Source organism: Paenibacillus sp. 1001270B_150601_E10 (genome assembly GCF_015558675.1).
In the GTDB taxonomy this organism is placed as follows: domain Bacteria; phylum Bacillota; class Bacilli; order Paenibacillales; family Paenibacillaceae; genus Paenibacillus_B.
This window is the reverse complement of sequence record NZ_JADMOL010000006.1, coordinates 287,204-329,300: the sequence shown is the minus strand read 5'-3', so window position 1 is coordinate 329,300 and position 42,097 is coordinate 287,204. Positions and strand designations below refer to the sequence as shown.

The window sequence follows — 42,097 nt, the reverse complement described above, 5'->3', positions numbered from 1 at the left end:
CGCCAGCTTTCAGCTTAGGGCTTTTTTCAATGTCTACAAAAATGGGGCTTGACCAATAAGAAGACGGGGGTTTTGTTTAATCCTTAGCAGCGCTGTTATAGGTACATGCTCAATTTTATTTTGCTCTCAGCAGCAGCAAAAGAATGAATAACTATAGAGAAGTTTGGTATACAGATTAACGAAGGGATGATTCATACTAATAATAGAAGGAGGAATTACCATATATTGATAAATGAATCCTGCATAAAATGATAGTTTCGACTGAAATTAAGGTGCTATATATACGTTAATTGGTCTAGACAATATACGAACTTCTTGGGGGGATATCGCGATGACTGTGCACATTTCCAAAGCTTCTCTTGCAGACGCACAAGAAAGCTTACAGCTACAGCATCTTTGTTATCAAATCGAAGCGGAACTTTATGACGACTATCAAATTCAGCCCTTAACACAGTCCATTCAGGATATTGAACAAGAATTTCAACAATTGATTGTGTTAAAAGCAGTACATAATTCTACTATCGTAGGATCGGTAAGAGCATATGATACGGAGGGGACATGCCATGTAGGTAAGCTGATCGTACATCCTGACTATCAAAATCAAGGGATTGCAACGCAATTGATGAACCAACTCGAAACTTGCTTTAGTCATTGCAGCAGATTTGAACTGTACACAGGCTATCGTAGTGAACGCAATCTCTATCTATATCGCAAACTTGGATATGTTCCTTTCAAAACGGTTAAGGTGCATGAGCGACTGAGCTTTATCTATCTAGAGAAAAAAAGAGGAGTATAAATATGGAAAAAACATCAAGAGAATAAACCGTTCGTTCTTCGATCAGTTCTTCAAGGAAACTATTTAAGGGATCTATTATCTGATCATTACAATATCGGGGATTGGCTGGAATGTAAATATTTATTGCGAGGTCTGTATGATACTTATAAGGTAACGACGAGTACAGGCAGCTATATCCTTCGACTTTATCGGGCTGAAGTATCTGAACAACGTGTAGAGCAGGAGATGCATCTTATCGAATCATTGTCATCTCTGCTGACAAAGGGAATAACTAAAGCTGCTGTAGCTGTTGTGAACCAAAATCATGAATGGTACTGTTCTGTACATGCCCCAGAGGGAACTCGATATGCCGTGTTGTTTCGATATGCGAACGGAGTAGAACCTGCTTTGCATGATGAGGCTTCCTGTTTTTCGTTTGGGAGATCGGCAGTAGAACTGCATGATGCAATGGATCGAATCGCTAGCTTCCCTGACACTAAAAGACTAGACTTGGATTTCCTCATTTAACAGCCCTTACGATCTATCATTCGATATATCGGTGTTGAACATCCCCAAACGTTATTCTTAACTTCTTTTGTTGATCGACTAATGTACCAAGTCAAATCTAAATTAGAACAAGGTTTAGATTGGGGGATGATCCACGGGGATATGCATGGAAACAATAATGTTCAGTACAATGGTGAACATTTTACTCATATTGATTTTGAATGGTCAGGACTAGGTTGGAGAGCCTATGACCTAGCTCAAGTGTGGCTGTCTAGAAGGAAACACTATTCAACGGATCAAGCTGAGCTTCTGTAGAATGCGATCCTTAAAGGATATCGTTCTATTCGTCCTTTATCTGCAAATGATGAGCATGCAATCAGTGATTTTGCCATGGTGAGAAGATTATGGGTGATGAGTCTTGATGTTGCTTTTATTGAGTCCGACAGTGGCTTTTTGGACTTCGGAGAGGATTGGCTTCATGCATTTGTGCAAGAGTTTCAACAATACTTACAAGGACTTGAGCTTTTAACCATAGAGGGAAAATAAGGATTGATTGTTTACTCCCATAATGATACACTATCGATATTGATAATCATTATCACTGATGTTATCATATCATTATCATTAATCTGTGGGAGGATACAACACAGCTATGCATACAAAATCAATCTTAGATATTACGATTATTGGCGGAGGACCAGCAGGATTATTTGCTGCCTTTTATAGCGGTTTAAGAGAAATGAGCACCAAGATTATTGAGTACCAGCCATTTCTAGGCGGCAAGGTACATATTTATCCGGAGAAAATGATCTGGGATATCGGCGGACTCACACCGGTAACGGGTGCTCAGCTTATTGAGCAGATGATAAACCAAGGCCTAACCTTCAATCCTGAAGTTGTCCTCGGCGAAAAGGTGACATCCATTTCTCAGGAGGACGATGGAATCTTCACGCTGCAAACTGCATCTGGACAGAATCATTATTCAAAGGCAGTGATTCTGGCAGTCGGCGGAGGAATCATTAATCCTACGAAGCTTAATATAGAAGGCGCTGAACGATTCGAAGTAAACAACCTGCATTATACGGTGAAGTCGCTTGCTCGCTTCAAAGGAAAAAGAGTGCTCATCTCTGGCGGAGGGAACGCGGCGATTGACTGGGCAAACGAATTGGAGTCCATTGCTGAGAAGGTTTACCTCACTTATCGAAAAGACAATCTTAAAGGTCACGAGGCGGAAGTGACTCGCCTGCTTGAGAGTTCGGTGGATTGTTTGTTCAATACGACGATTGAGAAGCTTGTGGCTGCAACGGACCATGATACCATTGATCAAGTCGTATTGAAGAAAGAAGATGGACAGGAACTTACCCTGCAAGTTGATGAAGTCATTATCAACCATGGATATGAGAGAGATAAAGATCTGATCGCAAATAGTGAAGTGAACATCAAGATGTTCGATGATTACTGCTTAGATGGCACTGCTCTTAGTGAGACCTCGGTTCCAGGTATCTTTGCAGCTGGTGATATTTTGTATCATGAAGGCAAAGTACATCTAATCGCAGGTGCGTTCCATGATGCTGCGAATGCGGTAAACAGAGCCAAAGTATACATTTCACCTGATGCAAGAGCCTATGGCATGGTATCCTCCCATAATGATCTATTCACAGAGAAGAATCGTGAGCTAAAACAACATCTCTATGCGAAATAGATTGATGGTGCATTTGCACCTAATCAGCACAAAACGCACTTTTCAGTCATAAATGAAAATGATACAATAATTAACATTAAATCAAGATCCAGCTAAAGATCATTGTTATCTAGGCTGGGTCTTGATTTTTTTGATTACATCAAATGATGAACAGCAAGCTATCAGGCATAGTATGAGATGTCTAAGCTTTCCACTTGGGTGGAAAAATTGACTATGTTGTTTTACATAGGGTGAAGCTGTGGACTTTTTGATTGTATGAAAAGAGGACATAGCATTGTCAGAAACATACCTTTAGTATGGAGCTATATGAGGAGGCGATCACTCCGATACTGATTTAAACTGTTAACAGACGATACACCAATTCGATAAATCCAAATCATTATATACTGAGGTGAAACGATGTTTAATACCGTTCGAAAAATACAACTTCCAGACGATTATGCATCCATTGTTCAACTCCTGAATGATATCCTGTCTGAACCAACCACGATTGAGAACTTGACAGAGGAAGATCGCAAGATTCCTTCTGTGGGTTCTCTATATCGAAATGAGGATGGCTTACTCAGCGGACATGATCGCGAGCGTCTTGTGATCGTTGATAGCAAGCAGCAAGTAAGAGGTTACGGCATTTCTTGGAGGGCACCATGGACAGCCGCTGGTGAATTGAATCAAACTTTAGTTATTGATCCTGCATATCGCAAAACAGGACTAGGCACTGAATTGTATGCAACGTTAGAGGAATGGGCAGTTCAGAATGCCGCAAGCAAGCTGAACATTGTCGTGCAGGATGATGATGTGAATTCCATTGCCTTCGCAACAAAGATGGGCTACGAGATGGAGAGACATACTTTTGAGTCTGTGTTGAATCTCGCAAACTTTAATAGGGAAGCATGTCCGTCTGCAAGCTGCCCGTATGACATTATCGCCTTATCTGATCTCACAGAACCAGATAGAGAAGAAAAGCTGTATGAGCTGTATCGAGAAACGAATGTTGACGTTCCTGGTGCAAGCGGAGACTTTTTCGACCTTCATGAATGGAAAAAATGGACGCTCGAACTGCCAGGCTCAAAGCCTGAGTATGTGCTTATAGCACGTGACGGAGACAAGATGATCGGCGTTGCTCATCTTCTGTATCATGAAGCGACACAGAGCATGTATCACGAATATACCGGTGTAAAGAAGGAGTACCGCGGTCAGGGAATCGGATTAGCATTGAAGCTTCGTACGATCGAGCTTGCCCTTCATCATCAGATTACCTATTTGCGTACTCATAATGACTCTTTGAATAAGCCTATGTTAAGAATCAACCGTGACCATTTAGGCTTCGAGGCGGTTCCGGGTCACTATAAAATGGTCAAGAGATTGTCTTAGGTGCAGCAGCAGAGCAATGTTTATTTGTTGGCGATCATCCCATTAACGATGTTCAAGGTGCCAGTGAAGCGGGTCTCCAAGCGATTTGGTACAAGGGCAATAAGTCGTGGGATGATTCGCTAAAGAAGCCGAAGATGACCATTGAGCAATTAGATGAGCTCATTCACATCTTAAAAGGTATCAGCAGTGTTTAACATTACGGGAACGTTAGGTCGTTATAATGGATATTTGAATCTTCAACAACTATAGCTGATTGGAGCGTGCATTTCATGAATATAAAGTATGTGGAAACGAAGCAAGACATCACCGCGAAAGATGTATCGCGTGTATTCGAAGCTTCTGGCATCAAGCGGCCTTATCAAGATCTGGAGCGAATGGAACGCATGATACAAAATGCGGATGTCTTGATCACTGCATGGCATGAGAATAAGATGGTCGGGCTTGCTAGAGCCATAACAGACTTTTCTTATTGCTGCTATCTCTCTGATTTGGCTGTTGACAAAGAATATCAACGCTATGGCATCGGTAGGGAACTTGTTAAACGTGTAAAGGATCAGATTGGAGAAGAATCGTCACTTATTCTTCTGTCTTCGCCTATCGCGATGGAATACTATCCGAAGCTCGGATTCAGCAAAGCAGATAATGCTTATATCATCAAGCGAGCGAAGTAATCGCAAGAAGAGAGAAGCATGGAGCATTTCAACATCGGTGCGCTGGTTGGAACTTCATAATCTTCAAGATATGGAGCAGGAGATGTGCCATCAACCACGAAATAGATTAGTTGTAACCTCAAGAATGTATACGCGATCTCGCTAGTCGCACGGTACATCAAACATCCTTCACGAGACGCCATTACGTGCAAAGAGTAGATGGATTCTAATGGCCAAGCCTCGGCCATTGGGAGAAAATATCACATGGAGGTACATCCCATGCAGAGTAAACATACCTTTGATCACGTCGTCGAAGAATATGACAAGTATAGACCCTCCTATCCGAAGACGCTATTTGAAGACATTATTCGATTCTCTCATCTCGAAAAAACAGATCGAATCCTTGAGATTGGCTGCGGAACGGGAAAGGCGACCTCCGGATTCGTAGACCTTGGGTACACCAATATGATGTGTATCGAGTTAGGTTCCAATCTGGCGAAGCATACTGCAGACAGGTTCAGATCCGTTAAGGAAGTGGAAGTGAGAAACAATTCCTTTGAAGACTGGGACGATGCAGATGAAAGCTATGCACTAGCCACCTCGGCAACGGCCTTTCATTTTATTGACCCCGTCTATGGTTATGACAAAGTGAAGCGATTGCTGCGTCCTGGCGGCTCGATCGCCTTTTTCTGGACTGTTCATGTTCAACAGTTCGATGAACTCCATCATGAGATTAGAGAATTATACAAGGAGCTTGCTCCACATCTAGAGGACTCCAATACGGAGACCCCGGATAAGGTGATTAGCAAGCGAAAAGATGAAATGGAGCAAAGTGAATACTTTGGTCACGTTACGGTCATTGAATACCGTTGGAAGCAAAGTTATACAAGTGAACAATATATCGGCTTATTACATACGCATTCCGGACATCAGATGCTCCAAGAGGAGATAAGAGCCACTTTGTTTGCTCAGATGAAGGAGCGCATTGATGAACATGGTGGAACCATAACGAAGCAGCAGCTTGTGGCTCTATTTTTAGGAAAGAAGCACGGCTAGATAACAAGCCTAAGCCTCCTGCTTCCGAATAAATGACGATTAGGCAAAATTGAAAAGAGGGATTGGCATGGCGATCAATGTTCAAATTTCACAAGCTACCATTCATGATCTGGAGGACTTGGTCATTATCTTTGACCAGTATCGAGCATTCTACCAGCAGCCCTCGGATCTTAAAGAAGCAAGACGCTTTTTATTTGAAAAGTTTGAACATCGGGAATCTGTCATCTTTGTCGCAAAGGATTACGAGACGAAGCAGATCATAGGCTTTGCACAGCTATATCCTAGCTTTTCCTCGATCACGATGCAGCGTTCCTGGATTCTTAATGATCTGTATGTTGCGCCAAAGCATCGCAAACTAGGTATTGCGAGTAGCCTTATTCTTGCTGCAAAGGAGTACGCCATTCGTACCCAAGCAAAAGGATTAGAACTGAGCACAGCGAATGACAATGCGTCAGCGCAGAAATTATATGAACAATTGGGCTTTAAGAGAGACGAAGACTTTATTCACTACTATCTCACCCTGTAATAGAGGAGTGGGAAAGGGGCATTTAGATGAATAGAAGCTGCTTCATCATTACAGGAACCTCCAAGGGCATCGGAGAGCATCTTTCCCGCATGCTCCTAGAACGAGGCCATTTGGTCGTCGGGATTGCCCGAAGAAGCTCTGAGGCTCTTCTTGCTTATACGAGTTATACCCACATCTCTTATGATTTGAGCGATGCGGAAGGGCTTGAGCCCTTAATTTCATCTGTCATTCAGCAACTCGATCTGGAGAATTTCGGCATGGCCGCTCTCATTAATAATGCCAGCATGCTGGAGCCGCTAAAGCCAATTGAGCAATGCTCTAGCGAGGAGTTGACGAGAAGCCTGCATGTTTCATTTCTTGCACCTATGATTCTAACCTCAACCTTTATCCGACATTCGGAGCACCTATCCCTACAGCGCAAGGTCATGAATATCTCCTCTGGTTCTGGTATCTATCCTGCTCCTGGAATGAGTGCATACTGCTCAGCCAAAGCTGGACTCAATATGTTCACATAGTGTGTGGGTCAGGAACAACTATACAAGAACAATCCAGTGGAGATCATCGCTGTGGATCCGGGCATGGTGGACACCGATATGCAGAAACTGGCTAGAGAGCAGGATTCACAGAGCTTTGAGCTGGCTCAAGCCTTTCAGCAAGCTTATGAGGCTGGGCAGCTGATCTCCAAGGATGCTATCTGCACCCATCTTATTCGGCTGATAGAAGCTCCCTTTGAGCCAGGAAGACTCATCCATTATGCTGAATCTTAAGAAATGACCTGCTTTGGATTTGAGATCTTCCTGTATGATTCGATATAATAAGAGAGACAGGAATATTTGCCCATCTATCTATGGACAGGGCGATCAACAAAGGGTTAAGCGGAGGGGATAGCATGTTGGTTGTAACAAACACCATTCGAATTAAAGAGGGCTATGGCGCACAGGTAGCAGAACGATTTGCGCAAGCAAAAGGCGTACAAACGATGCCAGGCTTTGTAAGAATGGAGGCATGGCTTGGACAAGGTGCTGAAGGCGAGGAAGAACTGAAGGTATGTACTGTGTGGGAGAACGAGGAAGCATTCAAGAACTGGACCTCTAGTGAAGCGTTCAAAGAATCACATCGCGGTGCAGGCGGGAGTAAAGAAGTCATGTTGGGGGCATCACTCAATAAGTATCAATTAGTCGTCAGCCATCAAGCATAAATCCAGTCGTTAACCGCATAGATATGTAAAAAGTAAGCGTGCTTTCTCATCTTTTGGATGTGAAGTCACGCTTATTTACATGTGAGAACGGCCCCTTTTGTTCCATGATTGATCTAGGCATCATCAATTGAACCAAATGAAAGAGCGAACTTTCTCAAAGTTGCGAGCAAGCTGTTCTCTTGAAGAAGGAGCTTTATCGAGGAGAGTAGGATCGAACTGGCGAAATGCTCCTTCGCGATCCCATTGTTCTAGCTCCTCTTGTTGATACCATCGTAATAACTCAGCAACGTGCAGCTCAGTTCCGTTCATGATCAATCCTCCTTTGATACCTTCATTATGTGCTCGCAAAGGGAAAGGAAAAAGAGTATAGTTTTATCAAATAATTTCCTCTTTTATGGAACGTGCTGCGGATATGGAGGGATACTGATAATGCAAGGTATTGATCGATACTCTACTCTATATGACAAGCTATTGGAAATGGATGGAGACATAGGCAAGCCGATAGAGGTATCGCTAGAACTATTAGCAGAGACATGGTTCTGTACAGTTCGCAATGTCAAGCTGGTTATCCGCAAGCTGGAGGAAGAAGGCTGGATTGCTTGGCAGGCAGGACGAGGACGAGGACATCTGTCACGAATCACCTTATTAGTAGAGAAGGATATGCTGGTACTGGAGCATGCGCAGCAGCATGTGACGAAAGGCGAATACAAACAGGCATTTGAGCTCCTCGATGCATATCGTGAGGACACGCAGGTCAAACGGCTTTTTATCAACTGGCTAAACAACCAATTTGGCCATCATACGGAGACTCGGCTAGGGATGTCCGAGGCGGATGTACTTCGCTTTCCCGTCTATCATCCGTTAATTACGCTCGATACCGCTGAATTGGTGTATGCCTTTGATTCACATATGGTTCGGCAGATCTTTAGCACTCTCGTTCAATTCGATCATGTCAGAAATACCATTATTCCTTGCATCGCTCATACGTGGGAGCATAACGAGGACGCAACCGTATGGACCTTTTATCTTCGAAAAGGGGTATTGTTTCATCATGGACGGGAGCTAACGGCGGAAGACGTCATCTTTACGATAGAAAGGCTTCGCTGCAACAGGACGCAGAGCTGGATGGTAAGGACGATTGAATCCTTCGAACAGCTAGGCATTTATGCGATTCGTATTCAATTGTCGATGTCAAATTGGCTCTTTCTGCGATTGTTGTGTTCGACGACACTCTCCGTTGTGCCATGTGACTGGGGAGGTTTGAATGAGGAAGCATTTTGGCGCATGCCCTCAGGGACAGGGCCGTTCCAAATGGTAGAGTGGAGTGAGAGTCAATGCGTGCTCAAAGCTCATCATGCCCATTTTCAGGGAAGACCTCATCTGGATATCGTGATTATTGCCTTTATGCCGATTGCATCTGCACCGTATGTGCAAGATGCCTCATGGCCAAGACTGATGTATGGCAGCGATTACCGAGGAACCATGTCCGACGTCGAGTGGAAGCGTATGGAGTGGCTCTCACGCGGATGCAACCTACTGCACTGGAATTTGCGCAAGGATGGTCCTCAGCGTTCGTTAGCTTTCCGTCAGGCTGTCAATGTTCTGATTGATCGGCACCGCATGATCGAAGAGTTGGGCGAGGATCGTGTGTATCCTGCAAGAGGGTTCTACCCGAAAGAAAGCACGCCCTATGAAGAGGATGTCTATGATCCAGAATACGGGCAAGACCTGCTCCAGGAAGCGGGCTATGACGGTACGCCGATCAAGCTGATAAGCAACGCAAAGCATGAGAAGGATGTGCTTTGGATACAGTCGTGCTTAAGGCAGTATGGTATACGGGTAATGGTGGAGATTGATGGTTGGATGGAAGTAAGAGAGCAAGAGCAAATAGCAGCAGCAGATGGCATTATTAATGGTTTGATATTAGCAGAGGAAGAAGTATGTCTCTTGGAAATGTTTGAGCAACAAGGGAACTTCGCCAAAGCCTGCATGAGTTCAAAGATGAATCGATGGATACAGAAGAAGATCGACAAGGCATTATCCTGCCAGAAGCCGCATGAACGATGGGCCTATCTGGAATCCATTGAACGAAGGATTATTGAGGAAAGCTCCATTCTATTTTTGCTTCATAAAAAGTTCAATACACAATTTCATCATAGCGTCAGAGGGGTGGGAATCAATTCGCTTGGCTGGATTGATTTTAAAAATGTATGGGTCGCCCCTCACTCGACAGCGGAACTATAAATAGGAAGGAGGCCTCCTGCAAGAACGGATGAAGGCCTCTTTATTTGTTTACCTAGGCTCCATATTGGGACAGCCGGTATTTGAGCTTCTGTATGAAGAGCTCGGAAGCCTTCGGGAAATGCCTGCCTTCTGCGCGCACCCAGCCGAGATCAACAGGCAAGGTATGGTCAATCTCGAGTGCTAAGAGCACAATCTCTCCTTGTTGAACAGAAGGCTCATTCCAGAAGGAGAAGTTAAGCCCAATGGTGGAGGCAAGACCGTCGCGCACCGCTTTCACAATAGCACTTGTGTTATTCGTATAGAACATTACATTAGCAGGATCAAGCTGCGTACGGTAGCGCTCCATAAATCCTCTTAAATACTCCTCGTTGTATAAGACCAAGCCCTCATTCTTCAATTCTTCTAACGTAATCGATTTGCTTAAAGCAAGGGGGGAATGCCGGTTGACGGCAACCACCATTTCTCCTCGCAGCAATCTTCCAACAGACAAGCCTGTATACTTTTGTTTGAACTGCTCTGACAGAATAACTAGGCCGAGGTCAAATTCGTTTTGTCTAACGTCATCCAAGATCTGATCGATCCCTTTTTCTTGAACACTGAATTGAATGTAGGGATAGTCCCGCTTAAAGTCCAAGATTGCATCCATCGCAAGCAGCAAGGGCCCTGGAAAGGCAGCAAGCCTCAGTTCCCCATCCTGTGTATTCGCATACCCGCTTGCTTCATCACGAAGCTCCTCGGCTTTAGCGACAACCTCGAATGCTTTTTTTATCAAGATTTGTCCTTCTGGCGTTGGAACCGCACCAGCTCTAGAACGAAAGAATAACGTCACGCCTAGCTCATGTTCTAGATTCGCAATGGATTGGCTAACAGCAGATAGCGTAATATGAAGCCTCTGCGCAGCGGCAGTAAACGACCCAGACTTGGCAACTTCGACGGCACAGGTAAGCTGTTCTAATTGCATCGGCATCATCCTTAAGTAATAGTTAACATTACATAAATAGGTTTAAATATTCTTAATGATAAATCAGAGTTACAATAAATTCAAGCAAGGACATTTGTCACATTACTAACCGAATCGGGGGTATTTTATATGTCTACACAACGAGTGGCTGTTATCACAGGTGGAGCAAGTGGGATTGGTAGAGAAACATGTATCAAGTTTGCAAAAGAAGGAGATCGCGTCATTGTCGCAGACTTTAATGAAAAAGGCGGCCAAGAGACGGTTGAGCTCATTCGCAGCACTGGTGGAGAAGCGGAATTTGTAAAAGTAGATGTGACGAAGCTCGAGGAAGTCGAAGCGCTTGTCGAGAAAGCCGTTGAGCTCTACGGCCGAATCGACGTGATGTTCAATAACGCGGGTATTGGCGGCGCAGGTCCAGTGCTGACGCAAGATATGGATCTGTATCATCGTACTATTAATGTAAACCAGCATGGTGTCGCTTACGGCATTATCGCAGCAGGCAATAAGATGAAAAAGTTAGGCATCCATGGCGTCATTATTAATACAGCATCTGTCTTTGGTTTCTTGGCTTCCCCGGGTACATTTGCTTATCATGCAACGAAAGGCGCTGTAATCATGATGAGTAAGTCTGCTGCGCTAGAATTGTCACCTTACGGCATTCGCGTTGTGGCTGTGGCTCCTGGGGCTGTTGATACTCCGATTATTCAAGGCTTTAAGGATCGTGGCATGCTCGACAGCATGCGTGCTAAAGTCATCGGTGGGGAATTGACTAAGCCTGAAACGGTTGCTAATACGGTGTACTTGATTTCCTTAAAAGATGCAGAAGCAATTAACGGCAGTGTTGTTATGGCTGACCAAGGCTATGCTTCTTTCAAATAATCCACATATTCATAAGCCTGATGGACAGATAAATAGAATGTTTATCAATGTCACTATCATGTGGCGCTTACTTCCTCCCATTGAGGTTGTAGGCGTCTTTTTTCGTAATCTTAGTCAATTATTTGTGACCTTTGCTTTGTGAATTCGTGACAAGCAGGTAATAAAGGGGCTAAGGTCGAAGTTAATAATAACCTTTTCGGAAGAATTTTGCTGGATAGCAATCAAGCCTAACTACAAAGGAGAATCATTATGGAACAATGGGAATATCGCACACTTAAATATGCAACTGGCGGTTTTTTGGGAGGGAAAATTGATGAACAGGAGTTTCAGGATGAACTGAATGAGTTTGGAAGCCAAGGCTGGGAGTTGGTTTCCTGCTTCGATACAAGTCAGTCGCAAGGAGCATCTCGAGATATTATCGTGGTCTTCAAACGAAGAAAATAATCTGGAGGAACTGCGATGACGACATTTTTAGCATTGCTAAGAGGAATTAATGTAGGCGGCCATAACAAGATTAAGATGGCTGACTTAAAGCAGTTGTGTGAATCCATTGGCTTGAAAAACGTAGAAACGTACATACAAAGCGGGAATGTCCTATTTGAAACGGATCAAGATGAATGCAGCTTACAAACAAGGATTGAGGAAGAGATCAGAAACGTATTCGGTTTTTCAGTTACCGTCGTGCTTCGAACAGGAAAGGAGCTTCTCCAAGTGGCTAATCATTGTCCTTTCACAGCAGCAGAGATCAAGTCCGCTGAAGCAACCGCACAGGGTGAGTGCCTGCATGTCGCCTTTTTGCTCAAGCAGCCAACGGCAGAAGAAATAGAGCTTCTAAGGCCTTACGAGAATGATGCTGAGCAATATCAGATCATTGGTCGTGAAGTATATTTGCTGTATCATGATAGCATCCGGCATGCAAAGCTTGGAAGCCAGCTGCACAAATTGGGGTCGCCTGCGACAATCCGTAATTGGAAGACGGTATTGAAGCTTGCGTCCATGATTGAAGCGAGGGATCTGCGATGAGACGGACTCTGATTGTGAGTGATATTCACGGCTGTATCAAGCCGTTCAATCGGTTGCTGGAGCAGGAGGGTTATAATGCTGCAAAGGATAAGCTCATCCTGCTTGGGGATTATGTAGATCGCGGGCCTCATAGCAAAGAGGTGGTCGATCGCGTCATGGAGCTTGTTCAAGATCACGGAGCGATAGCACTTAGAGGGAATCATGACCATCGCTTTGTCCAGCTCATTCGCACGAATCTTCCCGATACGAAGGCGCGTTTCCTCAAATATGGGGGTGTCGCAACTCTTTCGAGCTATATGAAAGCCAGCAAGCCTCCAAAGCCTTTAACCACCTCCAATGCCAAAATTCAATACATTAGAAAACATTATGCTCGCCACATCCAGTTTCTCGAGAAGCTGCCTCTGTATTATGAGGACGAGCACCATATCTTCGTACATGCAGGGATCAATCCTAAATATGCAAGGTGGCAGGATCAACCTGAGCATGATTTTATGTACATCCGTGATGAGTTTCATCATGCCAAGCTTGAGCTCGCGAAGATGGTTGTGTTCGGACATACAAAGACGAGCAAACTTCATGCATCATCGGATATTTGGTTTAGCGATGGCAAGATAGGGATTGATGGGGGCTGTGCCTATGGCAAGCAGCTTAACATGCTGATCTTTGAAGAGGGAACGTACAGAACAGCGTTTGTGAAAGGATAACGGAATGAGCTGGGGATTTATGAATAAAGAAAGGAATGATTTAATGAGCAATGGACATAAGGTTGTTCGAGACCGTATACCAGCTATTCTAGACGAGCAAGGTCTCAAATACGAGATCAAGACGCTTAGTGATGAGGATTATCTTGAGGGATTAATTCGTAAACTGGATGAAGAAGTGAACGAGTATAAAGCAGATCGTACCATAGAAGAGCTCGCTGACATCTTGGAAGTCGTACAGAGCATCGCAAGAATAAGCGGCGTCAGCAAAGCTGAATTAGAAGAGCTGCGCGAGAAGAAAGCAGCAGCGAACGGCGGCTTCACGAAAAATTTGTACCTTGAAAGAATCGGTGATTGAGCCCAAGTACAATAAAAGCCCGCAGCATGCGCGGGCTTTTGAATAGGGCTATTTTTGATTCAAGTGGCTCCTTTTGCGGGAATAGCTGAAGTAGATCAAGCTTCCAATGCCAATCCAGATAACAAAGGAAATCCATGTAATCAGCGGCAAGCTTGATGCAAGATAAATGCACAGCAAAGCACTGATTGCTGGCAGCACGGGTACGAAAGGTACTCTGAAAGATGCTTTCAGATCCGGAAATTTCTTTCTTAATACAATGATTGCAATCGAGATCAGCGTAAACGCCGCAAGTGTCCCCATATTGACCAAATGGGCCAAAGTCGTAAGGTCCACAAAGCCAGCAATGCCTGCTGCGACGAAGCCGGTAAGCCACGTGTTTTTGAATGGAGTATGTGTATTCTTATTAACCCTAGCAAACATTTTAGGCAGCAAACCGTCACGGCTCATTGCATAGGAAAGGCGTACCTGCGCGTAGATAAGAGCCAAGATAACCGTTGTGATCCCAAATACAGCACCAACAGAGATAATACCAGCCACTTGATTCTGTCCAACGGAATTCAAGGCTAAAGCAACAGGCGCACCTACGTTCAACTCTGTATAGGAGATCATACCGGTTAATACTCCTGATACGGTCATGTATAACAATGTACAGATGAGGAGGGATGCAATAATCCCAATCGGCATGGTTTTCTTTGGATCCTTTACTTCCTCTGAAGCTGTGGCGATCACGTCAAAGCCGATGTAAGCAAAAAACACCGTTGCAGCACCGGTAATAATGCCGTTAAATCCGAATGGGACAAAGGGGGTCCAGTTGTCTGGCTTCACGTACCACACGCCAACAAAGATAAAAAGTAAGATTACCGCTAACTTCACAAACACCATGAAATTGTTGAACTTGATGCTCTCCTTCACACCTTTGCTGACCAGCGCAGTAATAAGAAGAATGATAAGCACTGCAGGCAGATCAATAAGTCCGCCTTTGCCCATGCTTGGAGCAGAAGTCAGAATTGCAGGAATATGAATGTCAAAGCCAGCCAGCAGCGACTGAAAATAAGCCGACCATCCTGTTGATACAGCGGATATCGCGAGAACGTACTCCAGCATCAAGTCCCATCCTATCAAAAAGGCGAACAATTCCCCTAAGGTAGCATAAGTGTATGTATACACACTTCCTGATACCGGTACGGCTGAAGAGAATTCCGCATAACAGAAAGCAGCAAGCGCACAGGCGATTCCAGCCAGTACAAAGGATAGAATGATTGCGGGCCCCGATGATTCAGCCGCCACTACACCAGTAACGACAAAGATCCCCGTCCCAATAACGCATCCAACCCCAAGAAAGATTAGATCCATTAAAGACATCGTACGTGCCAGCTCTTTTTTCTCGCTTTGAGCAAGCATATGGGCTAGCTGTTTTTTTCGAAACAATGAACTCATAGATGACCTCCTTAACCAAAACGAAACCATGAAACGATAGCTCATCCCCTATTTATGTGGGAAAATGGCAATAACTATACATCCACGTTCGAAAATATCTATTATATGAATCTATCACAGGCTGAAGCCGCGACAAGGAGAGATAGATCACAACTTCAATGTCATTTCGCATTTTTTTGTTCTCAAATGAAAAAAAGAACAGCAAAAGCTGCTCTTTTTCATTTTCAGCATACATGCTCCTAGTCGATGATGTTGCATTCATCATCTGATCAGCTACATTTGCTGCTGCAAGCTTGTGACCTGCTGTCAATCACTTCGGCTCTATACGTTCCTTTGAATTCGATTCGAAAGGATACGGTTAAGCAGCTCCGAACTTAGAAGCAGGACACCTGCGGATAGAAGCGCGGCATATGGAAAGATGCCCGTACTATATTGACTCGCTAATAATCCGAGCAAAGGTGGCAGGAATGTGGTGCCTGTATAGGCAACGGCCATTTGAATCCCCATGATCGATTGAGAATGTTCCCGTCCGAAGCGGACAGGGGTCTCATGCAGCATGCAAGGATAAATGGGCGCCAATCCTAAACCGATCAAGATGAATCCAATAAGCGAGTAGACAGTGGGAAGAGGGAGAACAAGCGCCACCGTACCAACTACTGCCGTAATCTGTCCGCATCTGATCATCAACCGGTTGCTTAGCTTTAACGTAATGAAGCCGCTTAGGAATCGGCCAACCGTCAAGCCTCCGTAGAAGAGCGAGACCCATTGCGCAGCTGTTGATACCGATAACCCTTTTGTATTAACGAGATAGCTGCTGCCCCAAAGTCCCATCATCGCCTCGACTCCGCAATAAAAGAAGAAGGAGAGCAAACCGATCTTTACCCCTTTAATTTGCAGCGGTCGGATAGGGGGATTAGGAGCCATATCGCTTGTTAATTCTTCCGCGTTCGATTCGGAAGTTGACTTCGTGCTTTGCAGGCGTGACCATAAAGGCAAGCTGAGAATAAGAATGCCTACTAGTACAAATTGAATAATTGAAATATTCAAATAACCGTCGCGCCATGAGCCTTGATGTGCAATGGAATAAGACATCATAAATGGGCTGAGTGTTGCGCCAATCCCCCAAAAGCAGTGAAGCCAGCTCATGTGATGTGCCTTATAATGCATGGCTACGACATTGTTCAGCGTTGCATCTACCGCTCCAGCACCTAATCCAAGCGGCACGGAGCATACGATGAGCCAGAGCATGGAGGGAGACATGGCGTATCCCCATAATGCTGCAGCCGTGAGTAGAACACTGATAGCTGTAATCTTGCCAGTACCTAAGATTCTGTTCAAATATCCGCTTGCAAGACTTGAAAGAATCGTGCCACTTGCAATGATCATATACAGAATGCCTGCGGATTCCAACGATTGATGCATGTCCTCCTGCATGACAGGCCAGCCTACACCTAGCAAAGAATCAGGTAGACCTAGACTGATAAATGCTAAATAAATGATCAATAGTAGTAGAGATGCCATATATGCTCCCTTTTCTCGTTCACTAACCAAAATGAACCATTACCTCGTAATCTTTATAAACGCGTTCATGATGGCAACGTTTGTTTCTTGAATTGAAGAACACAAGCTTGACATACACATGCTTTGCGTCGTTTTTCTGCTTGTATACGTTCCAACAGTTCCCTAGGCACCGATGTCGTCATACACCAGCACTCGGTATGAGGCTTGCCCGCTTGATAAGCGCAATGATTGGGCTTTCCACATAAAGGACAGATCTTAGGGTCAATCTCAGGAGTCGTCATGTTTAAGTCCACCTTCTCGTAATGATCAATAAAAAAGTCCGCTTACAATGATTTGATATACCACATATCACATGCATAATGCTCAGATTCTTGAAGCGGCTTATCCATGGCTTCGAACCCGTGCTTAAGATAAAACCTATTGGCTGCAGTCATGTTGCTTAACGTTTCCAGATAGCACTTCTCATAGTGAATCTTAGCAAACGCTAGTGCGGTTTGAAGCAATTCGTTCGCAATGCCTGATCCACGCGTCTCTTTCAGCGCGTACATTTTTTGCAGCTCGCATACCTGAGGGAAGCCTTCAATTGGTCCAATTCCGCAGCCTGCAATAATGTTGCGATCATGCTCGACTACCCAGTATTTTGATTTCGGTGTCTGATACAATTCATAGAAGCTTCCTAGATTAGGATCTGCCCAAGCAGTGCCTGATTTGTTCGCGCCGAATTCGATCAGACAGGTTCGAATCAGTTTCTCCACCTGTTGATTGTCTCGTTGTTCGATTTCTCTTAACATCTTGCTTACCTCACTGATATCGAATGTCATTTTTGATAGATCTAGACTATCATACTAAAACGTAACATAGTGAGCTATATTTTAAAAGAGTAGACGCACTATAGAAAAACACCTTCATGATGAACTCCCTATCCAATAGGAAAGTAACATCCGAAAGGTGTCTTTGTTATACCAGTTAATGAGGTTAACTTTCATTCGTTCTGTGTTCGAGAAGAGGTGCGATTACAGTCCAAGCTTTATTTTTGTTTTTTCAGGCACTAGATCAGCTTGAACTTCTTCGTAGCTGCCAATTAAATAATGGCCATCAGCATCTTTTAATTCCTGTACCGTTACAAGAAGAATGGCATTCAAGCGAAGGTTTTTATTTGCACTAAAGGTAATTTTCTTCGCAGCTCCATTTTTGTCGTACGCTTCCTGAACATAATGGAAGCGTGTCATGCTATCCTTATCATCAAATTGGATGGTCTCTGCTTTTCCATTTTCCGTCACCACAACATACATGTCAGTCGTATTCATCTGCTTCTTGAGCTTGGCAAAATCAATATTGGATGCCATGAGTACTCCAATTACCACAGAAATGACAAGAACGGCGTATATTATTACTTTGACTGGTTTCATCTCGCAATCACCTGCTTTAAGTTTGATATTCTCTGTGCCATTAGTTTAACGAATAGGGGATAATCATGACATAGAATAGGCTTACGGCGATATGACGATATTGTAAGGTTGCTTTCGATACATTCAAACATCCATTTGAGTATAATAATGGTGAGATTACATGAGGAACTTTACGAGGAAAGTGGTTTAAGGCGCAGAAAGACCCGGTCTTTCACCAGGAGCTCCACATGTTGATTTGCAATCAACAAATCCAGCTCATGCCGAAATTGATCGAGATACAGAATGAGGCTTGCACGTTTCAAAATGGATCAAAACGCGTATGCGACAGCATCATCTGGGCTACAGGCTTTATGCCGGATTACGATTGGGTCGCAATCAAGGGGGTTATCTCAGAAGGAGGATTTCCGATCCATAAAAAAGGGGTAAGTCCGATACAAGGATTGTATAATATCGGATTACCCTGGCAGTCGCAGCGAGGCTCTGCGCTCCTATGAAGTATAGGACGTGATGCAGAACGAATCGCTCGCGAAGTCTATTCGTTTTGTCCTCTCTGAGACCACATCATAACCGGTATCAAGATCAAAGCAAGCAGCCCACCGATGAGAGAAAGTGCTGCATAGCTGGATTGAGCGACAACCATACCTGATAGCGCACCGCCTGACGCTCCAGCAAGAGCAACAAGGACGTCTACGGTTCCTTGTGTTTTTGCTCTGGTATTGGCTTGAGTAGCATCCACGATCAGGGCTGTACCGCTGATCAGTCCGAAGTTCCAACCAAGACCAAGCAGCGCAAGCGCTGTAATGAGCAGAAACATGGAATCAGCAGGCGCGAGGGCAGCAAGCAGTCCAGCAGCAAGCAGCGTTAAGCCGGAAGCAAAGGTCATTGCCTTGCGTCCGATCTTATCAACAAGCATGCCTGTGAGCAGGGAAGGAAGGTACATGGCACCAATATGGATGCCAATGACAAGTCCAACCTCGTGCAAACCATGGCCATGGTGCTTCATATGAACAGGCGTCATGGTCATGATGGCTACCATGACGATCTGTGTTAATACCATTACTGCAGCCCCTACTACAATCCCGCGCTTGCTTGCAGCAGGCTGATCATTCATTATAGGCTGCGAGTCAGCAAGGCCTTGTACTTGATTATTCGCTAAGCTCCTGGCGATGATATACGGATCAGGGCGCAGCAGGATAAATAGAATGATACCAGCTGCCAGGAAGGCAGCTGCTGATAGCATAAACGGTCCTGCAAGCGGGGGGATGCCAAAGGATTGTGCAAATTGTCCCATAACTCCGACGAGATTCGGTGCAGCTACGGCACCAAAGGTGGTCGAGACTAAAGCAACGCTGATTGCAGTGGCGCGCTCTGACTTCTTCGCTAGATCCGTGCCTGCATAACGCGCCTGCAGGTTGGATGCTGTACCAGCACCGTATACAAATAATGAAACGAAGAGCAGCGCGACGCTATTCCATATCGTCGCGAATATAACACCGATCGAACCTAATCCACCAAGCAGGAAGCCCGTTGCAAGTCCACCTCGACGGCCTAATCGTTGGGTAAGCCGACCAACGAGAACAGATGCACATGCTGAGCCTAGAGTTAAGAGAGCTGTTGGGATTCCTGCTAACTGATCAGTGCCAAGCATATCCTGTGCAAGCAGGGCCCCTACCGTTACACCGGCAGCCAGTCCTGCTCCGCCAAATATTTGAGAAAGGACAACGATGTATAGGGTTCGCTTATATAAGCGTCGTTGTGCTTCTTCGGTCTGCCAGATGGTCTGTGTTTGAATCTTCATGCTGCCGCTTTCTATTGGAGTATGCGTCATAAGTGACTACCGCCTTTCAACTAAGTTATACTGCTGTTCATTAACGCATATTCACTTCCAGTTGATCGGCATCTGCACATAGATGTTAAGGACAAAGGGGGCCATGGTTATCCTTTGTGATCTTTGTCATTATAAGGGCAAATGAATCATTTGGGAATGGGAATCCCGTCTGACTTCATAGTCAGCGAGATTGTTAATAATGGATTGAATAGCATTTGGGCGTATGAGCTGCTCAATGTGATATACACCATGAGCGAATGCCTCTTCATATGCTTTTTGTGCAGCGAATACAGCTGTCTGGGCTGTCATACAAGCTTCATGCTTGCCCCGAAGGAAGCATTCAACGACTGCGGGCTTGCCATCCTTTATGCCATATCCATCGACTTTGACAGCAAAGTCTGCTTTTCCGAAGCTAACGCGTCCCATGCTGTGAACCATAATTTGTTCCATCCATTTATTCGTAAAGAGTTTAAGCAAGCCAACCGAACGTGCAGCCGCTATCCCTCTTGTTAGAACCTCCGAATCGAAGCAAAGACGTGTCGACACAGTTGGAATTCCTAAAGTCTTTGGCAGGATATGCTGATCAGAGAAATTAAAACGATAAGCTGTTTTTGTTCCAATAGCTCCTCCGAAGTCAACACGCTTTCCGTCTGAGAAGCTTGTAACGGCATGAGGAATCCCTCCTTGGGTAACGCTGAAACTTGAACTTAAGCTTTGTACAGTCCATTCGATCGCAGCTTGACCATGCTCATCTCCAATGCCAAGCATGATCGTGATATCGATCTGCTGCGCATCGTCCATGAGCTCTATAGCTTGGAGTGCCATGAGATTGGTTAATCCAGGTGCAAGTCCAACACTCAGTAATCCTGAAACACCATTTTCCTTGGCTGCATCATGCAGTTTCTCCACCTGCTGGAGAAAGGCATAGCTGGCAGAAATATCGATATAGTGCGTGCCGCTCAATAAACATGATTTCACGAAGTGATTCTCATTTTGATCAAGACACATCACAACAACCCTGATCTGCTCCAATAGCTGCGGATCACAAGGTTCATATACATTCAACTGAAGAGGTTTCACTTTGCCTCCGGTTGTCCTGCAATATTGTTTGGCTCGGTCTAGGCTGCGACCAGCGGCGATCACTCGTCCTGGATATAATTCCCCAAGTTGGCTGCATATCATTTTCCCTACATGTCCGTAGCCGCCAACCACAAGAATGTGCTCTTTCATTGCTGCTTCCCTCTGCTTTCTATATTAATGAACCTCTTATATACTTACAGTACCTATTCTTATCCAAATTATAGGGAAGCGTAGAGAAGTGACCATCCCAACAATCTGGGGTTTTTATCGTTAGATACACAACACGAGAGTGAATCAGCAAGGAGATACAGCATGGATCATATGGCGCACATTAAACAGAAAATCAATAACTTATCCTACAACACCCATTCTACTCAGCAGTACCGGAAGAAGGTGCTCAACTATCTGAGAAGAGCGGTGTCATTTGATGCAGCCTGCTTTACAACCGTTGACCCTGAAACATTATTATCTGCTGGCTCGGTAACAGTGGGGGATATTGAACAGATTCATCAAAGGCTGTTTGAACATGAATATGTCGTTGAAAATGAGGATTTTAACAGCTTTCAAGCTTTGGCAGCAAAGCAAGTTCCTGTCGAGACACTTAGTCATGCAACGGATGGCGTCATGGAACAAAGCGCACGTTATCGAGAGACGCTCAAGCCTGCAGGTTATATCGACGAGCTAAGAGCAGTTATGAGGGTAGAAGGAAGAGTTTGGGGATTTCTTATTTTATTTCGAAAGCATACGAACAGCTGCTTTTCTGAGACAGAGCGTCTTTTTGTATCTTCGTTAATTTCCTCGATTGCAGGACATATGCGTGAACTCAGCTCCACGATTCCCTCAGAATCGACTGAATCGAAGGGTGAAGGCACGGGGTTATTGGTGCTAACGGAGAATTTACAGATGATCTCATACAATCAAGCGGCGACAGCCTATCTCTCCCGGCTCCAAGCATGGGAAGAAGTGAGAAAGGAAATTCTCCCAAGGCCCATTCGGGCGGTTTGCAATATGGCCCTAACCAAACGAGGTGCCGCAAGGGATGAAGATGAGATGGCAAAAGTATGTATTCATATTCCCGATGGCCCCTTCATGACCATTCGTGCAAGCAAACAAATGACCGTTGAACAAGAAGTGCAGCTTGTCGTCATCATGGAACCTGCTACAGCTTCTGAACTGCTTCCGCTGATTGCAGACAGTTATCGTTTAACGGATCGGGAGAAGGAGATCCTGATGCTGCTTGTAAAGGGGAATTCAACAGTTGAGCTTGCGAAGTCCCTGCATATTTCAGCCTATACGGTACAAGACCATTTAAAGTCCATCTTCATGAAGACAGGAGTGAAGAGTCGCAGGGAACTCATTTGGAAAGTGCACTCTCGTTTCTCCGTCCAGTAGGAGAACAGTACTTTTTGAACCTTTGCAAAGCTTAGAACGCACCGTATGTGGCCGCATGAAGCAATCAATCAGATACTATCAGGTGAAACTTATCTAACAGCAAGAAACCCATCTATCAAGGATGGGGTTCTTGCTGCTTTAAATATGAGATTGCAGGAGAGATGAATCTACTCTGCATGTCCCATATCCCTGCATATGGTGACATGGAACCTTCTTAATCTAAGATATCCAATGGGAGGGACGAACAAGATAAGCAGGAATCTTCGTATGGCAATCTCCCTTCGCTGCATTAAGCTGGAACTGTGTTAGAAATAAACACTCAGACAGGTTCGCACCCCTAACATCCGCATCCCGGCAATCTGCTCCGATCAGATCAGCCATGCTCAGATCTGCTCCACGTAGGTTTGTCGCGATTAGATAGGCTCCTCTCAAGTTAGCGCCTTGCAGATTCGCGTCCTTGAGCTTTGCACCGATGAGATCCGCGCCGCGTCCGAAGGCGGTGCGGCGCCCCTTGACGTGCTTGTATTGCTTATTTGCTTCCTCACGAACCAGCTCACTCACTCTCATTAGCCAAGTATTTACGCTTGCGCGATGTGAACCAATATCGACTTGAAGAAGCGCGTCTCTTGGTTGGGCGATCATTTGCTTCGTTTTTTCATATGCGGATTCAAGCTCATGCTGAATTGTGCTTGCTGCTGGTAGATGCAGAGCTTGAGTAAGATACCAAAGCAGTTCATGCAGCTGCCACATGATAGGGAATACGGAAAACATTGCGTCTTTCGCTTCTGGGAATTGCCTCCAGTCTTTACCTTCAAAGGTATTCTGCGACACCTGTTGTCCAGCCCCAAAGCAATCGTATACCGTACAGCCGCGATACCCTATTTCTCTTAGCTCCGTATGTACGCAGCAGCGATAGTCGGATTGAAGGTTCGAGCAGGGAATGCCCGCAGCTTTATCCTTGGCGAAGTCAGATGAGGCAGCGTATGGAAGGGCGGTACAGCACAGCCCAAAGCAGCTTTCACAATTCGCATGTAATGGACTAAGTTCTTGTGCAATGGAAAGATTTCTGCGATTTTGATAAGTAGACAATGGCATGGCCTCCTAACCACTAGGTTGACAATGTTCCATTTTGTGGTTGCCATCAACCTTCCTATCTTACTACCTGTTGTTTTTTGACGTCAATCTGACATTTAGAGAGTTCTTGATCAGCAGTTGCTATTATTCAAATGTAACGAGTTGGACAGCTTCTACTTGATTGGACAGATCCTGCAACTTCGCAGATAGATCTTTTCCAACGTTCAAGAGTCCAATCGTTTTCCCTTCACCGTTCATTTTCGCATAATCTTCATTGCTAACAATTGCGAACATATCGACTAAAGCGCGTCCGTCACCAATAATACAATTGCCGTCATAATGAAGTGTCACACTGTCCAGGCGTAAATCTTGCACCTCACTTTTCGCATAAAGCACGCCTTCCTTTTCCCTAACCACTGAAGCTTTCACTAATGCAACGACTTTTTCTTTATCTTTCACTTGCTTTAGAACACCTGCTTCTAAAAGTTCCTTCGCACTGTCTGTACTCAAGATCATGATGCTTCCTTTTTCTGTATGCTGCTCTTTAAACGGAATCTTTTTATTCAACTTAGCATCCTTGCTGTATGAGGACATCGTATTGTCTACTGCACGATCTGTTCCATAAAGGATAACCCCATTCGCTTTTTCAAAAAATGTGCATCCCGTACCTACCATTGTGAAGATCATCAAGACGGCTACAATCGTTTTCCAATCCTTCATATGCGTTCCCTCCTTGAGAATAATGATTGACACAAGCATATCTCAAGCTAGAGAGGCTTTGCGATGGATGTGCATGACGATTAGCTTACATTGTTGCAAGCAAATCAACAAAGCTGATTGCAAAAGGGAGAGTGAGGTAATGATGGATAATTGCGGTATTTTTGTTTATTTTACCGTGGATCACTCCATCAAGTATGAAGGATATAGGGCATTTGAATTTGTAATGGGCGAAGTGCCGGACTTCCTAGCCATGGCAGATAGCATGGTGTCCCGAGCAGGCACTGTGGCGATTCATGATTTCTTCGGTATGTTTGATTATAGTCTTTTTATCCATAAACCGTTAAAGCCCTTCTCGTTATAATGAAAGTAAGCTGAAGATCATGTATGTGATCCATGCTTGAGTCGAATTGACGAAGGCCTTTATTGACAAGGCAAGATCATTCGTAATAGAATATGGCCATTGAAAGGAAGGTTTATCATGATTGCGTTAATTACTGAAGTTAGAATAACCAGAGGCTGCTCCGTACAAATGGAACAACATACGATGAAACGTTGTCCGGAGCTTAATCCAAGAGCGTAATGCTTATTTCATCGGTAGAACAGCAGGTGAATTTTTGCGTGCAGTCGTACGCTTATTTTGCGTGCAGTCGTACGCTTATTTTGCTATGCATTCTACTGGTGTTATTTGATTAAGAGGCTGTAGACAAGGTTTTGTCTGCAGCCTTTTGTGTGTTTACTTCCCTGTTTTCGTGAAGGGGAGGAACATACTTGCAATGCAAGTGCGAAGAAGCAGAAGGCTGCACCGCGTGGGTGCTTATGTCTTCTGCTTTTTTTATTTCCAAGACAAATGAAATGAGGGATTATCAATGAGTTTACTCGAAGTCCATGACATGTCGCATTCCTACGGTGACAAAGTGCTGTACAAAAATATTCAGTTTGAATTATACAAAGGCGAGCATTTGGGGGTAGTTGGGCAGAACGGTACAGGGAAGAGTACCTTTGTTCGAATCTTGATGGGAGAGATCGTTCCAGACAGCGGAACGATTCGATGGCAATCGAATACAACCTTAGGCCATCTTGATCAATATGCTGAGATTGATGGAGGAAAGACGGTTGCCGAGTATCTAGAATCCGCATTTTCTGATCTTTTTAAGCTGGAAGCGGATATGAATGCGCTGTATGCCGAGAGTGCTGCAACTGGAAAGGAAGAATATCTCATCAAGGCTGCTGAGATTCAAGAAACACTTGAGCGGCACGATTTCTATGGAATAGCCAGCAGTATTAATAAAGTCATATATGGGTTGGGAATTGACGCTATCGGCGTAAATCGCCAGATTGATGCGCTAAGTGGAGGGCAGCGGACAAAGGTCATTTTGGCAAAGCTTCTTCTTGAGAAGCCCGATGTACTTCTGCTTGATGAGCCTACGAACTATCTGGATGTCGAACATGTGGAGTGGCTGTCGCAATATTTGAACACCATAGAACAGGCCTTCGTCGTTGTTTCGCATCATGTCGAGTTTCTTGAGAAGATAACGACCTGCATTGCGGATATCGAAGGACATACGATTAAGAAATACTACGGGAAATACTCGGAGTTTTTAAAGCAGAAGGCCCATCTTCGTGAGGATCACATCCGTCAGTATCAGGCCCAGGTGAAGAAGATTGAACAGACCGAAGCCTTTATTCGCAAAAACATCGCAGGTGTCAATACGAAAATCGCCCGTGGCCGCAGAAAGCAGTTGGAGCGAATGGAGCGGATCGCACCGCCCACTTTCGTCTCGAAGCCAAACATCCGATTCGGTGAACTTTCGCTTCAATCCCATGTGGCGCTTGAGGTACAAGGCATAGCGGTAGGCTACGAGAAACCGCTGCTGCCACCGATAAGCTTTGAGGTGAAGTCTGGACAGAAGCTTGTCATTACGGGCTTTAACGGCATTGGGAAGTCAACGCTGCTCAAAACATTGGTAGGCCAACTTCCGAGCCTTGCAGGCGAGTATCAGTTTAACGATCAGGTTGTCATTGGATACTATGAGCAAGACTTAAAATGGTCGAATGATTCGATGACGCCGATTGAGATCATTGCAGATCGTTATCCTCGCATGACAACGAAAGAAATCAGACGTCAGCTGGCACAGTGCGGAGTGAAGGAAGACCATGTGACAAGAAGCGTGAGAACACTAAGCGGAGGAGAACAGTCCAAAGTGAAATTATGTCGTTTGCTGCTTACCAAGTGTAATCTGCTCATTTTGGATGAACCGACCAATCACTTCGATGCGGAGACAAAAGAGGCGCTGCAGCATGCATTAGTGAGATTTGGCGGAAGTGTGATCCTAGTATCTCATGAACCAGCCTTTTATAAGGAATGGGCGGACCGCGTCGTAAATATCGAGTCATTTGTGAAATAGATTAATGCACAAGATTATAAGACTAGACAAGAGCACACAATTGAATGAGTTATAGATAGAAAGGTGAATGATAGATGAATGTTACCGTACACCCCGCTTGGAAAAAGAAAACGGCCTTATTCCTGACGGCGCAAACCATCTCGCTATTGGGTTCTTCCTTAGTCCAGTATGCGATCATATGGCATATCACACTCTTGACATCATCAGGAGCCATGCTGACCTTGTCCACGATCTGCGGCTTTTTGCCGCAGATCCTAATCTCTTTATTTGCCGGCGTATGGATCGATCGATATAACCGCAAAAGGATGATCATGCTTGCGGATGGTGCAATAGCTGCAGCAACGCTTGTGCTAGCGCTGTTGTTCCTTGCCGGATACAACGAGATCTGGCTGCTTTATCCGATCCTTCTGATTCGAGCAGCGGGAACGGGTATACAGGTGCCTGCTGTAAACGCACTTATTCCACAAATTGTCCCGCAGGATCGGCTAATGAAGGTAAATGGCATCAACAGCAGTATCACGTCCTTCGTGATGTTCTTATCCCCAGCAGCTGGTGGCGCCATTCTTTCCGTGGCGCCTATTGAGAACGTATTTATGGTAGATGTGGTTACAGCCATCATTGGTATTAGCCTCATGTTCACCATACAAGTGCCTTCGCTTGTAAGAAAGAAGCAAGCACAGCGTTCCAATCTATACGAGATCAAGGAGGGGTTACATTATGTTAGGCGACACCCCTTTATCAAGCAGCTTTTGATTTCATTATTTGTCGTGCTGTTCTTAATCAGCCCATCAGCATTTTTGACACCACTGATGGTGAGCCGATCTTTTGGAGCGGAAGTATGGCGATTAACGGCTAGCGAAATGACTTTTAGCGCGGGTGCCTTGCTGGGTGGCGTTCTTATAGCAACTTGGGGAGGCTTCCGCAATCGATTGCGTACCACGCTGGCAGCTAGCGCCATGTATGGTTTGCTAATGATTGGGCTTGGAACTGCGCCTGTATTTATATGCTATTTGATTCTGAATTTCCTGATTGGGATAACTATGCCATGCTTCAATTCACCGATTACCGTGATGCTTCAGGAAAAAGTGGAACCACAGCTGCACGGAAGAGTGTTCAGTCTCATGCAGGTGTCGAATTCATGTGCCCTTCCATTAGGTATGGTGCTGTTCGGACCCTTAGCTGATATTGTAAAGGTCGAAACGATTCTTATTTATTGCGGACTTCTGGTCCTAGCTTGCACGCTATACGCTTCTCTCGGCAAGCGTTATATGGTTGTTAACGAGTAGGTAACTAGTCGAATAGGTGTCATGCCACAAAAAAAGCCACCTCACGGTGGCTAAACAGCTGTCGAGTTCATCTCGGCTGTTGAAATGAGGTATGTGTGACGTAACACCTATAATTAGGCTATATCACGCTCTCTTTATCTCGATAAAATGAACTCATCAAAGGCTAAGCAATGGGCGTTCCGTTAGCCACAATCTCATCGGGTCTTAGCAGCACAACATCGTCTTCATCTGGCGTGCCGCCAATGACGAGCACCTCCGACTTGAAGCCGGCGATCTTTCTGACTGGGAAGTTAACAACTGCAATAACTTGTCGACCTATAAGCTGTTCAGGCGTGTATCTTTTCGTAATTTGGGCAGAAGAGCGCTTAATTCCCAGCTCACCAAAGTCAATGGTCAATTTAAATGCGGGCTTGCGCGCTTCAGGAAAGGGCTCTGCATGTGTAACTGTACCTACGCGAATGTCTAATTTCAAAAAATCTTCAATCGTTGCCATAATCGTTTCTTCTCCTTGTTGTCGATAATGGATTAGTTTACTAAACATGTGTGCGATTGACTAGTGTATTAAACCGTTTATAGCTGAACATTCTGACTTCTCGCCATCTTAAACAGCTTGTATAAATAAGGATAAAATACGGCTCTCCACTTCATAATAAAAGGAAATACAAGTGGAGGGTCATTATGATGCAATCCAATGAAGGACTCATTATCGCGGCATTAGGCGGTGTGAATGAGATTGGGAAAAACATGTATATCGTTCAGTACGATGATGACATTGTCGTGATTGACTGTGGATCGAAATTTCCCGACGAGAGTTTGTTAGGCATTGATCTTATTATTCCTGATGTAAGCTATTTGCTTGCCAATCAAGATAAAGTCAGGGCTTTAGTTGTAACCCATGGGCACGAGGATCATATCGGCGGTATACCGTATCTGCTGAAGCAGATCCAGATGCCAATCTATGCTTCGCGATTAACATTAGGCCTCATCGAGATAAAGCTAAGAGAACATGGACTTCTGAGAGAAACGAAGATGACACGCATTGATGCCGACTCGACTGTTGAGCTCGGCACGATTACGTGTACCTTTTTCAATACGAATCACAGCATTCCAGATTGCCTTGGCGTAGTTATGGATACTCCCGAAGGAAGGATTGTGCATACGGGAGACTTTAAGTTTGATTTGACTCCAGTGAATAAGCAGTATCCAGATCTTCATCGAATGTCCGATATTGGAAAAAAAGGGGTTCGTGTGCTGCTGTCCGAAAGCACGAATGCGGAACGGCCAGGCTTTACACCTTCCGAACAGCTGGTAGGCGTGCATATTGAAGAAGCATTCAATCAAGCGAAGCAGCGGGTATTCATCTCAACATTTGCTTCTAATGTGAATCGCCTTCAACAGATCGTGGATGCCGCGATTCAGACGAATCGTAAGATATGCCTGCTTGGCCGAAGCATGGTGAATGTTGTACAGGTTGCAACAGAGCTTGGATACCTTACAGTTCCTGATGGGATGATCATGGATTCGAATGAGGCGGCAAAGCTTTCTCCTGAGCGAGTTGCTGTTCTATGCACAGGAAGTCAAGGTGAACCGATGGCTGCACTAGCACGTCTATCGAATGGGTCCCATCGCCAGATGAAAATTGATGCCGGGGATACGGTTATTATCGCTGCTAGCCCGATTCCAGGCAACGAACGGGATGTATCGCGCATTATTGACAACCTGTATGCATTGGGAGCTACGATCATCTATGGTCCTCAGAATGACCTTCACGTATCGGGTCATGGAAGCCAAGAGGAGCTTAAGCTGATGCTTACACTGATGAAGCCGAAGTACTTTATTCCTGTGCATGGCGAATTTCGGATGCTGCATCAGCATCGCATGTTAGCGGAAGCTGTAGGCGTAAGCCGAGAGAACATTTTTATTCTCAATAACGGTGATATTGTGGAATCGAAAAATGGGGTCGTGCGTCAGTCGGGGCAGCTGCCAGCTGGGCAAATTCTAGTTGACGGATTAGGAATCGGCGATATTGGCAATAGCGTGCTTCGAGATCGAAGACAGCTGTCTGCAGATGGTATTCTGATTGTGGTTATCACCCTAAGCAAAACGGAGAGCAAACTTATCTCAGGCCCAGATACGATCTCAAGAGGGTTTGTCTATGTTCGTGACTCGGAGGAGCTGATTGAGGATATTAACCAGCTAGTGGTTGCCACTGTAAATAAAATGCTCGAGGAACACATTACGCAATGGAACGTGATGAAGAAGACTTTAAAGGACAGCTTAGGACAGTTCCTATATTCACGAACGAAGCGAAGACCAATCATTCTTCCGATTATCATCGAAGTATAGTAGCATAGAAGAGTTCCGGGAATCATTCGCCGATCATTGTGCGGTGCAAAGGGTTCTGGGGACTCTTTTTTCTTGAAAAGCAGGGATTTTTGAGAGGTGAAGGACGATGAAGCATCTATCAGGTTACTTTGAGCATTACAAAAACGCGATTCGTTCTCTTCCTGCACATCAAACCTTAACCAAGGAAGATGTTCTAACGAAGCAGTTCCGGATAGCAAAAGAAGGGAAAATCGAGGTATATTACGCTCCTCACAATGAGTATGTCAATCAGAAAGCAAAGGTTGTGATCGTAGGCTTAACACCTGGATGGACGCAAACAAGAATCGCTTATGAAACTGCTCGCGATGGGTTGGAGCATGGACTTGATGATACCGTTATTATTCAGACATGCAAAGAGCAGGCTCGCTTCGCAGGAACAATGAGAGAGCATTTAATTGAAATGCTTGATCGATTAGAGCTACATAAGAAACTAGGAATTTCAAGCTGTCGAGAAGGGTTTGAAGCAGAACAGACTTTCTTTCATACAACATCAATGCTTAGGTATCCGGTCTTTATTAATCAAAAGAACTATACAGGTTCCAATCCTCACATACCATCCAATCCCATGCTTCTCGAGATGGCACGAGCCTTTATGGAGCAAGAGCTTCTAGCTTCGCCAACTGCTCTTATCATTCCATTAGGAAAGGCGGTAGAGCTCGTGCTTCATCAACTCTGTGACGAGGGAGCTTTGGCCTCTGAACGCTTCCTATGGGGCTTTCCGCATCCATCCGGTGCGAATGGCCATCGTCACAAGCAATTTGAGGAGCATGCTGCTCGGATGAAAGAAGCCATCGAACAACATTTCAGTCATCCTGATCAATCGCGTTAGCGGCAAACAGGCAAATCGTTATATTTAGGTGAAAGTATGCAACCCATCCATCCTTATTCGGAGACCTGATCTCTTAGGGATGGATTTTTTAGTGGAGTCTAGGGTTACTTATAAGTGATAGTTAAATGCATAACAGCCTGCCCATCCGTGTTATTTGCATAAATATGCTTGTCGGTAGCCGTAAATTGAATTGAATCAAAGGGCTTTAACTCATAAGATTCATCGCCGATCGTTAATTGAACTTCTCCAGCCATGACAGTTGCAATCTCTGTAGTGCCCGAATGATGAGCCTCAGGCTCATACGTACAGTGGGGCATTAAGTAAGCACGATACATGCCGATCATTTCTTTGGAATTGCTATACAGAGGCTCTAAGCTCCAGCCATGCTCGTCCGTGATTTGGGTTCCCTCGCCAGCTCGCCAAATGTGCACTTCATTCTCAGGCTTAAGCAAGGACATTAGCGGGACAGACAAGCCATTGGAGATCTTCCACAGCATGCCAAGGGTTGGATTAGTTTCCCCGCGTTCAATATTGCCTAAGGTCAATTTACTTACTCCCGTTTTTGCCGCCAGCTCTTCCAGGCTCAATCTTTGATCTTTTCTCAGCTCGCGAAGGGTTGATCCTACAGCTTGGATCAGCTTTTTCGTTTCATCCATGTTAGCAGTCCTTTCAATCCATCCTCATTCTTTGGTATTGTTTACTTTTGCAGATCGAGATATCTATTATACTATACCTTTTTCGAGAGTTTTTAGCTATGAAGCAGATTTCATTTCATACAGGATAATATGCATTTTGATCAATAAAATATATTATACTTTACTAAATGATTATTGTTGTATATTATTATATACCGAAGCAGCTAATGACAGCAAATTGATTTGAAGAGGTGAGTTGATAATGAGAGCTGTACTTGTAGGTATCCTTTCATCCTTGTTTTTTTCCGCAACATTTATTATCAATCGTGCGATGAATCTAGGCGGCACAAGCTGGGCTTGGACAGCATCGCTTCGGTTTATATTGGCACTTCCGTTCTTATTTCTAATTGTCGCTTATCGTAGGAACCTCACGCAGTTGTTTAAGGAATTGGCGAAGCATCCATTCCAGTGGCTGCTCTGGGGAACGCTTGGCGGAGTAGGATTTTACTCGCTGCTCAGCTTTGCCGCCGCTTATGCTCCTTCGTGGCTGACATCGGGTACATGGCAGGTAACGATTCTAGCGGGTGCTTTACTGTCACCGTTATTTTTCGTTACAGAGCATAGTTCTACCGGCAGCCGTAGAGTAAGACAATCGATTCCGTTTAAAAGCCTGCGCATCTCGCTGATTATTCTCGCCGGCGTCATCCTTATGCAGGTCAAGGAGGCTATGACTGGACAAGTGGAGCTGCGCGAATTCTTGCTCGGATTTGTCCCTGTCGTCATTGCTGCATTTTTGTATCCACTTGGCAATCGAAAAATGATGGAACTGTGCGAGGGCAGAATTGATGCTTTTCAGCGCACGCTGGGTATGGCGATAAGCAGTTTGCCTATTGCGATCGTACTAGGTATATTCGGGACGGCATCTGTTGGACTTCCATCTGGCGGCCAGCTGCTTCAAGCTCTGCTGCTTGCCCTATGCTCTGGAGTTATCGCTAGCCTGTTGTTCTTCCTTGCAACAGACATGGCCAAGGACAATATGGGTTTGCTCGCTGCGGTTGAATCTACGCAATCCGGCTCCATGGTCTTTACTGTTCTTGGCGAGGTGCTCCTCCTGAATGGAGCATTTCCACAAGGGCTGTCCATGATTGGAATGATTGTCGTGATTATTGGCATGATTGCGACTAGCTTGATTAATGGCAAGCAAAGAGCAGCGCCATCTAAATCCAGCTTACGGGTGAATCGCTAACAAAGAGGCAATGTTGTTGAAGATTGCAACCAAGGAATGCATATCTCAGTTATAAAAATGTCCATATACAATAAGCTGACTTTCAAACGGGAGTCAGCTTGTTGTGTTTTGAGAACGTAAATCGAATGAGGCAATCGAACGAGTGATTCCCAATAAACTTATAATGCTCCTATTTTCATATCCATTTATACAACAAGCGAACAATACTCCGTATTGCGGCATGATCGCTCCGTTAAGAGGTAGTCCTGTTTTCTGATTTCTCTTAACATCTAAGAGTATCAAGCATCCACGGAAGATGCTGAGAAAGGAGAACAGAAAGGATATGGGGAAGATTCGATTTAGCATCTTTTTCAGTGTGTTCGTGGCTATGGTCGGCCTCATGATTATTGCACCTGTCATGCCGCCGCTTATTCGTGAATTAGGGTTGAGCGAGACGCATTCTGGTTTAATCATATCTTTAGGCTCTGTCGCGATGGCGCTGCTTGCTCCATTATGGGGGAGATTAAGTGATGTTAAGGGAAGGAAGCCTGTCATCATCTTAGGTTTTTTAGGCATGTTTATTGCTTATGTCCTGTTTACGGGAACAATGTATGCAGGTTTGCAAGGAATGATTAAGGGAGGACTGCTCGTTATTCTGCTCATCCTCGCACGGGCGTTGGTGGGGGCATTCATTCCGGCGGTTCCTTCGTCCGCTCAGGCGTACATGGCGGACATTACGTCTGAGAATGAGCGCGGTTCAGGCATGGCCTTTATAGGTGCAGCCAACGGACTCGGTCTTGTGCTGGGACCTGCAATTGCCGGCGTCTTTGCACTAATAGGCCTCATCTGGCCGCTTTATATTGGCGCTCTGCTGCCCATTTTGGCATTGATCGTCGTCATGATCATGATTCCTTCCCAGCAGCCCGTGATTCATGAGAAGCCGCCTAAGGTTAGTCTTTTTCAAAAAGGCGTGCGAATCTATCTGTTCGCAGGCTTCGTCACCATGGTGAGCATTGTAACCTTGCAGGTCATTGGCGGCTTTTACTTTCAGGATCAGCTAAAGTTGACGACCAGTGAGACAGCACGAATGGTGTCCTTTGGCTTGATGTTTACAGGTGTGGCCATGATCATTACCCAAGGCGTACAGATGAAGAATAAGAAGTGGCAGCCGAAGCAGCTTCTAGTTGTCGGCGCACTACTCACTTTAATTGGTGTAGTCTTGTTCTTATGCTTCAACCATCTAGCCATCTACTATACAGCATACTTTTTATTTGGTATTGGGTCAGGTCTGCTTATGCCGGGATTCATGACTGGGGCTTCGCTTGCTGTAGAGAAGGAGCAGCAGGGTGGGGTAGCAGGGTTAATCGGCTCGATTCAAGGACTATCTGCAGTCATTGCGCCACTGGTGAGTACAGGTCTGTATCAAGTAGATAAGCATCTTCCTTTTGCGCTTCTCGGAATCTTGATGCTAATTCTAAGCGTTACCTTGATGATGGTAAACAGCAAATCGGCTAATCATAAACTGGCGTCATAATCGAGATATTGGATAAAGGAGAGGGCAGCAGGCTTCGATAGCTTGAGAGTGGAAACGGGTATATGGCTTTAAAAAGAGAGCGCAGGTCCTAATAAGGGATTTTTTTAAAACTTATTGATAATGATTCTCTTTATCGTTAAAATAAAAGAGACAAACGTCATGATACGACGAGATGTCGTTTAAGGACTTATACAGGTGCAGCAGGTCATTGCAAGAAGGAAGTGGATGGATTCCTTTCTTGTACCCTGCTGTTTTTTTTAAGTTATATGTTGCCTTAGGGAAATTCTTTTTATCTATTGAAACACCGATGAAGGTATTCCTTGCTTTATTATCAATCGTTTTTCCTAGGATGAGGAGGGAATGTGATTTGAAATTATCGTTGGACACCTGGGATTTGAATGGCGTGTATCAAGGATTCCAAAGGGAAGTGCCCTCAAGTATACAATCAGTTGGACCTGATATGTATCATCAATTGTATACCATTCCTGCTAATAGCGGAACGGGTTATCTTGAGCGCTGGCACCTTCGAGAAGGACTTGAGCTGAATTGGATAGATACGCAGATGAATGTTCCCCTTATCATGGATGTGGATGTCCATTATCCACATCTGGAAATATCGTATACGCTGTCTGGAAGCGGCTGCTGGGAGACTTCTGCGGATGCGGCGCAGTATGAGCTTGCGGCAGGAGTCTCTACGCTGATATCGATACGCAATACGAAGCTGCATGCTGAGATGTCTCATCAAGAACGCATGCTACATATGGAGCTGCGGTTTGATCTTCGGCAATTCCAAGGGGTGCTGCCTGCATTTGAAAGAGCGAATGAACGAGCCGTGTTCTGCACACAAGTATCAAAGTCGCCTATCATTGCACAGCTTGTAGATCATATGCGCCAGTGCCCGTATACAGGCGCGTTAAAGCGAATGTATTTGGAAGGCAAAGCATTAGAACTGCTTGCCTTTCATCTAGATGGGATGGATCGTGAGGAACGAAGCAAGCAAACAGTGTCTAAGCTCACACGCTACGACATGCAATGCCTTCATGAAGCGAGAAGCATACTGACAAAGGAATGGCAGGAGCCGCCAAGTCTGCTCGGTCTTGCCCGATTAACGGGTTTGAATGACTATAAACTGAAATTGGGGTTCAAGGAGTTGTTCGGTACAACCGTATACGGCTATGTTCGAGAAAAGCGAATGAGTGAGGCGAGAAAACTGCTGGAGCAAGGAAAGGCCAATGTAAGTGAAACCGCCTTTATGGTCGGCTACCAGAACGTTAGCCACTTTGCGAAGGTATTCCGCAAGACGTATGGTTATAATCCGAGTGAGATTGTAAAGCAAGCGACAGATAGAAGCGTATGAGGAAATCATGCTAGTGGGACTTAACCATGTTGAAGCAGGTCAACGTATTCGATTTGAGGCGTGGATCTGTTTTTTGTCGTTTGCAGATCAAGAAGGAATCACCTTCGTCAATGCTCTGTTTCCTGACATAGATAGGACGTTTACCGTAAAATGTCTAACGAAGAAGGGTAAGATACGAGTCAACCTGACCGATAATGGAGTTGCATGCCATTTCAACCATAACGCATTGGATTTACCATTTTTGAATTAAACCTGCTATAGTATTCGTAGCATGATTGACAGGGAGATGAATGAAATGAAGCTTATCACGATACTCATAGCCGATGATGAGCAAGAGATTGCAGATTTGATTGAACTGCATCTTCGCAAAGAAGGCTATCAATGCATAAAAGCAGCAGATGGCCAGGAAGCGCTACAGGCGGTTCAGTATCATACCATTGATCTAGCCATACTCGATATTATGATGCCGAAGATGGATGGATACGAGGTTACCCAAAGGATTCGGGAACAACATCAATTCCCGATTATCTTTTTAAGCGCGAAGACGAGCGACCTGGATAAGATCACAGGATTGGTGAGAGGCGCAGACGATTATATGACCAAGCCCTTCAATCCGATGGAACTGGTAGCAAGAGTGAATGCACAGCTTCGCCGTGCCATGCAATTCAGCCAGCCAGCTTCAAAACAACAGTCGATGATCGAAGCGGGAGGTTTGGTGATTCTCCCCGAGCAGCGTTCGGTCACGCTGTATGGAGACCCCATTGAGCTGACGCCAAAGGAGTTTGATATTTTGTACTTGCTCGCGAGCTATCCGAAGAAGGTGTTCAGCGCGGAGAACATCTTTCAGCAGGTATGGGGAGATGCTTACTTTGAGAGCAGCAATACCGTGATGGTGCATATTCGAGGCCTGCGTAAGAAGCTTAAAGACGATGTGAACAAAAACAAGCTCATCAAAACCGTCTGGGGAGTAGGGTATACGTTCAATGCATAACATCATGCGCAGCTTTAGAACGAAAATGATACTGTTGTTTGGGATTAGCATGCTTTGTTCCGCTGGCATCACTTTTCTCATGTACAAAATTCTTCAGCTATACTATCACGCTCAGGTAAGAGTAGAGGACCCGTTAGCGCTGCTTCGCTATTTTATCGGACGAATTGGAGATATCAACTTTTTCTTGATCTTTTTCATCCCGCTATCCATCTTGATCTTTTTCTTTTTAACCAAGCGTTATGCGAACTACTTCGAAGAAATATCAACGGGAATCCATCATCTTGCGAGCGGGAACTTCAAGCATCAAGTTCTACTTCATTCCAATGATGAGTTCGGGGATATTGCCCGAGATATCAATCTTGCCAGCGAAAAGCTGCAGCAGGCGATGGAAAGAGGCGACTTTGCAGAAACGAGCAAGCATCAGCTTGTACTAAATCTAGCTCATGATCTTAGGACGCCATTGACGTCTGTTCTTGGCTACTTGGACTTTATTCTGAAGGACAAGGATCTTACTCAGGAGCAGGTCAGACACTATGCGAGCATTGCATTTACTAAGTCTCAACGGCTGGAGAAGCTTATTGATGAACTGTTTGAGATCACGAGAATGAACTATGGCAGGGTGACCATAGAGAAGAAGCCAATTGATCTTAGCGAGCTGCTGCATCAAATGCATGAGGAGCTCTATCCTCTGTTTGAAAAAAACGATCTGGAAGCGAGAATCGAAGTCGATCCCCATTTGAACATTGCAGCTGACGGTGAATTGCTGGCGCGTGTATTCGAGAATCTCTTAACGAATGCCATTCGATATGGCAAAGACGGCAAATTCATTGATATTCGTGGCTTCTTTGAAGGAGATAAGGCCGTGGTGCAGGTCGTCAATTATGGCGATTCTATTCCAGAAGACGATCTGCCGCATCTCTTCGACATGTTCTATACCGGAGACAAAGCTCGAACCCATCGCCAAGGCAGCACGGGGCTCGGCCTGTTTATCACGAAAAATATCGTTGAGCAGCACCAAGGAACCGTCACTGCTGCAAGCAATGTGATTCGAACGATGTTTGAGGTGCGTTTGCCAAGATCATAGCTTCAACACGATAACGGATACCATTATTTAAGAAAAACTTTAAAAATACCCCTATTTCTTCTTAAAAAGTTTTCCCTAATCTTAGTCTTGCAGAGCCTAGGGAGAACACTTCAACGAAGAGGTAGGGGTTTTTATGTTTCTCCTCGAGGTTCACAGGAATATTACAAATGTGACCATAGATGCAGGAGGATTACAGGTGAAAAAGTTAACGATCGCCGTATTGTTTGGCGGCTGCTCCAATGAATACAAGGTTTCTCTCATATCAGCAGCATCCGTAATTGAACATTTGGATTCAGACAAATACGAACTCGTGCTGGTTGGGATTACGAGAGAGGGAGACTGGTTGCGATACAGCGGTCCAATAGCGGACATTCGCGAGGATCAGTGGCACTCACATCCAAGCTGCATTCCTTCTTTTTTATCTCCTAGCCGATCGGTAAAGGGACTGGTAGAGCTTGTAAACACGGAATATCATATCAAGCCCATAGATGTGGTATTCCCCGTAATGCATGGAAAGCATGGTGAAGATGGAACGGTGCAAGGACTTATTGAGCTTGCACGCCTTCCGTATGTTGGCTGTGATATGCTGTCTTCTGCCGTTTGCATGGATAAAGATATCGCTCATACTTTGGTACAGGCTTCTGGAGTTGCTACGCCTCATTCTGTAACGATATATAAAGATGATCCCGAGGGAGCTGCATTCCGAGCGCTTCAAGCATTGAAGTATCCCGTATATGTGAAACCAGCGAAGTCTGGTTCATCCGTAGGCATCACAAAGGCACATGAGACTTCTCAGTTGATGCAGGGTATTGAACTTGCATTTGAGCATGATCATAAAGTGGTGGTGGAAGAGGAAATTGAAGGATTTGAGGTAGGATGTGCAGTGCTCGGGAATCGTGAGCCTATGATCGGTGTCATTGATGAAATTGAACTAACCGGTGATTTCTTCGACTTTACAGAGAAGTATTCCCTGCAATCCTCGAACATCCATCTGCCTGCAAGAGTTGATTCTTGCACCGCTGATCGTATCAAAGAGACAGCAAGGTTGATTTATAAAACGTTAGGCTGCAAGGGCTTTGCCAGAGTGGACATGTTTGTCACTCCAGACAGCAGGATTGTTTTTAACGAGGTCAATACAATCCCTGGATTTACGGCCAATTCAAGATATCCAAAGATGCTCCAGGCAAGCGGGCTTACCTATCCGCAGATTCTTGATCAATTGATACAACTCGCCGTTGTGGAGGGTTCATGATATGGATATTATGGCGATCCGAAAGAATCATAACCTGGTTCGTCAATCTGATCATGTTATAACCCTAACACGATCAGATATCTATCGTGGACATCTTCTGCTTGTGAATCGAGATCATTCATTGCGTCAAGAGGAAGACTTCCTTGAGCTTCATCGAATTGATACGCTGCCTGTGCTAGATACGAACCGAGAATCGATGCGGCTCGATAAGACATGCTTGAAGCAGCTAACTGCGCTGCTTGAGGCTTGCAACGGAAAGCAGGATATTCTGGTTGTGAGCGGCTATCGCTCACACGAAGAGCAGACGGAGCTGTACGAGACTTCGCTCCGAGAGCACGGTGCGGCTTTTACATCTCGCTATGTGGCTCGACCGGGCGAGAGTGAGCATCAGACCGGGTTGGCTGTGGACGTGGGACAAAGATCGGATGAGGTCGATTATATTTGTCCAACCTTTCCTGACGCGGGTGTTTGTCAGGACTTCAGGAAGCTTGCAGCCCAGCACGGATTTATCCAGCGATACAAGGAAGGCAAGGAAGCGATCACGAACATCGCAGCAGAGCCATGGCATTTTCGTTATGTGGGTTATCCGCATTCGGTCATCATGGAAGAGCGTGATTGGTGTTTAGAGGAGTACATCGAGAAAGTAAAGCTGTACCAAGTCCATCAAGAGCATGTATACGTAGAGGATAAGGATGGAAGAGGAACGATAGAAATTTACTATGTACCCATTCATCAAGACGTTAGCTACATAGAGATACGAAATGGGGTATCATACACCGTATCCGGAAATAACCAAGATGGTTGCATCATCACCGTTTATCATGACAAAGGCAGTGAGTGTCGTGAAGGCTAATTCATACGGAGCAGTCGATTCATTCAAAATGATTGCAGCGATGATGGTTATCGCGATCCACACGGGACCGCTTGCATCCTACAATGCCTATGCAGACTTTTTGCTTACAGGGGTGCTGGCACGATTGGCGGTGCCCATCTTCTTAGTAGCTGCAGGCTTCTTCTTATTTCAAAAGCTGACAGGGGAAGCTCAGCATGATCGAAGCATCATCCGTCAATATACGCTTCGGATTTTGAAATTATATAACATCGCCATCATCATTTATTTGCCGGTTAACCTATATACGGGCTACTTCTCTACGGATTTCAGCGCTGTTGGCTTCATGCTGGATTTGCTTGTTAACGGAACGCTTTATCATTTGTGGTACTTTCCAGCTCTCATTGTTGGAGTGTACATGACCTATTTCCTGTATCGCCAGATGTCGTTCCCTTATTTGTTCGTTGTGACGGGAGCCCTCTACCTTATCGGGCTGATGGGGGACAGCTATTATGGATTAACAGAACAGCATATGAGCCTTCATTCTATGTATCACTGGTGGTTTCAATGGTTCGATTATACGAGATCAGGCGTATTTTTTGCACCGCTCTTTCTTGCAATCGGTGCTTGGGCAGCCGCATATCCCAAGCGCTTCATCTCAGCAAAAATGGCTATGTTCCGATTGGTGTTATCGCTTCTGCTGTTGATTACAGAAGGAGCAGTATTGAAGGCGCAAGAACTGCCGCGACATGACAGCATGTATCTGTTCCTCGTTCCTGCTGTTTATGAGCTATTCTATTTATTAATATCACGAAATAGAAACGCAAGACCCTATCTTCGGAAAATGAGTACATGGATTTATATCTTACATCCACTGGCGATTATTATCGTTCGAGGATTAGCCAAATTCACAGGGCTAAGTCCGTTCATGGTTGCCAATAGTCTGATTCACTTTGTTCTGGTAACGATCGTATCTATTGCAGCAGCTGCAGTTGTAGGGCAATGGAAACCGATTAAGCAGCCGAAGCGATCAGGCCGTTACCGCGCATGGGCAGAAATCAATCTCTCACACTTCAAGCATAATGTAAATGAGCTGAAGCGACGATTGCCTGATGATTGCCGCATCATGGCGGTCGTAAAGGCAAATGCATATGGGCATGGCAGTGTTCCTGTTGCAAAATGCCTGCAATCGATCGGTGTAAACGCCTATGCCGTTGCAGAGATTGGGGAAGGGATTGCCTTGCGTAAAGCTGGGATTCGAGGAGAAATTCTCATTCTCGGATACACCTCGCCATGGCAATTTGAAGATTTGAGCCGATATGACCTTACACAAACGGTCATTCATGCAGAGTATGCCCTCGCTTTAAACCAATACGGCAAAAAGATGAAGGTTCATGTGAAGATCGATACAGGCATGGGAAGACTGGGAGAGAGCGCAGACCAAGTAGAGCGTATCCTCAGTATGTATCGTCAACCCCATCTACTGGTCACGGGCACCTATAGTCATTTTTCTGTGCCAGACAGTGAGCGGATAGAGGATATCACATTTACGGAAGGACAGATTCGCTGCTTCTACCACCTGGTTGGTGTAATAAAGGCAAATGGATTCGATCCTGGCAGACTCCATCTGCAAAGCAGTTATGGGATTCTATATTATCCGCAGCTCAACTGTGATTTGGCTCGCCCAGGCATTTCTTTATATGGGGCAATCGATATCGCGAAAATCAAAGACGAGTCTCTGGCTGCCTTATTGCCTGTGCTTTCCTTAAAGGCAAGGGTGACAATGGTCAAGCGTGTTCCTGCGGGAACCTATATTGGATATGGACGCCACTTTAAGACAACTCAGGACAGTCTTATCGCGACGGTGTCAATC

General features: G+C 45.0%; 44 protein-coding genes and 1 pseudogene. 32 read left to right on the top strand and 13 right to left on the bottom strand.

Features of this window, described 5'->3' with window-relative positions; translation table 11 throughout:
* The first annotated feature begins 331 nt into the window (after positions 1-331).
* The 11 genes and pseudogenes from I2H74_RS16165 (at position 332) to I2H74_RS16110 (ending at position 7,785) form a co-directional block, all read left to right on the top strand.
* Positions 332-796 carry a GNAT family N-acetyltransferase gene (locus I2H74_RS16165; RefSeq protein ID WP_195575246.1) on the top strand — a complete coding sequence of 155 codons (465 nt, stop codon included), beginning with the start codon at positions 332-334 and terminating at the stop codon, positions 794-796.
* Between the two features lie 123 nt (positions 797-919).
* A pseudogene (locus tag I2H74_RS24750) lies at positions 920-1,597 on the top strand (phosphotransferase).
* Positions 1,598-1,934: 337 nt separating this feature from the next.
* On the top strand, positions 1,935-2,984 hold the full coding sequence (locus I2H74_RS16145) for an NAD(P)/FAD-dependent oxidoreductase (protein WP_195575242.1): 1,050 nt from the start codon (positions 1,935-1,937) through the stop codon (positions 2,982-2,984).
* 399 nt (positions 2,985-3,383) lie between these two features.
* On the top strand, positions 3,384-4,355 hold the full coding sequence (locus I2H74_RS16140) for a GNAT family N-acetyltransferase (RefSeq protein ID WP_195575241.1): 972 nt from the start codon (positions 3,384-3,386) through the stop codon (positions 4,353-4,355).
* Positions 4,346-4,549: an HAD hydrolase-like protein gene (locus I2H74_RS25315; protein WP_195575280.1), complete on the top strand. Its 204-nt coding sequence runs from the start codon at positions 4,346-4,348 to the stop codon at positions 4,547-4,549. Before I2H74_RS16140 ends, I2H74_RS25315 begins: the two co-directional genes overlap by 10 nt.
* Before the next feature lie 75 nt (positions 4,550-4,624).
* Positions 4,625-5,026: a GNAT family N-acetyltransferase gene (locus tag I2H74_RS16130; RefSeq protein ID WP_195575240.1), complete on the top strand. Its 402-nt coding sequence runs from the start codon at positions 4,625-4,627 to the stop codon at positions 5,024-5,026.
* A 258-nt stretch (positions 5,027-5,284) separates the two neighbouring features.
* Positions 5,285-6,061: a class I SAM-dependent methyltransferase gene (locus tag I2H74_RS16125; protein ID WP_195575239.1), complete on the top strand. Its 777-nt coding sequence runs from the start codon at positions 5,285-5,287 to the stop codon at positions 6,059-6,061.
* Positions 6,062-6,128: 67 nt separating this feature from the next.
* A complete protein-coding gene (locus I2H74_RS16120; protein WP_195575238.1) occupies positions 6,129-6,587 on the top strand; it encodes a GNAT family N-acetyltransferase in 459 nt (152 codons plus the stop codon).
* Between the two features lie 26 nt (positions 6,588-6,613).
* Positions 6,614-7,102: an SDR family NAD(P)-dependent oxidoreductase gene (locus I2H74_RS16115; protein ID WP_229106736.1), complete on the top strand. Its 489-nt coding sequence runs from the start codon at positions 6,614-6,616 to the stop codon at positions 7,100-7,102.
* 51 nt (positions 7,103-7,153) lie between these two features.
* The gene (locus I2H74_RS24745; protein ID WP_229106735.1) at positions 7,154-7,354 is read left to right on the top strand and encodes a hypothetical protein; all 201 of its coding nucleotides are present in this window, start codon (positions 7,154-7,156) and stop codon (positions 7,352-7,354) included.
* 122 nt (positions 7,355-7,476) lie between these two features.
* Complete coding sequence (locus I2H74_RS16110) at positions 7,477-7,785, top strand: antibiotic biosynthesis monooxygenase (protein WP_195575237.1); 309 nt, start codon at positions 7,477-7,479, stop codon at positions 7,783-7,785.
* 123 nt (positions 7,786-7,908) lie between these two features.
* Here I2H74_RS16110 and I2H74_RS16105 read toward each other — a convergent pair whose 3' ends face one another.
* On the bottom strand, positions 7,909-8,094 hold the full coding sequence (locus I2H74_RS16105; RefSeq protein ID WP_195575236.1) for a hypothetical protein: 186 nt from the start codon (positions 8,092-8,094) through the stop codon (positions 7,909-7,911).
* A 120-nt stretch (positions 8,095-8,214) separates the two neighbouring features.
* On the opposite strand from I2H74_RS16105, the gene I2H74_RS16100 reads away from it, so the two are divergent.
* Positions 8,215-10,029: an SgrR family transcriptional regulator gene (locus I2H74_RS16100; protein WP_195575235.1), complete on the top strand. Its 1,815-nt coding sequence runs from the start codon at positions 8,215-8,217 to the stop codon at positions 10,027-10,029.
* A gap of 52 nt (positions 10,030-10,081) precedes the next feature.
* Here the strand turns inward: I2H74_RS16100 and I2H74_RS16095 are convergent, their stop codons facing one another.
* Positions 10,082-10,990: a LysR family transcriptional regulator gene (locus I2H74_RS16095; protein ID WP_195575234.1), complete on the bottom strand. Its 909-nt coding sequence runs from the start codon at positions 10,988-10,990 to the stop codon at positions 10,082-10,084.
* Between the two features lie 129 nt (positions 10,991-11,119).
* Here I2H74_RS16095 and I2H74_RS16090 point away from each other — a divergent pair, with 129 nt between their 5' ends.
* From I2H74_RS16090 to I2H74_RS16070, 5 genes are all read left to right on the top strand, one after another.
* Positions 11,120-11,869 carry an SDR family NAD(P)-dependent oxidoreductase gene (locus tag I2H74_RS16090; protein WP_195575233.1) on the top strand — a complete coding sequence of 250 codons (750 nt, stop codon included), beginning with the start codon at positions 11,120-11,122 and terminating at the stop codon, positions 11,867-11,869.
* A gap of 249 nt (positions 11,870-12,118) precedes the next feature.
* A complete protein-coding gene (locus I2H74_RS16085) occupies positions 12,119-12,313 on the top strand; it encodes a DUF4177 domain-containing protein (protein ID WP_195575232.1) in 195 nt (64 codons plus the stop codon).
* Between the two features lie 15 nt (positions 12,314-12,328).
* Complete coding sequence (locus I2H74_RS16080; protein WP_195575231.1) at positions 12,329-12,892, top strand: DUF1697 domain-containing protein; 564 nt, start codon at positions 12,329-12,331, stop codon at positions 12,890-12,892.
* Positions 12,889-13,596: a metallophosphoesterase family protein gene (locus I2H74_RS16075; protein ID WP_195575230.1), complete on the top strand. Its 708-nt coding sequence runs from the start codon at positions 12,889-12,891 to the stop codon at positions 13,594-13,596. The genes I2H74_RS16080 and I2H74_RS16075 overlap by 4 nt, the downstream gene beginning before the upstream one ends.
* 43 nt (positions 13,597-13,639) lie before the next feature.
* The gene (locus tag I2H74_RS16070; RefSeq protein ID WP_229106734.1) at positions 13,640-13,951 is read left to right on the top strand and encodes a nucleoside triphosphate pyrophosphohydrolase; all 312 of its coding nucleotides are present in this window, start codon (positions 13,640-13,642) and stop codon (positions 13,949-13,951) included.
* A 48-nt stretch (positions 13,952-13,999) separates the two neighbouring features.
* Here the strand turns inward: I2H74_RS16070 and I2H74_RS16065 are convergent, their stop codons facing one another.
* The 5 genes from I2H74_RS16065 to I2H74_RS16045 all read right to left on the bottom strand — a co-directional run bounded on the left by I2H74_RS16065 (position 14,000) and on the right by I2H74_RS16045 (position 18,318).
* The gene (locus I2H74_RS16065) at positions 14,000-15,388 is read right to left on the bottom strand and encodes an amino acid permease (RefSeq protein ID WP_195575228.1); all 1,389 of its coding nucleotides are present in this window, start codon (positions 15,386-15,388) and stop codon (positions 14,000-14,002) included.
* A 321-nt stretch (positions 15,389-15,709) separates the two neighbouring features.
* Positions 15,710-16,909, bottom strand: a complete 1,200-nt coding sequence (locus I2H74_RS16060) for an MFS transporter (RefSeq protein ID WP_195575227.1) — start codon at positions 16,907-16,909, stop codon at positions 15,710-15,712.
* A 65-nt stretch (positions 16,910-16,974) separates the two neighbouring features.
* Complete coding sequence (locus I2H74_RS16055) at positions 16,975-17,190, bottom strand: cysteine-rich CWC family protein (protein WP_195575226.1); 216 nt, start codon at positions 17,188-17,190, stop codon at positions 16,975-16,977.
* 42 nt (positions 17,191-17,232) lie between these two features.
* Positions 17,233-17,700 carry a GNAT family N-acetyltransferase gene (locus I2H74_RS16050; protein WP_195575225.1) on the bottom strand — a complete coding sequence of 156 codons (468 nt, stop codon included), beginning with the start codon at positions 17,698-17,700 and terminating at the stop codon, positions 17,233-17,235.
* Positions 17,701-17,922: 222 nt separating this feature from the next.
* A complete protein-coding gene (locus tag I2H74_RS16045; RefSeq protein WP_195575224.1) occupies positions 17,923-18,318 on the bottom strand; it encodes a YxeA family protein in 396 nt (131 codons plus the stop codon).
* Between the two features lie 227 nt (positions 18,319-18,545).
* Between I2H74_RS16045 and I2H74_RS16040 the strand changes: the two genes are divergently transcribed.
* Complete coding sequence (locus I2H74_RS16040; protein WP_195575223.1) at positions 18,546-18,812, top strand: hypothetical protein; 267 nt, start codon at positions 18,546-18,548, stop codon at positions 18,810-18,812.
* A gap of 38 nt (positions 18,813-18,850) precedes the next feature.
* Here the strand turns inward: I2H74_RS16040 and I2H74_RS16035 are convergent, their stop codons facing one another.
* A complete protein-coding gene (locus I2H74_RS16035) occupies positions 18,851-20,116 on the bottom strand; it encodes an MFS transporter (RefSeq protein ID WP_195575222.1) in 1,266 nt (421 codons plus the stop codon).
* Positions 20,117-20,275: 159 nt separating this feature from the next.
* The gene (locus tag I2H74_RS16030) at positions 20,276-21,376 is read right to left on the bottom strand and encodes a saccharopine dehydrogenase family protein (protein WP_195575221.1); all 1,101 of its coding nucleotides are present in this window, start codon (positions 21,374-21,376) and stop codon (positions 20,276-20,278) included.
* A 162-nt stretch (positions 21,377-21,538) separates the two neighbouring features.
* On the opposite strand from I2H74_RS16030, the gene I2H74_RS16025 reads away from it, so the two are divergent.
* Entirely contained in the window at positions 21,539-22,618 is a 1,080-nt protein-coding gene (locus tag I2H74_RS16025; protein WP_195575220.1) for a helix-turn-helix transcriptional regulator, read from the top strand.
* A 219-nt stretch (positions 22,619-22,837) separates the two neighbouring features.
* Here I2H74_RS16025 and I2H74_RS16020 read toward each other — a convergent pair whose 3' ends face one another.
* Both I2H74_RS16020 and I2H74_RS16015 read right to left on the bottom strand, forming a co-directional pair.
* Positions 22,838-23,707: a pentapeptide repeat-containing protein gene (locus tag I2H74_RS16020; RefSeq protein ID WP_229106733.1), complete on the bottom strand. Its 870-nt coding sequence runs from the start codon at positions 23,705-23,707 to the stop codon at positions 22,838-22,840.
* Between the two features lie 129 nt (positions 23,708-23,836).
* Positions 23,837-24,412 carry a lipoprotein BA_5634 family protein gene (locus tag I2H74_RS16015; protein ID WP_195575218.1) on the bottom strand — a complete coding sequence of 192 codons (576 nt, stop codon included), beginning with the start codon at positions 24,410-24,412 and terminating at the stop codon, positions 23,837-23,839.
* Between the two features lie 139 nt (positions 24,413-24,551).
* Here I2H74_RS16015 and I2H74_RS16010 point away from each other — a divergent pair, with 139 nt between their 5' ends.
* The 3 genes from I2H74_RS16010 to I2H74_RS16000 all read left to right on the top strand — a co-directional run bounded on the left by I2H74_RS16010 (position 24,552) and on the right by I2H74_RS16000 (position 28,103).
* The gene (locus I2H74_RS16010; RefSeq protein ID WP_195575217.1) at positions 24,552-24,773 is read left to right on the top strand and encodes a hypothetical protein; all 222 of its coding nucleotides are present in this window, start codon (positions 24,552-24,554) and stop codon (positions 24,771-24,773) included.
* Between the two features lie 505 nt (positions 24,774-25,278).
* The gene (locus tag I2H74_RS16005) at positions 25,279-26,817 is read left to right on the top strand and encodes an ABC-F family ATP-binding cassette domain-containing protein (RefSeq protein WP_195575216.1); all 1,539 of its coding nucleotides are present in this window, start codon (positions 25,279-25,281) and stop codon (positions 26,815-26,817) included.
* 74 nt (positions 26,818-26,891) lie between these two features.
* On the top strand, positions 26,892-28,103 hold the full coding sequence (locus I2H74_RS16000) for an MFS transporter (protein ID WP_195575215.1): 1,212 nt from the start codon (positions 26,892-26,894) through the stop codon (positions 28,101-28,103).
* Positions 28,104-28,266: 163 nt separating this feature from the next.
* Here I2H74_RS16000 and csaA read toward each other — a convergent pair whose 3' ends face one another.
* The gene (gene csaA / locus I2H74_RS15995) at positions 28,267-28,596 is read right to left on the bottom strand and encodes a chaperone CsaA (protein WP_195575214.1); all 330 of its coding nucleotides are present in this window, start codon (positions 28,594-28,596) and stop codon (positions 28,267-28,269) included.
* A gap of 185 nt (positions 28,597-28,781) precedes the next feature.
* On the opposite strand from csaA, the gene I2H74_RS15990 reads away from it, so the two are divergent.
* Both I2H74_RS15990 and I2H74_RS15985 read left to right on the top strand, forming a co-directional pair.
* Positions 28,782-30,449, top strand: coding sequence for a ribonuclease J (locus I2H74_RS15990; RefSeq protein WP_195575213.1), 1,668 nt, complete (start codon positions 28,782-28,784; stop codon positions 30,447-30,449).
* Positions 30,450-30,555: 106 nt separating this feature from the next.
* A complete protein-coding gene (locus I2H74_RS15985; RefSeq protein WP_195575212.1) occupies positions 30,556-31,317 on the top strand; it encodes a uracil-DNA glycosylase family protein in 762 nt (253 codons plus the stop codon).
* A gap of 104 nt (positions 31,318-31,421) precedes the next feature.
* Here the strand turns inward: I2H74_RS15985 and I2H74_RS15980 are convergent, their stop codons facing one another.
* Positions 31,422-31,973, bottom strand: coding sequence for a helix-turn-helix domain-containing protein (locus tag I2H74_RS15980; RefSeq protein WP_195575211.1), 552 nt, complete (start codon positions 31,971-31,973; stop codon positions 31,422-31,424).
* A 241-nt stretch (positions 31,974-32,214) separates the two neighbouring features.
* Here I2H74_RS15980 and I2H74_RS15975 point away from each other — a divergent pair, with 241 nt between their 5' ends.
* From I2H74_RS15975 to alr, 8 genes are all read left to right on the top strand, one after another.
* Positions 32,215-33,198 carry a multidrug resistance efflux transporter family protein gene (locus I2H74_RS15975; RefSeq protein WP_195575210.1) on the top strand — a complete coding sequence of 328 codons (984 nt, stop codon included), beginning with the start codon at positions 32,215-32,217 and terminating at the stop codon, positions 33,196-33,198.
* A gap of 322 nt (positions 33,199-33,520) precedes the next feature.
* Entirely contained in the window at positions 33,521-34,711 is a 1,191-nt protein-coding gene (locus I2H74_RS15970) for an MFS transporter (protein ID WP_195575209.1), read from the top strand.
* A gap of 367 nt (positions 34,712-35,078) precedes the next feature.
* Complete coding sequence (locus I2H74_RS15965; protein ID WP_195575208.1) at positions 35,079-36,068, top strand: helix-turn-helix transcriptional regulator; 990 nt, start codon at positions 35,079-35,081, stop codon at positions 36,066-36,068.
* 295 nt (positions 36,069-36,363) lie between these two features.
* Complete coding sequence (locus I2H74_RS15960; protein WP_195575207.1) at positions 36,364-37,059, top strand: response regulator transcription factor; 696 nt, start codon at positions 36,364-36,366, stop codon at positions 37,057-37,059.
* On the top strand, positions 37,052-38,143 hold the full coding sequence (locus I2H74_RS15955) for a sensor histidine kinase (RefSeq protein WP_195575206.1): 1,092 nt from the start codon (positions 37,052-37,054) through the stop codon (positions 38,141-38,143). The genes I2H74_RS15960 and I2H74_RS15955 overlap by 8 nt, the downstream gene beginning before the upstream one ends.
* Positions 38,144-38,339: 196 nt before the next feature.
* A complete protein-coding gene (gene vanG, locus I2H74_RS15950) occupies positions 38,340-39,395 on the top strand; it encodes a D-alanine--D-serine ligase VanG (RefSeq protein ID WP_195575205.1) in 1,056 nt (351 codons plus the stop codon).
* 1 nt (position 39,396) lies between these two features.
* Positions 39,397-40,248 (top strand): M15 family metallopeptidase, encoded by an 852-nt coding sequence (locus I2H74_RS15945; protein ID WP_229106731.1) that lies wholly within the window; start codon positions 39,397-39,399, stop codon positions 40,246-40,248.
* On the top strand, positions 40,193-42,097 hold a 1,905-nt coding region (gene alr / locus I2H74_RS15940), incomplete at its 3' end, for an alanine racemase (RefSeq protein ID WP_229106730.1). The genes I2H74_RS15945 and alr, both read left to right, overlap by 56 nt.

Bases quoted from the DNA above. Each gene is read 5' to 3' on its own strand.
- csaA (WP_195575214.1), bottom strand. From the start codon at position 28,596: ATGGCAACGATTGAAGATTTTTTGAAATTAGACATTCGCGTAGGTACA.
- I2H74_RS15945 (WP_229106731.1), top strand. From the start codon at position 39,397: ATGGATATTATGGCGATCCGAAAGAATCATAACCTGGTTCGTCAATCT.
- I2H74_RS16000 (WP_195575215.1), top strand. From the start codon at position 26,892: ATGAATGTTACCGTACACCCCGCTTGGAAAAAGAAAACGGCCTTATTC.
- I2H74_RS15990 (WP_195575213.1), top strand. From the start codon at position 28,782: ATGATGCAATCCAATGAAGGACTCATTATCGCGGCATTAGGCGGTGTG.
- I2H74_RS16015 (WP_195575218.1), bottom strand. From the start codon at position 24,412: ATGAAGGATTGGAAAACGATTGTAGCCGTCTTGATGATCTTCACAATG.
- I2H74_RS16115 (WP_229106736.1), top strand. From the start codon at position 6,614: ATGAATAGAAGCTGCTTCATCATTACAGGAACCTCCAAGGGCATCGGA.
- I2H74_RS16035 (WP_195575222.1), bottom strand. From the start codon at position 20,116: ATGAAGATTCAAACACAGACCATCTGGCAGACCGAAGAAGCACAACGA.
- I2H74_RS16010 (WP_195575217.1), top strand. From the start codon at position 24,552: ATGATGGATAATTGCGGTATTTTTGTTTATTTTACCGTGGATCACTCC.
- I2H74_RS16030 (WP_195575221.1), bottom strand. From the start codon at position 21,376: ATGAAAGAGCACATTCTTGTGGTTGGCGGCTACGGACATGTAGGGAAA.
- I2H74_RS16075 (WP_195575230.1), top strand. From the start codon at position 12,889: ATGAGACGGACTCTGATTGTGAGTGATATTCACGGCTGTATCAAGCCG.
- I2H74_RS16125 (WP_195575239.1), top strand. From the start codon at position 5,285: ATGCAGAGTAAACATACCTTTGATCACGTCGTCGAAGAATATGACAAG.
- I2H74_RS16005 (WP_195575216.1), top strand. From the start codon at position 25,279: ATGAGTTTACTCGAAGTCCATGACATGTCGCATTCCTACGGTGACAAA.
- I2H74_RS16025 (WP_195575220.1), top strand. From the start codon at position 21,539: ATGGATCATATGGCGCACATTAAACAGAAAATCAATAACTTATCCTAC.
- I2H74_RS16065 (WP_195575228.1), bottom strand. From the start codon at position 15,388: ATGAGTTCATTGTTTCGAAAAAAACAGCTAGCCCATATGCTTGCTCAA.
- I2H74_RS16045 (WP_195575224.1), bottom strand. From the start codon at position 18,318: ATGAAACCAGTCAAAGTAATAATATACGCCGTTCTTGTCATTTCTGTG.
- I2H74_RS16060 (WP_195575227.1), bottom strand. From the start codon at position 16,909: ATGGCATCTCTACTACTATTGATCATTTATTTAGCATTTATCAGTCTA.
- I2H74_RS15955 (WP_195575206.1), top strand. From the start codon at position 37,052: ATGCATAACATCATGCGCAGCTTTAGAACGAAAATGATACTGTTGTTT.
- I2H74_RS15980 (WP_195575211.1), bottom strand. From the start codon at position 31,973: ATGGATGAAACGAAAAAGCTGATCCAAGCTGTAGGATCAACCCTTCGC.
- I2H74_RS16095 (WP_195575234.1), bottom strand. From the start codon at position 10,990: ATGCAATTAGAACAGCTTACCTGTGCCGTCGAAGTTGCCAAGTCTGGG.
- I2H74_RS16080 (WP_195575231.1), top strand. From the start codon at position 12,329: ATGACGACATTTTTAGCATTGCTAAGAGGAATTAATGTAGGCGGCCAT.
- I2H74_RS16105 (WP_195575236.1), bottom strand. From the start codon at position 8,094: ATGAACGGAACTGAGCTGCACGTTGCTGAGTTATTACGATGGTATCAA.
- I2H74_RS16120 (WP_195575238.1), top strand. From the start codon at position 6,129: ATGGCGATCAATGTTCAAATTTCACAAGCTACCATTCATGATCTGGAG.
- I2H74_RS16070 (WP_229106734.1), top strand. From the start codon at position 13,640: ATGAGCAATGGACATAAGGTTGTTCGAGACCGTATACCAGCTATTCTA.
- I2H74_RS16055 (WP_195575226.1), bottom strand. From the start codon at position 17,190: ATGACGACTCCTGAGATTGACCCTAAGATCTGTCCTTTATGTGGAAAG.
- I2H74_RS16040 (WP_195575223.1), top strand. From the start codon at position 18,546: ATGTTGATTTGCAATCAACAAATCCAGCTCATGCCGAAATTGATCGAG.
- I2H74_RS16145 (WP_195575242.1), top strand. From the start codon at position 1,935: ATGCATACAAAATCAATCTTAGATATTACGATTATTGGCGGAGGACCA.
- I2H74_RS15975 (WP_195575210.1), top strand. From the start codon at position 32,215: ATGAGAGCTGTACTTGTAGGTATCCTTTCATCCTTGTTTTTTTCCGCA.
- I2H74_RS16130 (WP_195575240.1), top strand. From the start codon at position 4,625: ATGAATATAAAGTATGTGGAAACGAAGCAAGACATCACCGCGAAAGAT.
- I2H74_RS16050 (WP_195575225.1), bottom strand. From the start codon at position 17,700: ATGTTAAGAGAAATCGAACAACGAGACAATCAACAGGTGGAGAAACTG.
- I2H74_RS16085 (WP_195575232.1), top strand. From the start codon at position 12,119: ATGGAACAATGGGAATATCGCACACTTAAATATGCAACTGGCGGTTTT.
- I2H74_RS15970 (WP_195575209.1), top strand. From the start codon at position 33,521: ATGGGGAAGATTCGATTTAGCATCTTTTTCAGTGTGTTCGTGGCTATG.
- I2H74_RS16140 (WP_195575241.1), top strand. From the start codon at position 3,384: ATGTTTAATACCGTTCGAAAAATACAACTTCCAGACGATTATGCATCC.
- I2H74_RS16090 (WP_195575233.1), top strand. From the start codon at position 11,120: ATGTCTACACAACGAGTGGCTGTTATCACAGGTGGAGCAAGTGGGATT.
- I2H74_RS16165 (WP_195575246.1), top strand. From the start codon at position 332: ATGACTGTGCACATTTCCAAAGCTTCTCTTGCAGACGCACAAGAAAGC.
- I2H74_RS16110 (WP_195575237.1), top strand. From the start codon at position 7,477: ATGTTGGTTGTAACAAACACCATTCGAATTAAAGAGGGCTATGGCGCA.
- I2H74_RS16100 (WP_195575235.1), top strand. From the start codon at position 8,215: ATGCAAGGTATTGATCGATACTCTACTCTATATGACAAGCTATTGGAA.
- I2H74_RS15960 (WP_195575207.1), top strand. From the start codon at position 36,364: ATGAAGCTTATCACGATACTCATAGCCGATGATGAGCAAGAGATTGCA.
- I2H74_RS15985 (WP_195575212.1), top strand. From the start codon at position 30,556: ATGAAGCATCTATCAGGTTACTTTGAGCATTACAAAAACGCGATTCGT.